Below are 56,748 nucleotides of genomic sequence, written 5' to 3' on the forward strand. Positions count from 1 at the left end.
GACCGTGCCGTAGCCGGCGATGCCCGGGTCGGCCTTGACCTCGGCGGTGTAGGCGTCGTCGCGCGTCGGCAGGGTGGAGTTCTTCAGCGCGATGGCCGACTGGGACTTCGCCGAGGTCATGAAGTTGACGAACTTCAGCGCTGCGGCCTGGTGGGCCTTGTCCGAGCCGGCGTAGACCGAGAGGTTGTGGCCGCCGGTCGGGGCGCCGGCCTTGCCGGTGGAGCCGGCCGGGACGGTGGCGATGCCCAGGTTGGCCTTGTCCTTGAAGGCGGTGCCCTTGTAGAAGTTGGTGATCTCCCACGGGCCCTGGATGATCGCGGCGACCTTGCCGTTGACGAACGCGTCCTGGATGTGGGCGTAGGCGTCGGCGGTGGTGTCGGCCTTGTGCAGGCCCTTGCCGTCGAACAGGCCCAGCCAGGTGCCGTACGCCTTCTTCGCGGCGTCGGAGTTCACCGTGATCTTCTTGGCGGCGGCGTCGACGGTGTCGGTGCCCTCGCCGTAGAGGAAGGTCTGGGCGTAGTAGGCCTGGGTGGAGCCCCAGTAGCCGTCGACGCCGGTCTTGGCCTTGACGGTGGCGGCGGCCTTCTTGAGGTCGTCCCAGGTCTTGGGGGCCTCGGTGATGCCGGCCTTCTCGAACAGCGCCTTGTTGTAGACGAGCGCGAGGGTGTCGGTGACGAACGGCACGCCGTAGGTCTTGCCGTCGTACTTGGCCTGCTCGATCAGGTTGGACTTGAACTTGGCCTGGTCGGTGAGGGCCTCGGTGCCGTCCAGCGGCAGGAAGTAGCCCTTCTTGGCGAAGGCGGGGGTCCAGCCGACCTCGGAGCGCAGGACGTCCGGGGCGCCGGAGGCACCGGCGGCGGTGTCGAACTTGTTCTGCGCCTGGTCGAAGGGCACGTTGACGTACTTGACCTTGATGTTCTTGTTGGCGGCCTCGAACTCCTTGACCAAGGCCTGGTACGTCGGCGCCTCATTGGTGGCGTTGGAGGTGTCCCACCAGGTGATGGTCACCGGGCCGGAAGCCTTGTCGCTGCCGCTGTCGTCTCCGCCGCAGGCCGTCGCCGCGAGGGCGAGGGACGCCACCAGCGCGGTGGCCGCTATGCCACGCCGCATGAGTTCTCCTTGAGGGTGAATGCCCGTGTAGCTACAGGGGGCGGTCCCGTCCACCGTCCCTGCCGACTGGCCGACTGCGCCGTTGCCGCCGCCGGGCGTGGCCGAACGTAACAGCCAGGTAAGCGGCGCGAAAGTACTTGCAGCAAAAATTTGCAAGCGGGCTCGGAAGTTATCCGGGCGTGACCGGACGGCGACCGCCGTGAGACGCTTGTTTATGCCCGTCGAGCACGTAGGGCGGTCTGTGCAAGACTCTGCAAGCTCTTGCCATCAACTTTCATGAAGGACCACGAGGGAGCGCGATGACGCAGCAGCCCGGACGAGGCAGGCCAGCGGGTCGGCCGCGGCGTCCGATTGGTGTGCAAGGCGACACCTGGCCGGTACAGTCCACGTCTGTGACCACACGGCTTGCCGACATCGCTGCGCAGGCGGGGGTGAGCGAAGCGACCGTCAGCCGCGTCCTCAACGGCAAGCCTGGCGTCGCCGCCACCACCCGCCAGTCCGTGCTCGCCGCACTGGACGTCCTGGGCTACGAGCGCCCGGTCCGGCTGCGTCAGCGCAGCGCGGGTCTCGTCGGCCTCATCACGCCCGAGCTGGAGAACCCGATATTCCCGGCCCTGGCCCAGGTCATCGGGCAGGCGCTGACCCGCCAGGGCTACACCCCCGTGCTGGCCACCCAGACCCCGGGCGGCTCCACGGAGGACGAGCTGACCGAGATGCTGGTGGACCGCGGGGTCGCCGGCATCATCTATGTCTCGGGGCTGCACGCGGACACCACGGCCGACATGCAGCGCTACGAGCAGCTGCGCGCGCAGGGCGTCCCCTTCGTCCTGGTCGACGGGTTCTCCCCGAAGGTCCAGGCGCCGTTCATCTCCCCCGACGACCGGGCGGCGATGACCCTCGCGGTCACCCATCTCGCCTCCCTCGGCCACACGCGGATCGGGCTCGCGCTCGGCCCCAAGCGGTTCGTGCCCGTGCAGCGCAAGATCGAGGGGTTCGTCCGCACCATGCAGGACCAGCTGGGGCTGGGCGCCGAGCAGATCGAGGCCGAGCTGGTGCAGCACTCCCTCTACACGCTGGAGGGCGGGCAGGCCGCGACCACGGCCCTGATCGACCGGGGTTGTACGGCGATCGTCTGCGCCAGCGACATGATGGCGCTCGGTGCGATAAGGGCGGCCCGGCAGCGGGGTCTCGCGGTCCCCCGGGACATTTCGGTGGTCGGCTTCGACGACTCCCCGCTGATCGCCTTCACCGATCCGCCGCTCACCACGATCCGCAAGCCGGTCCCCGCGATGGGCCAGGCCGCGGTGCGCACGCTGCTGGAGGAGATCGGCGGGACGCCCGCGCCGCACAGCGAGTTCGTGTTCATGCCGGAACTGGTCGTGCGCGGTTCGACCGCTTCGGCCCCCGGGGACCGGAATCGTCCTTAGGCAGGGGTTTCCTCCCCTTCCCCGGTAGGAGACGATGGAGTGCGTCCGCCGTAGAACATGCGGGGGCAACCCGACCGGAGGATGATCGGACCAAGAGGGCTTTTCTGGCAGACTTTGTGTCCATGGGTGACTCGACCGTGACGCCGTTGGAAGGCCGTGAACAGGCCGTTCCACAGGCCGTCGCGGCCGGGGCCCGAGAGCGCCGGTTCGCCCGGATCCGCTCCCCCCGCCGGCCCCGTCTCTGGTTCGAGATCCTGCTCATCGCGGTGAGTTACTGGACGTACTCGCTGATCCGCAACGCGGTGCCGGAGCAGCGCTCCGAGGCGCTGCGCAACGCGGACTGGATCTGGCGCATGGAGCACCATCTGGGGCTCGCCTTCGAGCATTCGGTCAACCACACCGTGAACTCGGTGACGTGGCTGATCGTGGGCATGAACTACTACTACGCGACCCTGCACTTCATCATCACGCTGACCGTCCTGGTCTGGCTCTACCGCAGCCACCCCGGCCGCTACGCCGCGACCCGGCTGGTCCTCTTCGCCACCACCGCGGTCGCCCTGGTCGGCTACTACTTCTATCCGCTGGCGCCGCCGCGGCTGATGACCGGCGGCCACTTCGTCGACACGGTCATGGTCCACCGGACCTGGGGTTCGATGGCCTCGGGCGATCTGAAGAACATGTCGAACCAGTACGCCGCGATGCCGTCCATGCACATCGGCTGGTCCCTGTGGTGCGGCCTGACGATCTTCGCGCTGGCGAGGCTGCCCTGGGTGCGGATCCTGGGCCTCCTCTACCCGGCGGCGACCCTGATCGTCATCGTCGCCACCGCCAACCACTTCTGGCTGGACGCGGTGGGCGGCATCATCTGCCTCACCTTCGGCTTCACGGTCGCGGCCGTCTGGTACGGCGCCCTCCCCTACTCCCTCCCCCGCCACGTCCCGCCCCGGGGCCGGGGCGGAGCCTTGCTGCCGACCAAGGCGTAGGCCTGCGGGCTGCGGTGCCGGGGGTGGCTGGGCGGCATCGTCGCCCCACCGGGCCGGACCGGTGGGGTCGGGCGGAGGCCGGTTCGGCGCCGCCGGCCATCACCGTCGCGGCTGAGCACCGTCGCGGCGGGACGAGAGGGACCGGCGGTTGGATCAGAGGCACCGGTGCTTGTTCGTTCCGCCGCGACGGCGCTCGGCCACCGCGGTGGTGTCCGGCGGTGCCGGACCGGCTTCCGCCACCCGCAGGGGCGCTCCCGATGTCCGAAGTGGTCCCCGCTTCCGGAAGGTCAGGCCCGGTGGACCACGTGGCCGCCGGTGACGGTCAGGCGTACCGGGGACTCGGCGAGCTCGTCCGGTGGGGCCGTCACCGGGTCGAGGGCCAGGGCGGTGAGGTCGGCGCGGAGGCCCACGGCGATGCGGCCCGTCACCTCCGCCTCACCGGCCGCGCGCGCCGCATGGGTCGTACAGCCCTCCAGCGCCTCCAGGCCCGTGAGGCCGGCGCGGGACGACGCCGCGCCGCGTGGTGCGCGGGCCGTCGCGAGGACGGCGCGTACGTCGTAGGGAGCGATGGGCCAGTCCGAGCCCAGGGCGACCGTGGCGCCCGCGTCGCGCAGGTCCCGCAACCGCCAGGCGTGCCCCGCCCGCTCGGCGCCGAGCCGGCGCGACCACTCGTCGGTGCCGTCGGCCCGGGTGTACGTGGTGTGCGGCGGCTGCATCGACGCCGCCACCCCCAGCTCGGCGAACCGCGGCAGCAGCCCGTCCGGCGCGGTCTCGATGTGCTCCACCCGGTGCCGCCCCCGGGCCCCCTCCCCCAGCCCCGCCACCACGTCCAGGACATGCCGTACGGCCGCGTCCCCGATCGCGTGCGTGGCCGTGCGCACCCCGGCGGTGTGCAGCTGCCGTACGGCGGCGGCGTACGCGTCGGGATCCGGCCAGAACGCCTCGGTGCCCTGCCCGTGGCAGTCCGCGTGCTCCAGCCAGGCCGTGCCGCCCTCGACGGTCCCGTCCATGAAGAACTTGACCCCGTCGACCGCCCAGTGCCGACCGCCCCGTCCCTGCCCGGCGACCAGGTCGTCGAGGCCGGCGCGGTCGACGCCCGGCATGCACCACGGGGCGAACCGCAGCCGCACCGGCAGCACGCCCTCCCGCGCCACCGCCCCGACCAGTTCCACATCCCCCGCGTCCATGACATGCGCCCCGGTCAGCCCGGTCGCGGCCATCCCGGCGAGCAGGGCGACGAGCCGTTCACGCCGGGCGGCGTACGACGGCCGGGGCACGTGTTCCGCCACCAGTTCCATCGCGGCGTGCTCGACGAGGTGCCCGGTGGGCCGCCCCTCTCCGTCGCACACGACCTCCGAACGCTGGCCGAACGTCCGCGCGCCCGTGACCCCGGCCCGGGCGAGAGCGGCCCCGCTGGCCAGCGCGGAGTGGCCGTCGTACAGCCGAAGGAAGGCCGGTGCCCCGCCGAGGACGTCCTCCACGAGCGCCCGGTCGACGCGGTGCCCCTCGAAGGCGTTGTGGTCGAGCCCGAACCCGACCACCCACCCCTCGGTCCGCTCCGCCCCGGCCAGCGCCGCCCGCAGCCCCGCCAGGTCGGTCACCGTCGACAGATCCGCCCCGGTGGCCATGTCCAGCCCCCACACGGGGTGGCTGTGCGCGTCCACCAGCCCGGGTACGAGGTGCGCACCCGCCAGGGGTACGACCTCCGTGCGCGGCCCGCGCCACCGGCGTACGTCGCTGTCCTCACCGACCGCGGCGATCACCCCGTCGCACACGGCGACGGCGGTGGCGCGGGGGCGGTCCGGGTCGAGGGTACGGATCTCGGCACCGGTGAGGATCAGATCGGGGACGGCGGTCATGGCGAGGTGGGCTCCTGTTCCCTAGGGCTGATCGGTGAGCTGGGCGGGCGCGGCAGGCTCGGCAGGCTCGGTCGGCTCGGCGGCGAAGGCGGCGTACGTCTCCGGGCGCTCGCGGCGCAGCCACCACGCGAGGCCGAGGCCTGCGACGAAGACGGCGGGTGCGAGGCCGATGAGCACGGTGTTCACGGCGTCCGAGGCGCCGGTGAACAGGTCGATGTGGGTGATGACGAGCCCTATCGCGGTGGCGAGCAGCACGGCGGCGACCACCGGCGCGACCACGGTCCGCAGCACGCCCTCCCGGTGCCGCACCCGCCGGAAGTAGCAGGGCACGGCGACGGCGGCGAGCAGCTGGAGCACGAAGAGCCCGATCATGCCGGGCGTGTTGACCCAGAGCAGCAGCTGGCCGTACGGGTCGGCACCGGCCGCCCAGAACCCGGCCACGACCACCGTGCCGAGCACGGTCTGCGCGATGCCCGCCAGGTACGGGGAGCGGTGGCGGGGGTGGATCCGGCCGAGCGCCTTCGGCAGCACGCCCTCCTCGGCGAGGGCGAGGGCGTACCGGTTGATGGCGTTGTGGAAGGCGAGGAGGGAGGCGAGGACGCTGGTGACGATGAAGACGTGCATCAGGTCGGCCGCCCAGCCGCCGACGAAGGTGGTGATGGCGGAGAAGAAGAGCCCGCCGGGGTCCTTGGCGGCGGCCGCGATGACCTGCCGGTCGCCGAAGGCCTGGATGACGATCCACACCACGAAGGCGTAGAAGAGCCCGAGGAAGCCGACCGCCACATAGGTGGCGCGGGGCACGGTCCGCTCGGGGTCGCGGGCCTCGCGCCGGTAGATCACCGTGGACTCGAAGCCGGTGAAGGCGGCGAAGGCGAAGGCGAGGACGACGGCGGTGCCGGACACGAGCACGTGGTCCGGGGCGAAGGACGCGCCGGACAGCCCGTGCGCACCCCCCTTGAGCAGCACTCCGCCGGCCAGGAGCAGCAGGATCCCGGTCTCGGCGACGAGCAGGACGCCGAGCACCTTGGCGCCGAAGTCGATGGAGCGGTAGCCGCCGTAGCCGATGACGAGCAGCCCGGCGAGGGCGATCGGCAGCCAGGGCACGTCGGTGCCGAACAGGGCGTGCGTGGTGTCGCGGCCGGCGCTGCCGAGGAGGCCGTAGACGCCGATCTCCATGCCGTTGTAGCCGATGAGGGCGAGCAGGGCGGCGCCGATGCCGACGGGGCGGCCGAGTCCGCGGGTGATGTACGCGTAGAAGGCGCCGCCGCTCTTCACGTGCCGGCTCATGGTGGTGAAGCCGACGGCGAAGACCGCGAGGGTGATGCCGGCGATGAGGTAGCCGGCGGGGGCGCCGATGCCGCCGAGCAGGATCGCGAGCGGGGCGACCCCGGCCATGACGGTGAGCGGGGCGGCGGCGGAGACGACGAAGAAGGCGATGATGGGGGTCCCCCCACGCCGTTCTAGGCAGTGGGGGAGGTGCCGAGCGAGCCGGAGCGGAGGGTCGCCGCGGGGGACGGCGTTCTCTCCTCGGGGGTGGTGACGGACATGGGGAGCCCTTCGAGCGCTGCGGACGGGAGGGTTCCGGGCGTGCGGGGTGACCGGCGTCCCGGGGCGTGCGGAAGGAAGTCCTCCGCCCCGGACCCGTAAATCTAAAGGCTTTCGGTTTCGGCAATGTGGCCTCCTCCTGGGCATCCGGGAAGCCCTGTCTCGAGACCTCCAGGGGGAACACGCACATGGGACGGCCGCGCACACCGCTCCTCGACCGCGAGCGCATCACCACGACCGCACTGCAACTCGTCGACGAGCAGGGCGACTTCAGCGTCCCGCAGATCGCGAAGCGGCTGGGCGCGCAGACCGGTTCGGTGTACCACCACGTGGACGGCCGCGACGGCATAGTCGAGCTGCTGCGGGAGCGGGTGGCGGCCGCGATCGACCCGGCCACGCTGGACACGGCCCCCTGGGACCGGGCCCTGGAGTCCTGGGCGCGCTCCTACCGGGCCGCGTTCGCCGCGCACCCCAGGGCGATCCCGCTGCTGATGACCTCACCGGTGCGCGCGCCGCGGGTCCTGGAGCAGTACGAGCGGGCGGTGACCCTGCTGCGGGACGCGGGCTTCGCCCCGGCGGCCGTGATGCCGCTGATCATCGCGCTGGAGAACCTGGTCCTGGGCTCGGCCCTGGACCTGGCGGCCCCCGAGACGATGTGGGAGCTGACGGAGACCACCCCCACCCCCCGCCTGGCCGAGGCCCTGGCGGCGGTCACCGAGGGACGCGCGGACCGGGCGTTCGAGGTGGGCCTGGAGGCCCTCCTGAACCACGCCCGCACCCTCCTCGCCCGGTCGCCGGAGCGCGCGGGGCACGACGGCGCGGGGCACGACGGATAGACCGGCCGGCGCCGCGTGCCGAACGGCGGGGCGCGGTTCAGTCGGGCGGTCGCGCCGCCTCCCGCAGCGCCTCGATGAACGCGTCCAGGGCCGCCTGCGGCGGGGCGGTGTCGCGTACCACCGTGTGGATCGTGCGGACCGGTACGGGGTCCCGTACCTCCTTCACCACCACCCCCGGGTGCCGGCTCCCCAGGCCCAGGCGGGGCACCAGGGCCACCCCCAGCCCCGCCGCGACGAATCCCTGCGCGGTCACGTAGTCCTCGCTCTCCACGACGAACCGCGGCCGGAATCCCACCGCCGCGCACGCGTCGAGCTGGGCGTCGAGACAGGGGCCCGGCCACTCGCTGCCGACGAACGCCTCCTCGGCGAGCTCCGCCAGCCGCAGCGCGCGCCGCCCGGCGAGCCGGTGCCCGCGCGGGAGTACGGCGAGGTAGGCGTCGTCGAGCAGGGGCGCACGCCGTACGCCCTGCTCCGGGGGTTCGTCCGTCCCGCGCACCACCAGGGCGAGGTCGGCCCGCCCCTCCCTGACGTCCGCCAGGGCGTCCCCGGTGCCGGTGGTCAGCCGCAGATCGACCCGGACGCCCGGGTGCCGCTCCCGCAGCCGGGCCACCGCCGGTGCCACGAGCCCCGCCCCCGCGGTCGCGAAGTACCGCACGGACAGTCGCCCGATCCGCCCGGCCACCAGATCGGCGAGCGCGGTCTCGGCCTCGGCGACCTGCCGCCCGATGGCCTCGGCGTACTCGGTGAGCAGCAGCCCCGCTGCCGTGGGCCGCACCCCGCGCCCCACCCGCTCCAGCAGCTCGGCCCCGGCCTCCTTCTCCAGGGCGGCGATCTGCTGGCTCACCGCGGACGGTGTGTATCCGAGCACCCCGGCGGCCGCCGTCACGGACCCGCTCCCCACGACCGCCCGCAGCACCTGCATCCGCCGCACATCAAGCATGCAGTCCAGCTTAACGAATCATCCAGAACCTTTCACTTGTCCTCACAGAAGAAGCGGGCCACGGTGGGTGCATGCCCCTCGCCTCCACCCTCCGTATGGCGGCCCTGGCCCTGTTCTGGGGCTCCGGCTTCCTCTGGATCAAACTGGCCCTCACCCACGGTCTGACCCCGGCCCAGATCACGATCGCCCGCTGTGCGCTGGGCACGGCCGTACTCCTCCTGCTGGCCCGCCGCTCGGGCCAACGCCTCCCCCGCGGGCGCACCATCTGGCTCCACCTCGCCGTGGCCGCACTGTTCTGCAACGCCCTCCCCTTCGCGCTGTTCGCGCTGGGAGAGCAGCGGGTCGACTCGGGACTGGCGGGGGTCCTCAACGCCACGACCCCGCTCTGGTCCCTCCTCATCGGCCTGGCCCTCGGCACCGACCGGGGCACGCACCCGGTCCGGCTCGTCGGCCTGGTCCTCGGTTTCGCCGGTACGGTCCTGATCTTCGCCCCGTGGCAGCACGCGGGTCTGTTCAGCGGGCCCGCCCTGGCCCTGCTGGCGGCGGCGGCCAGCTACGCCGTGGCCTTCGCCTACATGGCCCGCCATCTCGCCGTACGGGAGGCTGCGCCGGCCATGTCGGCGGCCCAGCTCCTGGCCGCCACGGCCTGGACCACGCTCGCCCTCCCGGTGGCCGGCCCGCTGCGCCCGGACCCGGTCGGCCTGCTGGCGGTGACCGCTCTCGGCGTCCTGGGCACGGGGCTGACCTTCCACCTCAACTACCGTCTGATAGCGGACGAGGGCGCGACGACGGCGGCGACGGTCGGCTATCTGCTGCCGGTGGTCTCCGTGGCGCTCGGCGCACTCGTCCTGGACGAGCACCTCGGCGCCCGCACCCTCACCGGCATGACGATCGTCCTGGCGGGCGTGGCACTGACCCGCGTACGCGGCACCACACCGACACCCACCACCGGGCCCGCCGCCCCATCCGCCGCAAGGCCCACCACCACGCCCGCCACCACGCCTGCGGCCCCGCCCGCCGCCGGGCCCGCAGGCCCTCCCACCGCCAGGCCCGTCACCGGGCCCGCCGTACCGCCCGCCACCACGCCCGACACCGGGACCGCTGTCCCGTCCGCCACCACACCTTCCGCCCTTCCCCCGGCCCCGTCCGCCGCCCCTCCCACCGCGGCACCCGCCACCAAACCCGTCACCGGGACCGCCATACCAGCCGCCACCAGGCCCGACGCCGGTACCGCCGTACCGTCCGCCACCACGCCTGCCACCCCTCCCCCGTCCGCTGCCCCTCCCACCCCGGCACCCGCCGCCAGGCGCGCCGTACCGCCCGTCACCGGGCCCGCCGTACCAGCCGCCGAGCCCGCCGGGCCGGCCGGTCCTTCCGCGGTCCCGTCCGACGCCGCTCCCACCGCGAGGCCCGCCACGACGCCCGCCGTCACGCCCCGTAGAACAGCTGCTCCACCACTCCCCGGGCCCGTCGGGCGGTGCGGCGATAGCCGTCCAGCAGTTCGCCCACCCGGCCCGGGCCGTACCCCAAGTAGCGCCCCACCGCGGTGAGTTCGCGGCTCTCCGAGGGGAAGGTGTCGCCGGCCCGGCCCCGGACCAGCATCACGGCGTTGCGCACCCGGGTGGCCAGCACCCACGCCTCGTCGAGAGTCTCCGCGTCCTCCGCCGAGATGAGCCCGGCCGCGCACGCGGCCCCGAGCGCCTCGCGGGTCCGGGTGGTCCGCAGTCCCGGCTCCGCCCACCCATGCCGCATCTGGAGCAGCTGCACGGTCCACTCCACGTCGGACAGCCCGCCCGGCCCGAGCTTGGTGTGCAGCTTGGGGTCGGCGCCGCGCGGCAGCCGCTCCGACTCCATCCGGGCCTTCAGCCGCCGGATCTCCCGTACGGCGTCCTCCCCGAGCCCCTCCGCCGGATACCGCAGCGGATCGACCAGCTCGATGAACCGCCGCCCCAACTCCTCGTCGCCCGCGACGGGTTCGGCCCGCAGCAGCGCCTGCGACTCCCACACCAGCGACCAGCGCCGGTAGTAGGCCTCGTACGACTTCAGCGTCCGCACCAACGGCCCCGACTTCCCCTCGGGCCGCAGATCGGCGTCGATCAGCAGCGGCGGATCGGCGCTCGGGACCTGGAGCAGCCGGCGCATCTCGGCGACCACCCGGTTCGCGGCCTCGGAGGCCTGCCGCTCGTCGCTGCCCTCCCTGGGCTCGTGCACGAACAGCACGTCGGCGTCGGACCCGTAGCCCAGTTCGTGCCCGCCGAAGCGCCCCATGCCGATCACCGCGAACCGGGTGGGCAGGGTGTCCCCCCACCCCTCGCGCACCACGGCCCGCAGCGTCCCCGCGAGCGTGGCCGCCGTCAGATCGGACACGGCGGCGCCGACCCGGTCCACCAGCGCCCCCTGGTCGGGCTCGGCGGGCTGGGTCTCGGTGCCGTAGGAACTGACGATGTCCCCGGCCGCCGTACGGAACAGTTCGCGCCGGCGCACTCCGCGGGCCGCGGTGACCGCCTGCTCGGCGTTCTCCGCGCGCCCCACCGTGGCCAGGGTCTCCTGCTCCAACGGGGCCCGCCCGCGCGGCTGGAGCCCACCGCCGTCCCCGTCGCCGTCGCCGAGCAGGGCGACGGCCTCGGGGGCCCGCAGCAGCAGATCCGGGGCGAGGCGTCCGGCCGACAGCACCCGGGCGAGGTTCTCGGCGGCGGCCCCCTCGTCCCGCAACAGCCGTAGATACCAAGGGGTCTTGCCCAACGCGTCCGACACCTTGCGGAAGTTGAGCAGTCCGGCGTCCGGGTCGGCGGAGTCGGCGAACCAGGCGAGCAGCACGGGCAGCAGGGTGCGCTGGATGGCGGCCTTGCGGGTGACGCCGGAGGCGAGCGCCTCCAGATGCCTGAGCGCGGCGGCGGGATCGGCGTACCCGAGGGCGACCAGCCGCTCGCGTGCCGCCTCCAGGCTCAACCGGGCCTCGCCGGTGGCTAGTTGGGCGACGGCGTCGAGCAGCGGGCGGTAGAAGATCTTCTCGTGGAGGCGCCGGACCACGGCCGCGTGCCGCTTCCACTCCCGGTTCAGCTCCGCCACCGGGTCGGTCCGCAGGCCGAGCGAGCGCCCGAGGCGCCGCTGATCGTCCTCGTCCGCGGGAACGAGATGGGTCCGCCGCAGCCGGTACAGCTGGATGCGGTGCTCCATCGACCGCAGGAACCGGTAGGCGTCGTCGAGCTGCACGGCGTCGGAGCGCCCCACGTACCCGCCGGCGGCCAGCGCCTGCAGGGCGTCCAGGGTGGTCCCGCTGCGCAGCGAGGCGTCGGACCGCCCGTGCACCAGCTGGAGCAGCTGTACGGCGAACTCGACGTCCCGCAGCCCGCCGGGCCCGAGCTTCAGCTCGCGCTCGACCTCGGCGGCCGGGATGTTCTCGACCACCCGCCGCCGCATCTTCTGTACGTCGACGACGAAGTTCTCCCGCTCGGCGGCCTTCCACACCAGCGGCTCGACGGCGGCGACGTACTCGGTGCCCAGGTCCAGGTCGCCCGCCACCGGCCGGGCCTTGAGCAGCGCCTGGAACTCCCAGGTCTTGGCCCACCGCTGGTAGTAGGCGAGATGGCTGCTGAGCGTCCGCACCAGCGGTCCGTTGCGCCCCTCGGGCCGCAGATTGGCGTCGACCGGCCAGATCGACCCCTCCACGGTGGTCTCGGAGCAGATCCGCATCATGTGCGAGGCCAGCTTGGTGGCGGCCCGCAGGGCCTTGCCCTCGTCGGCCCCTTCCACGGCCTCGCCCACGAAGATGACGTCCACGTCGGAGACGTAGTTCAGCTCGTGGCCGCCGCACTTGCCCATGGCGATGACGGCGAGCCGGCACAGCGCGGCGTCCTGCGGGGCGGCCGCCATCGCGATCCGCAGCGCCGCGCGCAGGGTGGCGGTGGCGAGGTCGGCGAGTTCGGCGGCGGTCTCGGCGACATCGGTCGTCCCGCAGACGTCCCGGGCCGCGATCGACAGCAGACAGCGCCGGTAGGCGACCCGCAGCGACACCGGATCGTCCGCCGGTGCGAGGCCCCGCTCGAACTCCTCCACCCCGGGGTGCAGGTCCCGGGGCTCATAGGTGAGCAGTGCCTCCCAGTCCCGCGGGTGCCGGGCCAGATGCTCGGCGAGCGCGGCGGACGCCCCCAACACCCCCAGCAGCCGGTCCCGCAGGGGCTTGGCCGCTATCAGCGTGTCGAGCAGTCCGCGCCGGGCCGTGTGATCGGACTGCGCCTCCAGCAGCCGGACGAGACCGCGCAGCGCGAGATCCGGGTCGGCGACCGCGCCCAGCGCCTCCAGCAGGATGGGATCGCTGCGCACCGCGGACAGCTCGGGCCCGTCGAGCAGCCGTTCGGCGGCGGAGGGATCGGTGAACCCGTGCCGCAGCAGCCGCGTGAAGGTACTGCTCCTGCGTCCCGGCGCCGCCGTCATCCCCGGCCTCCTCGACTCCGCTGACTCCACTGGTTCCACCGACTCCGATCAAGGTCGTACGCACTTGAGCGTAACCGGAGAGGTGCGGGGAAGCGCCGGGGCGAGGGCGGGTGGGTTCCCGATGACCGGTGGCGCCGCGGACGGTTTTCGGCTTCGGTGAAGGGGAGCCGTTGCCTAGGCCTGGGAGGACCGGGGATGTAGTACACGCTCGAAGTGATCCCGCTGCCCGTGAGCGACATCGACCGGGCCCGTGACTTCTACCGCGACAAGGCCGGTTTCCATGTGGACATCGACCAGGAGGTCATGCCCGGCATGCGGATCGTGCAGCTGACGCCGCCGGGCTCGGGCTGCTCGATCGCGCTGGGCGACAGCATCTGGGAGGCGGTGCGGGGTCCTCGCCCCGCCCCCGGCTCCTACCAGGGGCTCCAGCTGTGCGTGGCCGACATCGACGCCGCCCGCGCGGAACTGGTGGAGCGGGGCCTGGAGGTCTCCGAGCCGGTCCGCTACACCCCCGACGACGGCGCCACCTTCCTGTACTTCAGCGACCCGGACGGCAACGGCTGGGCGGTCCAGGAGTACCGCCGCCGGGCCGAGGAACCCCTGCACCGGGTCCTCGCGGAGGCGGCCCGGCAGACCCCGTGACCCGCTCCCCGCGGATCAGATGCCGCCGGTGTTGAGCAGCCGGTTGGGCGTGTCGGAGCGGACGCCGCGGACGACACCGCGGGTGGCCGTGCGGTCGAGCCAGACGTGGACCTGGTCGGCCGTGGCGTGGGGGTGGGCCGACAGGTAGAGCGCGATCACGCCGGTCGCGTGCGGCGCGGCCCAGGAGGTCGCGCCGCCGGTCTCCGTGTACGTACCGCCGCCGGCGAGCGCGGAGGTCACCTTCTGGCCGGGCGCGTACAGGTCCACGCACCGTCCGTAGCCCGATCCGTAGGAGCCGCTGTCGCTCCACGCGCGGTCGGCGGAGGTGGAGGCCGCGACGACGATGGTGCCGGGGACGCCGGCCGGGGAGTGCTTGCAGGCGTCGTCGTGGAAGTTGCCGGCCGACACCACCGTCGGGATCCCCGCGGCGATCATCTTCTTCACGGCGGTCTCCAGGGCCGCCGAGCGGTGGTCGAGGTTGAGCGACATGTTCACCACGGCGGGCTTCTGGGCGTGCGCGGTGACCCACTTGACCGACTTCACCAGGGCCGCCTCGGCCGCCGCCGCCGAGCCGCCGCCGTCGCTCTCGCACTGGACGCCCTGGACGCGTACCAGCTCCGCCTTGGGCGCCACCCCGTACTTGGCGCCGCCGATGACGCCCGCGACGAAGGTGCCGTGCCCGGTCCCCGCCTCGCTGAAGCAGTCGCCGGAGTCCTTCGGGCCCACGAAGTCGGCGCCGAGTCGGGCCCGTCCGCCGAACTCCTTGTGGCCGATGTCCATCCCGGTGTCGATCACGTAGACGTGCACGCCCTTGCCGGTGGCGGTCGTCGTGAGCTTCCCGTTCAGCGGCCGCGACCGCTGGTCCAGGATGTCCAGGTTCCACGGCACGTTCCGGGTGAGGCGCGCGGCCGCGGCCGGTGCGGCCAGCTTCTCCAGACCGCCGTCGGACGCCGCCGAGCCGGACGCCGCCGCCGAGCCGGACGGCGCCCCGCCCCCGGAGGCGGCCGCCCCGGCCTCCCCCGCACAGGCCGAGGCCCCGAGCACCGTCATCATGGCCACCGCGATGAGCCCGGCCTTCGTCACGTTCCGCTTCACGACGTCCCCCACTTGCCCGTTTCGTACACAGTCAGCGCACAAGACGAGCACGGGGGGCGAGCGGTTCCGGCCAGGCGGGCGGGTTTCCCGCCACGCCTACAGCACCGGCAGGTTCTTCCGCAGCTCGAACGCCGTGACCTCCGAGCGGTACTCGTACCACTCCTGCTTCTTGTTGCGCAGGAAGAAGTCGAAGACGTGCTCGCCGAGGGTTTCGGCGACCAGGTCGCTGCGCTCCATCAGGGTGAGCGCCTCGCCGAGGTTCTGCGGGAGGGGCTCGATGCCCATCGCGCGACGCTCGGCGTCGGAGAGGGCCCACACGTCGTCCTCGGCGCCCGGCGGGAGCTCGTAGCCCTCCTCGACGCCCTTGAGGCCGGCGGCGAGGAGCATCGCGTACGCCAGGTAGGGGTTGGCGCCGGAGTCGAGGGAGCGGACCTCGATGCGGGCGGAGCCGGTCTTGCCGGGCTTGTACATCGGGACGCGGACGAGGGCCGAGCGGTTGTTGTGGCCCCAGCAGATGTAGGACGGGGCCTCGCCGCCGGCACCGGCGGTGCGCTCGGAGCCGCCCCAGATGCGCTTGTAGGAGTTGACCCACTGGTTGGTGACGGCGGCGATCTCGGCGGCGTGCTTGAGCAGACCGGCGATGAAGGAGCGGCCGACCTTGGAGAGCTGGTACTCGGAGCCGGACTCGTAGAACGCGTTGCGGTCGCCCTCGAAGAGCGAGAGGTGGGTGTGCATCCCGCTGCCGGGGTGCTCGGAGAACGGCTTCGGCATGAAGGTCGCCTGGACGCCCTGCTCCAGCGCCACCTGCTTCATGACCAGGCGGAACGTCATGATGTTGTCGGCGGTGGAGAGCGCGTCGGCGTACCGCAGGTCGATCTCCTGCTGGCCGGGGGCGCCCTCGTGGTGGGAGAACTCGACCGAGATGCCCATCGACTCCAGCATGGTGATGGCCTGGCGGCGGAAGTCCATGCCGATGTTCTGCGGGGTGTGGTCGAAGTAGCCGGAGTTGTCGGCGGGCGTCGGGCGCGAGCCGTCCAGCGGGCGGTCCTTCAGCAGGAAGAACTCGATCTCCGGGTGGGTGTAGAAGGTGAAGCCCAGGTCGGAGGCGCGGGCGAGGGCGCGCTTGAGGACGTAGCGCGGGTCGGCGAAGGAGGGGGAGCCGTCCGGCATGAGGATGTCGCAGAACATCCGGGCGGTGCCGGGGGCCTCGGCGCGCCAGGGCAGGATCTGGAAGGTGGACGGGTCCGGCTTGGCGATCATGTCGGACTCGTAGACCCGGGCGAAGCCCTCGATCGCGGAGCCGTCGAAGCCGATCCCCTCGTCGAAAGCCTGCTCGAGCTCGGCCGGGGCCACGGCGACGGACTTCAGGAAGCCCAGCACGTCCGTGAACCACAGGCGTACGAACCGGATGTCGCGCTCCTCGAGCGTCCGGAGCACGAACTCCTGCTGCTTGTCCATCTTCCGCTTCCCCATCCTTGCTGGTCAGGCCGCCTGTCTCCCCGTCCCACGGGAGGCGGTCGGGCACCTGGGCATCACACCACAACAGCATTTCATGCGCGTTGCGGACCTTGATCGCCGCAGCGTCCTCGGCCTGAACGGCTCTCGTACGCCAGGTGTACTGCTCTCCCGCCCATCTTGCCTGTTCGCACCGGTATACGTAATGGCCGGATCGGCTCCCGGGTGACGTGACGGAGACCACGGGCCTTAAATTTGAGTCTCAGATGCAAGTTTTAATAGCGTCGAGGTACCGAGCCGTTCGGTCGAGCCCCAAGGAGCCCCGATGCTGTCCGAGCCGTCCGCCGCCACCGTCCGCGCCACCCTCCCCGCCGTCGGCGCGGCCATCGGCGAGATCACCGAGCGTTTCTACGCCCGTCTCTTCGCCGCCCACCCCGAACTGCTGCGGGACCTCTTCAACCGCGGCAACCAGGCCGCCGGGACCCAGCGCCAGGCCCTCGCCGGCTCCATCGCCGCGTTCGCCACGCATCTGCTGGACCACCCCGACCGGCGCCCCGACGCGATGCTGAGCCGGATCGCCCACAAGCACGCCTCGCTCGGCGTGGCGCCGGAGCAGTACGCGGTGGTCCACGAGCACCTCTTCGCCGCCATCGCCGAGGTGCTCGGCGAGGCCGTCACCCCCGAGGTCGCGGCGGCCTGGGACGAGGTCTACTGGCTGATGGCGAACGCGCTGATCGCGGTCGAGAAGCGGCTGTACGAGGAGAGCGGCGCCGCCGGGCCGCGGCCCTGGGAGGTCGTCGAGCGGATCGTGGAGAGCGAGGACGTGGTGACCTTCCGGGTGCGGCCGGCCGACGGCGGCGAGGTGCGCGCCTTCCGGGCCGGGCAGTACGTCTCCGTGGGTGTCGTGCTCCCCGACGGCGCCCGGCAGATCCGCCAGTACAGCCTCTCCGGGGCGGCGGACGACTCGGTCCGCCGGTTCAGCGTCAAGCGGGTGCGCGGCGACGGCACGACGCCCGACGGCGAGGTCTCGAACCACCTGCACGCGCGCGTACGGGAGGGTGACGTCCTCGAACTGTCGGAGCCGTACGGCGACCTGGTCCTCGACGGGGCCGACGGCACGCCCCTGCTGCTGGCCTCGGCCGGCATCGGTGTGACCCCGATGGTCGCGATGCTGGCGGACCTGGCGCAGCGCGGCCACCGCGCCCCGGTCACCGTCGTGCACGCGGACCGCACCCCCGCGTCCCACGCCCTGCGCGCCGACCACGAGGCGTACGCGGCGAAGCTCCCGGAGGCGTCCGTGCACCTCTGGTACGAGCGCGAGGCCCCCGAGGGAGCCGCCCAGGGCCTGGTCGACCTCACGGACGTCACCGTCCCGGCCGGCACGCGCGCGTACCTGTGCGGCCCGCTCCCCTTCATGCGGGCGGTGCGCTCCCAGCTGATCGGCAAGGGCGTCGCCCCCTCCGACATCCACTACGAGGTCTTCGGCCCCGACCTGTGGCTGGCGGCGGCCTGACCGGTGCCCCCTAGGGAGACGCCCCGTAGGGGGTGTGCGCGCCGGACCCCGGTGCCGGGATGCCCAGCAGCAGCGGTCCCGTCGGTTCCGCCACGATGTCCGACACCGTGAGGGGGTCGAGGGAGGCGTAGAAGGCCTCCTGGGCCCGGCGCAGGGCGCCGCGGAGGCGGCAGGCCGTGTTCAGGGGGCAGGGGGTGGCGCCCTCGCAGTCGACGACGTCGCCGTCGCCCTCGAAGGCGCGGACGATCCCGCCCACGGACGCCGTACGGCCCTTCCCGGTCAGGGCGAGGCCGCCGCCCCGGCCCCGGCGGGCGTCCAGCAGCCCGAGGTGCTGGAGTTCGGCCACGACCTTGGCCGCGTGGGTGTAGGGGACCGCCATCGCCGCCGCCACCTCGCGGGTCGTCGGGGTGTCCTCGCCCGCGACCGCGAGGCGCATCAGCACCCGCAGGGCCAGGTCGGTGGATCGCAGCAGCCGCATGGGAGAAGCGTAGATAATACGCATCTCGCCTTCAAATTATCGGCTTCGAACGGTCGAATCGCCGAGTGGCCTGGCGGGTGCCTACGCCATCCCCTGCCCTCCCCTTACCGGGTCTCTTGCAGAAAGCCCCGGCCTTCACGCCGGGGATGAACGCATCTCAAGGCTGCGCTGACGTGCACGTTAAAGCGGACGTTTTTGCTGCTCGATGTACTGGCGAACGATCGCCAACGGTGCTCCGCCGCACGATGCGGAGAAGTATGAGGGCGACCACAGGTGCCCGTGCATGACGGCGGGGTTGATCCGGCCGGTGAACTCCTGCCGTATCCGGCGAGCGGAGACGCCCTTGAGGCTGTTGACCAGTTTCGAGACGGCGACCTTGGGCGGGTAGTGCACTAGGAGGTGGACGTGATCGCGTTCGCCGTTGAACTCCTTCAGCTCCGCCTCGAAGTCCCCGCAGACCTTGCGCATGATCTCTTCGCAGCGTGTCAGCATCTCGTCGTTGAACACCCCGCGCCGGTACTTCGTCACAAAGACCAAGTGCACGTGCATCGCCGAAACAATATGCCTGCCACGCCTGTAATCGTTCTGCCCCTCCATGAGACCAATCGTAGTAGGATCTTGGGTTGTGCAGCTCCGCTACAACTACCGGGTCTACCCGGACGCCGCACAGCGCCGTGCGCTGGCCCGTGCGTTCGGGTGTGCCCGCGTGGTGTGGAACGACTGCCTGCGCGACCGGAAGGAAGCACACGCGGCAGGGCTGCCGTACACGAAGTCGGCCGAACTGTCCCGGCTTCGCATCACCCAGGCCAAACGCACCGAGGAACGCGCCTGGCTCGCGGACGTGTCGGCGGTCGTCCTGCAGCAGTCCCTGCGGGACCTGGACACCGCCTACAAGAACTTCTTCGACAGCCTCAAGGGCAAGCGGCCCGGCCGCAAGGTCGGTCCGCCCCGCTACAAGTCGAAGAAGGACACCCGGCAGTCGATCCGCCTCAACACCAACGCCTTCTCCCTCCAGGACGATGGCACGGTGTACGTGGCCAAGGTCGGCAACCTCAAGGTCAAGTGGTCCCGCCGGCTTCCTGCCGCGCCCACGTCCCTGACCGTCACCAAGGACAGCTGCGGCCGCTACTTCCTCAGCTTCGTCGTGGACACCGAGCCGGACATCCTGCCCGAGCTGGAGACCGACGCCGGTATCGACCTGGGCCTGTCCGCCTTCGCCGTCCTGTCCGACGGCAGCAAGATCGACAGCCCGCGTTTCCTGCGCCGGGCGGAGAAGAAACTCAAGCGTTTTCAGCGGGGGCTGTCCCGCAAGGTCAAGGGATCGAAGAACCGGGTCAAGGCCCGTATCAAGGTCGCTCGTCAGCACGCCAAGGTGACGGACCGGCGCCGGGACTTCCACCACCAGGTTTCCACACAGATCATTCGCGACAACCAAGCGGTGTATGTGGAAGACCTCGCGGTGTCCGGTCTCGGGCGCACCCGGCTCGCCAAGTCCGTGCACGACGCGGGATGGTCCGCGTTCGTCGGCATGCTGGAGTACAAGGCGGCTCTGCACGGCCGTACCTTCGCCAAGGTGGACCGCGCTTTCCCGTCCTCTCAGGTCTGTTCGGCCTGCGGATTCCGGGACGGCCCCAAGCCCCTGCACGTGCGGGAGTGGACGTGCGGGGCCTGCGGCACCGTGCACGACCGCGACCACAACGCAGCCCGTAACGTCCTCTTCGAAGGACGCCGAATCGTCGCCGCCGGACGGGCGGAGACGCTAAACGCCTGTGGAGCGCCGGTAAGACGGGCACGCGTGCCCGCACAGCGCCGTGAAGCAGGAAGCCCCCGGAAGGGTCACACGACCCAGGCCGGAATCCCTGGACCTTAGGCCAGGGAGCACGTCAAGATCAGTGGACTCGCTGGACACCACCCGCACCGCCCCCACCGTCCCGCCCCTTTCCCCCAGAAGGACAGGTCTCATGGGTTCCGCCGACCAGACCGGCAGCACCGCGCGCAAGGCGCGCATAGAAGAGATGCGGCGGGCCCAGCAGGCCCGTGAGCGGCGCAACCGGATCCTCGTGATCACCGCCAGCGTGGTCGCGGTCGCCGCGCTCGCCGTCGGCGGGGTGTTCGTCGTGAAGTCGCAGTCCGACGACGACTCCTCCTCCGCCGCCTCCGACTCCAAGGCCTCGGGGCACTGGGTCACCGGCTCGGACGGGGTGAAGACCTGGAAGGGCACGCTGGGGCGCACCCATGTCGCCAAGACCGTGACGTACCCGATGGAGCCCCCGGTCGGCGGCGACCACGACCCGGTCTGGCTCAACTGCAACGGCAACGTCTACACCGAGGCCGTGAACAACATGAACGCCGTGCACGCGCTGGAGCACGGCGCGGTCTGGGTGACGTACACCAGCAAGGCGGAGAAGGCCGACGTCGACGCTCTCGCGGCGAAGGTGAAGAAGACGCCGTACACGTTCATGAGCCCGGACGACAAGCAGGCCGACCCGATCATGCTCAGCGCCTGGGGCAAGCAGCGCACGGTGACCGGTGCGGACGACCCGGCCGTCGACGCCTTCTTCGAGAAGTTCGTGCAGGGTGAGCAGACGCCCGAGCCAGGCGCCTCCTGCACGGGCGGGACGATGAAGTGAGGAAGTCCGCGGGCTGGATCGCCTCGGCCGCGGCGGCGGTGCTCGTCGCGGCCGGCGCCATCACCTACGCCGTCGCCGCGGACGACGGGGGGACCGGCGCCTCGGTCCCCGCCGCCGACTCCGCCGACGCCGGGTTCGCCCGGGACATGGCCGTCCATCACCAGCAGGCCGTCGAGATGTCGTACATCGTGCGCGACCGGACGACCGACGAGGAGGTGCGGCGGCTCGCCTACGACATCGCCCAGACGCAGGCCAACCAGCGCGGGATGCTGCTCGGCTGGCTCGATCTGTGGGGGCTGCCGAAGGTGTCCTCCGACGCGCCCATGACCTGGATGGGGATGGGCGACATGGCCGACGGCGAGGACGGCGCGCTCATGCCCGGCATGGCGACGGACACCGAGCTGAAGAAGCTGGGCACGCTGAACGGCAAGCGGGCCGAGGTGTTCTTCCTCCAGCTGATGACCGCTCACCACAAGGGCGGCATCCACATGGCCGAGGGGTGCGTCGCCCGGTGCACCGTCGGCGTGGAGAAGCGGCTCGCGCAGGGCATGGTCGACGCCCAGGAGTCCGAAATCGCGCTGATGGCGGACATGTTGAAGGCGCGCGGGGCGAAAGCATAGGTCCCCATAGGGTTTTCCCTCGACTTCGCGGACTTGTCCGTCAAATCCCCCCAGCAAGCGGTCACTTGGCCGCTTCTTGGTGTTCGCATTCCCCTTGCATGAACGGTTCGTCGCAAGAGTGGCCGTCACGTCGAGTGATCCACTCGCGTCGAACCACATACAGGGGGTCCTATGAGATCCAACCGTGCCGCGCTGCGCGCCGGGGTGAGCATGGCGGCGACACTGCCCATGATCGCCGGCGCCCTCGCGCTCGGCATACCCGCGGCCCACGCCGCGGACGCTCCGGCCCGTGACACGCTGGCCGGGACCAGGCCCGCGTGGGCGACGGCCAAGGCGGACAAGGGCTCGACCTCGAACAGCGCCCAGCTGAACGCCCGCGTCTACCTCGCGGGCCGGGACGCCGACGGCCTCGCCGCCTACGCCAAGGCGGTGTCCGACCCGCGCTCCCCCGCCTACGGCAAGTACCTCTCCGCCCGGCAGGCCGCGGCCCGCTTCGGGGCGACCGCGGCGCAGGTGGCCGCGGTCAAGGCCTGGCTGACGGCGGCCGGCCTGAAGGTCACCGGCACCACCCAGCACTACCTCTCCGTCAGCGGTGACGTCGCCGCCGCCGAGACGGCGTTCGGCACCCAGCTGCACAACTACACCAAGGGCTCGAAGACCTACCGCGCGCCCGCGAAGTCCGCCTCCGCGCCGACGAGCCTCGACGGTGCCGTGCTGACCGTCACCGGCCTGGACAACGCGCCGCACAAGGCGAGCAGCAAGGACCAGCTCCCTCCGCCGGACGCGGTGTTCAAGAACTCCGGGCCGTTCTCCTCGTACTACGGCTCGAACGTCGCGAGCACCCTCCCGGACGCGTACGGCACGAAGATCCCGTACGCCGTCCAGGGCTACACCGGCAAGCAGCTGCGCTCCGCCTACGGCGCGGGCGGCTACACCGGCAAGGGCGTGCGCATCGCCATCACCGACGCGTACGCCTCGCCGACGATCGCCTTCGACGCGGCCACCTACGCGAAGAAGCACGGCGACGCCGCCTGGCGGACGGGCCAGCTGACCCAGGTCCTGCCGAAGAACTACACGAAGACCGAGGAGTGCTCGGCGGCCGGCTGGTACGGCGAGGAGACCCTCGACGTCGAGGCCGTGCACGCGGTCGCGCCGGCCGCGAACGTCACGTACGTGGGCGCCGCGTCCTGCTACGACGACGACCTGCTCGACTCGCTCAGCAAGATCGTCGACAACCACCTGGCCGACATCGTCTCCAACTCCTGGGGCGACATCGAGGCCAACCAGACGCCGGACCTGGCGGCCGCCTACGACCAGGTCTTCCAGTTCGGCGCGGTCGAGGGCATCGGCTTCTACTTCTCCTCCGGCGACAACGGCGACGAGGTCGCCAACACCGGTACGAAGCAGGTCGACACCCCCGCCAACTCGGCCTGGGTGACGGCGGTCGGCGGTACCTCGCTGGCGGTCGGCAAGGGCGACAAGTACCTGTGGGAGACCGGCTGGGGCACCGAGAAGGCCCTGCTCTCCGACGACGGCAAGAGCTGGACGAACTTCCCCGGCGCCTTCACCTCGGGCGCGGGCGGCGGCACCAGCGGCACCGTCGCCGAGCCCTACTACCAGAAGGGCGTCGTCCCGAACGCGCTGGCCACCGCCAACAACGCGGCCGGCAACCGGGTCGTCCCGGACATCTCCGCGATCGCCGACCCCAACACCGGCTTCAAGGTCGGCCAGACGCAGACCTTCCCGGACGGGTCCGCGCAGTACAGCGAGTACCGCATCGGCGGCACCTCGCTCGCCGCGCCGGTCATCGCGGCCGTCCAGGCCCTCGCCCAGGAGGCGCGCGGCGGCAAGGCGATCGGCTTCGCCAACCCGTCGATCTACTCCAAGTACGGCTCACGGGTCTACCACGACGTCACCGACGACCCCACGGGCTCCGGCCTCGCGGTCGCCCGCGTCGACTTCGCCAACGGCTACGACGCCGCCGACGGCCTGCTGACCTCCGTCCGCAGCCTCGGCAAGGACAGCTCGCTGACCGCGGTGAAGGGTTACGACGACGTCACCGGCGTGGGCACGCCCGCGAACGGCTACGTCGACTCGTACCGCAAGCACTGAGGCGCCGATGGGGTGGTGCGCGGGGGACGCCCCCGCACACCACCCCATCGCGTCGCTCTGACGATTACAGCGATCACCAGCGATTACACTGAGCCGTGTGCCTCCGTTGAACTTCTGGTCGATCTATCAGCACGGCTTCGCACGCGTCGCCGCGTGCACGGGCCACACGGTCATCGCGGACCCGCCCGCCAACGCCGAGGCGGTGCTGCGCCACGCGCGCCGGTGCGCCGAGGAGGGCGTCGCCGTCGCCGTCTTCCCGGAGATGGGCCTGTGCGGCTACTCCATCGAGGACCTGCTGCTCCAGGACGCGCTGCTCGACCAGGTCGAGGAGGCGCTCGGGGCGGTGGTGGCCGGGTCGGCCGGGCTGCTGCCGGTCCTGGTGGTCGGTGCCCCGCTGCGCCACCGCAACCGGATCTACAACTGCGCGGTGATCGTGCACCGCGGCCGGATCCTCGGGGTCGTGCCGAAGTCGTACCCGCCGAACTACCGGGAGTTCTACGAGCGCCGGCAGATCGCGGACGGCGCCGACGAGCGCGGCGGCTCGATCCGGGTCGGCGGGGCGAGCGTGCCGTTCGGCGTGGACCTGCTGTTCACGGCGGACGACGTCCCCGGTCTCACGCTGTTCGCGGAGATCTGCGAGGACATGTGGGTGCCGGTGCCGCCGAGCGCGGAGGCGGCGCTGGCCGGTGCGACGCTCCTGGTGAACCTCTCCGGCAGCCCGATCACCGTCGGGCGGGCCGAGGACCGCAAGCTGCTGTGCCGCTCGGCGTCCGCGCGCTGCCTGGCCGCGTACGTCTACGCGGCGGCCGGCCTCGGCGAGTCGACGACCGACCTGTCCTGGGACGGCCAGGCCATGGTCTACGAGAACGGCGTGCTGCTCGCGGAGACCGAGCGCTTCCCGCTCGGCGACGAGTACGCGGTCGCCGACGTCGACCTCGACCTGCTGCGGCAGGAGCGGCAGCGGATGGGCACCTTCGACGACAACCGCCGTACGCACCGGGCACGGACCGGCGACTTCCGGACGATCGCCTTCACACTCGACCCGCCGCTCACCGACCTGGGCCTGCGCCGCCGTCTGGAGCGCTTCCCGTTCGTGCCGGCCGACGCCGACCGGCTCGCCCTGGACTGCTTCGAGGCGTACAACATCCAGGTCGAGGGCCTTCAGCAGCGGCTGGCCTCGATCGGCGGCCCGAAGGTGGTCATCGGGGTGTCCGGCGGCCTGGACTCCACGCACGCGCTGATCGTCGCCGCCCGCGCGATGGACCGCGCCGGCCGTCCGCGCAGCGACATCCTGGCCTGGACCCTGCCGGGCTTCGCCACCAGCGACCACACCAAGGACAACGCGCACAAGCTGATGGACTCCCTCGGCGTCACCGCGGCCGAGCTGGACATCACGCCCACGGCACGGCTGATGCTGCGGGAGATGGGCCACCCCTTCGCCTCCGGCGAGCCGGTGTACGACGTCACCTTCGAGAACGTCCAGGCGGGCCTGCGCACCGACTACCTCTTCCGGCTGGCCAACCAGCGCGGCGGCATCGTGCTCGGCACCGGCGACCTCTCGGAGCTCGCCCTCGGCTGGTCCACGTACGGCGTGGGCGACCAGATGAGCCACTACAACGTCAACTCGGGTGTGCCGAAGACGCTGATGCAGCATCTGATCCGCTGGGTCATCAGCAGCGGGCAGTTCGGCGACGAGACCGGCGGGACGCTCGCGGCGATCCTCGACACCGAGATCAGCCCGGAGCTGGTCCCGGGCGAGGAGATGCAGTCGACCGAGTCGAAGATCGGCCCGTACGCGCTGCACGACTTCACGCTCTTCCACGTCCTGCGGTACGGCTTCCGCCCCTCGAAGATCGCCTTCCTGGCCTGGCACGCCTGGCACGACCCGGCGGACGGCGCCTGGCCGCCCGGCTTCCCCGAGGCCAAGCGGGTGGCGTACGACCTGCCCGAGATCCGGCAGTGGCTGGAGGTCTTCTGCCGCCGCTTCTTCGCCTTCGCCCAGTTCAAGCGCTCGGCGATGCCGAACGGGCCGAAGGTGTCGGCGGGGGGTTCGCTGTCGCCGCGGGGTGACTGGCGGGCGCCGTCGGACAGTTCGGCGCGGGCTTGGCTGCGGGATCTGGCGCGGTTCGACGACTGAGCGAGGCGCCGTGCCGCGCGATCGGGCAGGGCGGCTGCGGGCTCGTCGTGGCCGGTCGCGCAGTTCCCCGCGCCCCTGACGGGGGGACGGGCTTCGCCCTCGTCCCCCCGTCCGCGTCAGTGGTGCACCGCCGCCCGGGCTGGCTCGGGCACATGCGTCGCCACGATCCGCTCCTGTCCTCGGCCAAAGGCCCGCCGCCGGTCCACCCCGTACGCCACCCCCGCCACGCCCAGCCCCAGGAGCGCCAGCGCGGCGCCCGCGAGGGCCGGGGAGGTGACACCGAGACCCGCTGCCAGGGTCAGGCCGCCGATCCAGGCGCCGCCCGCGTTGGCGAGGTTGAAGGCGGCCTGGTTGGCGGAGGAGGCCAGCGAGGGCGCCGTGGCGGCCTTCTCCATGACCATGAGGTTCAGGGGGGTGCCCGCGACGAAGGCCGCGATGCCGAGCAGGACCACGGCCAGGGCGCCGGTCCACTGGGTGCGCATCATCAGCGGGAAGAGGGCGAGGACCGCGGCGAGGGAGGCCAGGCCGGCGAAGAGGGTGCGGCGCATCGCGTGGTCCGTGAGGCGGCCGCCCAGCAGGTTGCCGATCGTCGCGCCCACCCCGAACAACGCCAGCAACAGCGTCACGCTGGAGTCCGCGTAGCCGGCCGCGTCGGTCAGCATCGGCGTGATGTAGCTGTAGGCCGAGAAGAGGGCTCCGAAGCCCGCCACCGTCGTGCCGAGGGCCAGCCAGACCGGGAGGGACCTCAGGGCCGCCAGTTCGCCGCGCAGGCCCGTGGCGGGGGCGCCTGCGGTGTCGCGGGGGATGAGGACCGCCAGGGAGGCAACGGCCGCCAGGCCGATCACGCTGACGCCGAGGAAGGTCGCCCGCCAGCCCAGGTGCTGGCCCATGAGGGTGGCGGCGGGGACGCCCGCGATGTTGGCGACCGTCAGGCCGAGGAACATCAGCGACACCGAGCGCGCCTTGCGCTCCGGCGCGACCAGGCCGGTGGCGACGACCGCGCCGACGCCGAAGAAGGCGCCGTGCGGCAGGCCGCTGAGGAAGCGGGCGGCGAGGAGGGAGTCGTAGCCGGGGGCGAGCGCCGAGAGGGTGTTGCCCGCGATGAAGAGGGCCATCAGGGACATCAGCAGGGTGCGGCGGCGCATCCGGGCCGTCACCGCGGCGAGCAGGGGCGCGCCGATGACGACGCCGAGGGCGTAGGCGGAGACGAGGTGTCCGGCGGTGGGGAGGGAGAGGTGCAGGTCGGCCGCCACGTCGGGCAGCAGGCCCATCATCACGAACTCGGTGGTGCCGATGCCGAAGGCACCGACGGCGAGGGCGAGCAGCGCCAGAGGCATGGAGGGACGTGGCCTTTCGGATCGGAGGGGGCCGTTCCATCGTATGTTCAACGACGGAACAAACTCTCCCCGGTCCGGTATTCCGGCGGGTTACGAGCCGGTCAGCTTTACCCGTGCCGCGATCGGCAGATGGTCGCTGCCCGTCTGCGGGAGCGTCCAGGACGTCACCGGCTCCACGCCCCGCACCAGGATCTGGTCGATCCGCGCCATCGGGAACGACGCCGGCCAGCTGAAGCCGAAGCCGTCGCCGGCCGCGCCCTGCGTGGACCGCATCTGGGAGGTCACTGCGTTCAGCGAGCGGTCGTTCATGGTGCCGTTGAGGTCGCCGAGGAGGATCACCCGGCTCAGCGGCTCGTCGGCGATCGCCTCGCCCAGCGCGTCCGCGCTCTTGTCGCGCTGGCGGGCGGTGAAGCCGGCCTGGAGCTTGACCCGGACCGAGGGCAGGTGCGCGACGTAGAAGGCGACCTCGCCCTCCGGGGTCTTCGCCGTCGCCCGCATCGCGCGCGTCCAGCCCAGCTTGATGTCGACGGGCTTGACGGCGCTCAGCGGGTACTTGCTCCACAGGCCGACCGTGCCCTGCACCGAGTGGTACTTGTACGTCGCCGCCATCGCCTTCTCGTAGACCGGCACCGCCGAGGCGGTCAGCTCCTCCAGCGCCACCACGTCCGCGCCGGACGCGGCCACGTCCCGGGCGGTGCCCGAGGGGTCGGGGTTGTCGGCGTTGACGTTGTGCGTGGCGACGGTGAGATCGCCGCCGCCGCCGGTCTTGTCGCTGAGGAGCCCGCCGAAGAGGTTCAGCCAGACGACGGCCGGGAGGACCAGCGCGATCAGCGCGCTGGCCGACTTGCGCACCAGGGCGAGGAGTACGAACACCGGGATGAACAGCCCGAACCAGGGCAGGAACGTCTCCGTGAGGCTGCCGAGGTTGCCGAAGCGGTTGGGGATGCGCGAGTGCAGCAGCATCACCAGGGAGAGCAGCAGCGCCAGCGCGGCGACCACCAGGCCGCGGCGCCAGATGCGCGGGTCACCGCGCCAGCCGGAGACCAGACGTCCGATCAGGCGCCGGAGCCGGTCTCCCCGGCGCTCGGGTCCCGAGCCTCCGTTGTCGTCCGTCTCCGTCATGTACGCCTGCTGCGCCATACCGTCGCCTCACTGCCTGCCGTGCACACCGTCTCTCCCCCGGGCATAGACCCTAGGGGATGATCGGCTTCGATCCTGCCGCCCCTCGGCGGCCGTACGGGCACGAGGACGATCGGGGCCGCGCCGGGAGTTCCTGAGCCGCGGTGCGCGGACGGCTCTGTGACGGAACGCGCACATTGCGACGGCCGACGGGTCAGTTGACGGGGCGTAGTCCGGCTAGCAGGGTGTCGACGATCCGTTCCGCAAGCCCCTCGGGGAGGTCGGCCTCGGGGCGCAGGACGGCACGGACCAGCATCGGGCCGACGATGATGTCGTTCACCAGTTCCACGTCCAGGTCGGCGCGGAGTTCACCGTTCTGCTGGCCGCGGCGCAGGACCTCGATACCGGCCCTGCGCCGGGGAAGTATGACCGAGTTGTGGTAGGCCGCCCAGATCTTCGGGCTGCTCTTCATCTGGGCGTGCACATTGTGCAGGATCGCCGAGGAGCGGTTGGCCAGACTCCGTCGGCGCAGGGACTCCAGCAGGACGACGAGGTCGTCCCGCATGGAGGTGCCCGGGAGCTGCTCGGGGTCCTGGGGTTCGGCGGTGCGCAGGACGTCGACGAAGAGTTCCTCCTTGCCGCTCCAGCGCCGGTAGATGGTGGCCTTGCCGACACCCGCCGTGCGGGCGATGCGCTCTATGGAGATCTCGGCGAGGGGCACGCCGTCCTCCAGGAGCTTCATCGTCCCCTCGAGAATGGCCCGTTCCACGGCCTCGCTGCGGGGCCGGCCCCTGACGGGCTGGTCCTGAGCGGTGCCACTGCCGACGAGGCTCACGTCCGTCTTCCTTTCGTCCGCCCGGGGACTTCCGGGGACTTCCGGGGGAATTCTCACCCACGAGCGCTCCCCGCATGACGGTGCTAGGACTCCGTGCGCACCAACTCCTCCTCCGGGGCGCCCTGTTGAGGGGCCTTCGGCTTCGCGGGCAGGAAGAGCGCCACCACGATCGCCCCGGCCAGCGCCACCACGGCACCGCACAGCGCGGTGATGTGCATGGCGTGCAGGAAGGCGTCGTCGGCCGGCCCGACCAGGGCCTGGCCGCGGGCGCCGAGCTTCGCGGCGACGCCCAGCGTGGCCTCGATGGACTCGCCCGCGGTCTCGCGCAGACCGGCGGGCAGGGTGCCGAGCTTGTCCTCGATGCCGGAGCGGTACGACGCGGAGAGCACCGAGCCGAGGACGGCGATGCCGAGGGCGCCGCCGAGCTGGCGGAAGGTGTTGCTGAGGGCGGAGGCGGAGCCGGCCTTCTCGCGGGGCAGGGCCTGCATGATGACGACACTGGTCGGGGTCATCACATGCGCCATGCCGGTGCCCATGCAGAAGAAGACGATCTCCAGGAGCCAGATCGGGGTGTCGGCGTCCAGGGTGGCGAACGCGGCCAGGGTCGCGGTGAGCACGAGCATGGCGCCCGTGGTGGTGGCCCGGACCCCGAAGCGGTCGACGACCAGCCGGGCACGCGGCGCGAAGATCAGCTGGGCGGCGGCCAGCGGCAGCAGGAGCAGACCGGACTGCAGCGGTGAGTAGCCGCGCACGCTCTGGGTGTAGAAGACCGAGAAGAAGGTCACGCCCATCAGCGCGAAGAACACCAGGGTGATGACGGCCATCGCGGCCGAGAACACCTTGTTCTTGAAGTAGGTGACGTCTATCGACGGGTGGTCGCTGCGCGCCTCGAACACGACGAACGCGGCGAGTACGGCGAGACCGGCGCCGATCGTCGAGAGCACGGCGACGTCGGTGAAGTCGGCCAGCTCGCCGCCCTTGATGATGCCGTAGACGAGCAGCACCAGGCCGACGACGGACAGGACGACGCCCACGGGGTCGATCCGGCCCGGGTTGGGGTCGCGGGAGTCGGGCACCAGCCAGAGCATCAGCACGAACGCGAGGATCACGATCGGCACGTTGATGAGGAAGACCGAGCCCCACCAGAAGTGGTCGAGGAGGAGGCCTCCGGTGATCGGCCCTATCGCGATGGCGAGGCCCACGCCGCCGGCCCAGATGCCGATCGCCTTGGGCTGCTCGTCCCGCTCGAAGACGTTCATGAGGACGGCGAGGGTGGCCGGCATCACGAAGGCGGCCCCGACGGCCATCAGCGCCCGGAAGGCGATGAGCTGGGCCGGCGAGCCGGACTCGGCGGCGAGCGCGGAGCCGATGCCGAACACGGCGAGCCCGCCGAGCAGGACCCTCTTGCGACCGATGCGGTCGCCGAGGAGACCTGCGGTGAACAGCAGACCCGCGAAGACCAGGGTGTAGGCGTTTATGGCCCACTCCAGCTCGCTCTGCGTGGCGCCGAGCCCGGTCGGGGCCGGGGTGGAGATGGTCTTGATCGCGACGTTCAGGATCGAGTTGTCCAGCACCACGATCAGCAGGCTCAGCATCAGCACGCCGAGGATCGCCCAACGGCGCCGGTGCACCTGTTCCGGTATCCGGGGCGCGATGGGGACGGCAGGAGTAGTCATGCCGTCGAGCGTAGAACCTTTTCGATACGAGACCGTCTCGTATCTGATCGACACGCAATTCTCTTACTCATCTCTTACTTCGGCTCGCACCCGCACGTTCTCCGCCGGACGAGTTCTTGGCCACACGGGGCGGTCTGGCCCTGCCTGGCACGAGGTGCCACCATGGGGGTGGTCCGGGGACGCCGTGAGGGCGCCTCGAGATGACGTAAGGAGCCGTTGCAATGACGCAGTTCTCGGCTGCCCAGAAAAACCCCTCCGACGGCAGCAAGACGCTGTACGGAGGCAAGGGCACACGCCGTATCACCGTCCGCGACCTCGCGCTCGCCAAGGAGCGCGGCGAGAAGTGGCCCATGCTGACCGCCTACGACGCGATGACCGCGTCGGTGTTCGACGAGGCCGGGATCCCCGTGATGCTCGTCGGCGACTCGGCGGGCAACTGTCATCTGGGGTACGAGACGACCGTACCCGTCACCCTCGACGAGATGACCATGCTGTCGGCGGCGGTCGTCCGGGGCACCCGGCGGGCCCTGATCGTCGGCGACCTGCCCTTCGGCTCGTACCAGGAGGGCCCGGTCCAGGCGCTGCGCAGCGCGACCCGGCTGGTCAAGGAGGCCGGGGTCGGGGCCGTGAAGCTGGAGGGCGGCGAGCGCTCGCACCGGCAGATCGAGCTGCTGGTGGAGTCCGGCATCCCGGTCATGGCCCACATCGGGCTGACCCCGCAGTCCGTGAACGCGATGGGTTACCGCGTACAGGGCCGCGGCGAGGAGGCGGCCCAGCAGCTGCTGCGGGACGCGAAGGCCGTCCAGGACGCGGGCGCGTTCGCGGTGGTCCTGGAGCTGGTGCCGGCCGAGCTGGCCGCCGAGGTGACGCGCGTGCTGCACATCCCGACCGTGGGCATCGGCGCCGGCCCGGAGTGCGACGCCCAGGTGCTGGTGTGGACCGACATGCTCGGACTGACCGGCGGACGGGTGCCGAAGTTCGTCAAGCAGTACGCGAACCTGCGTGAGGTGATGGGCAACGCCGCGAAGGCGTTCGCCGAGGACGTCGTCGGCGGGACGTTCCCGCTGGAGGAGCACAGCGTCCACTAGAGCCGTCCCCTGGAGCCATCTCCGCACAGTGCAGCCCGCCGATCGTCCCCCGTCGGCGGGCTGCCGCGTTCTGTAGGCGGACTGTCGGCGCGCGGGAACGCCTGTAGGTGGGCTGTCGGTGGTTTGTCGGTGGGGGCTGGGACCGTTCCTGGCATGACGCGAATCGACATGAACCCCGGTGGCGCCCGGAGCGCCGTGACCGTCCGGGGGCTGGTCAAGCACTACGGCGAGACCAGGGCACTGGACGGGGTGGACCTGGATGTGCGGGAGGGCACCGTGATGGGGGTGCTGGGGCCGAACGGCGCTGGCAAGACCACCCTGGTGCGGATCCTGTGCACCCTGCTCGCCGCCGACGCGGGGCAGGCGACCGTCGCCGGCTACGACGTCGTACGGCAGCCCCGGCAGCTGCGCCGGGTCATCGGCCTCACGGGGCAGTACGCCTCCGTGGACGAGAAGCTCCCCGGCTGGGAGAACCTGTACATGATCGGGCGGCTGCTCGACCTGTCCCGCAAGGACTCCCGGGCCCGCGCCGACGAGCTGCTGGAGCGGTTCTCGCTGACCGAGGCCGCCCGGCGGCCGGCGGCGACGTACTCCGGCGGTATGCGGCGGCGGCTGGACCTCGCCGCGTCCATGATCGGCCGGCCCACCGTGCTGTTCCTGGACGAACCGACCACCGGCCTCGACCCGCGCACCCGCAACGAGGTGTGGGACGAGGTCAAGACGATGGTCGGGGACGGCGTGACCGTGGTCCTGACCACCCAGTACATGGAGGAGGCCGAGCAGCTGGCCGCCGAGCTGACCGTGGTCGACCGGGGCCGGGTCATCGCGGGCGGTGGGATCGAGGAGCTGAAGGCGAAGGTCGGCGGACGCACCCTGCGGATCCGGCCCGCCGATCCGCTCCAGCTGCGCCCGCTGGCCGGCTGGATCGACGAACTCGGCGTCACCGGGCTCGCCACCACCGTCGTGGACGGCGAGCGCGGCTCGCTGCTGGTGCCGGTGCTCAGCGACGAACAGCTCACCGCCGTCGTCGGCGCGGTCACCGCGCGCGGCGTCACCCTCTCCTCCCTCACCACCGAACTGCCCAGCCTCGACGAGGTGTTCCTCTCCCTCACCGGCCACCGCGCCAGTGCCCCGCAGGACACCGTGCCCGCCGACGACCGCGAGGAGGTCGCCGTATGAGCGCCACCGCCACCGCCACCCCCACCGCCGTCGAGATCAAGGGCACGGCGGACGCGCGGATCCCGCTGCGCAGCCATCTGCGGCACACCGGTGCGCTCATCCGCCGCAATCTGCTGTGGATACGGCAGGACCCGGAGTCGATGTTCGACGCCATCCTGTTCCCGGTGATCTTCACCCTGCTGTTCGTGTACGTCTTCGGCGGGTCCATCGGGAAGTCGCTGGGCGGCGGCCAGGAGGCCTACGTCCAGTACGTCATCCCCGGTCTGCTGGCCATGATGGGGATGAACATGGCCCAGGGCGTGGGCACCGGCTTCAACACGGACTTCAACTCCGGGGTCATGGACCGCTTCCGGTCGCTGCCGATCGGCCGGGGCTCGGTGCTGTTCGCCAAGATCGTGGTCGAGCTGATGCGCATGCTGGTCGCCTGTGTGATCCTCATGGTCGTGGCCGTGCTGGTGGGCTTCGACATCACCCACTGGCCCGGTCTGATCGCGGCCGTGGGGCTGGCCACGGTGTTCGGCTCCGCGCTGATGTGGGTGTTCCTCACGCTCGGCGTGGTGATGAAGAGCGCCCAGTCCGTGCAGGCGATGGGCTTCCTGGTGCTGATGCCGCTCCAGTTCGGCTCGTCGATCTTCGCGCCGACCGCCTCGATGCCGGGCTGGCTGCAGAACTTCACCGACTACAACCCGCTGTCCTCGCTCGCGGACGCGGCCCGCGGTCTGATGGTGGGCGGTCCGGTCGCCCACGGCCTGTGGGTGACGCTGGCCTGGTCGGTGGGGCTGACGGCGGTGATGGCGCCGGTCGCCATCCACAAGTTCCGCACCAAGACCTGAGCCGGGGGCTTCCCGTGCGGAGCCGGGCCCTGCCGGGCCCTCACACCAGGGCGGCGGCCTCCTCGTAGGAGAGGCCGCCGCCCTCGGCGTACGCGGCCTCGAACGCCGTGTCGCCGAGTACGGCCCGGGCGGCACCGGTGGCCCGGGCGACCGTCTCGCGCTCGAGGCGGACGGCGACATGGCCCGGGGGCAGCAGGGACGCGGCGGCTCCGAGACAGCGGGCGGCGTCCGCGGCGCGACCACCGCCCCCGACACCGGCCAGGGCATAGGCCCCGATGGCCAGGTAGAAGCCGCGCATGTGCGGGGCGATGTTCATGGCCAGCCGGTCGGACGCGTGCTCCATGGCCTTGCGGACGGAGACCAGGGCCGGCTCGTAGCGGCCGTCGACCACGTCCACCCAGGCCTCCGCGCCCAGGATGAAGGCGTCGAAGACGACGAAGTGCGCGAGGCCGAACGTCTCGCGCAGCAGCCGGAGTTGTTCACGGGCCTCGCTGTGGCGGCCGGTCAGCCCGAGGTGCGAGGCGAGGAAGAGACGGGCGGCGGGCATGGCCTCGTTGTGGCCGTCGGCCGTGGCCTCGACGACCTCGCGCAGCAGGCGCTCGCCCCGCTCCTCCTCACCGGCCTCGATCAGCACGCTGCCCAGCCGGGCGCCGAGGACCGCCGACTGGTGGCGGGCGTCGAGCTGTTCGGCCAGGACGCGGGCCTCCTCGTAGTCGGCCGCGGCACCCCGGTAGTCGCCCGTCCGCTCACGGGCCTCGGCGCGCGCCGAGAGGGCCTCGGCCGAGCCCCAGGCGTCGCCCAGCCGGCGGAAGACGTCCAGGGCCGCGTCGGCGTCCCGGCCCGCGGCACCGGCCCAGTCGGCGCGGTTGGCGAGGAGGTTGGCGCGCAGTTGCAGCGTGGTGGCCAGCTCCCACTCGTAGCCGGGGGTGGCGCGGCAGGTCTCGACGTTGGCGTCGACGATGACGCGGATGCGCTCCATGTCTCCGGTCATCATCACGGCGTAGAACCAGAGCAGGCCCGGCGGGCGGCAGGTCTGCGGCAGGCCGGGGGCGTAGGTCTCGCTGACGATCCGCAGCTTGCGCTGGGCCTCCGGGGTGTTCCAGGCGTCCAGCTCGGTGTCCATACAGGCGAGATGGGCGAGATGGACCCCGCGCCGGGCCTCCGCGAGGACCTCGCCGGACACCGGCGGCGGGGTCTCGATGACCGGCCTGAGGACCGCGGCGGCGGGGCGGACGGGCTCGGCGAAGGGGTCGGGGCCGAGGGCCATGACCGCGCCGCACCAGGTGCGGGCCTCGATCCGCAGATCCCGCATCTGCCAGTACCAGACGAGGGAGAGGGAGAGACAGAGGGCCTCCTGCTCGTCGCGGGCGGCGACGGCGCGGCGCAGCGCGGTGCGCAGGTTCTCGTACTCGAGCTGGAAGAGCGCGACGGCCTGCCGCTGGCGCGGGCCGCGCAGCGAGGGCTCGGTGGTGCGGGCGAGTTCGCGGTAGTACGTCAGATGCGCCCGCTCGGCGTCGGCCCGCCGGCCCCTCTCGTCGAGCCGTTCGGCGGCGTACTCGGCGACGGTCTCCAGGAGCCGGTAGCGCATCTCGCCGTCCGGGGCCGGGGCGGCGACCACGAGGGACTTGTCGACGAGGGAGGCGAGGGAGGAGAGCACGTCGTGCGCGGGCCCGCACACCGCCTCCACGGCGGCCAGGTCGCAGCCTCGGGCGAACACCGACAGCCGGGCGAGGACCTCGCGCTCCTCCTCGTCGAGCAGGTCCCAGGACCAGTCCACGACCGCGCGCAGGGTCTGCTGGCGGGGCAGGACGGTACGGCTGCCCGAGGTGAGCAGCCGGAAGCGGTCGTCGAGGCGGTCGGCTATCCGGCGCGGGGTGAGCATGCGCAGCCGGGCGGCGGCGAGTTCGATCGCGAGAGGCAGACCGTCGAGCCGGCGGCAGATCTCGGCGCAGGCCTCGGGGTCGTCCGCGATCCGGAACCCGGGGCGGGCGGCCGCGCCCCGGTCGGCGAACAGCCGCAGCGCGACGGGCTCCGGCAGCGGCTCGACGGGGCGCAGCAACTCGCCCGGGACACCGAGGGGTTCACGGCTGGTGGCGAGGACGGTCACACCGGGGCAGCGGACGAGGAGCTCCTCGACGAGACGGGCGGCGGCCTCGACGACGTGCTCGCAGTTGTCGAGGACGATCAGCATGCGGCGCCGGGCGCAGTGCTCGACCAGCCGCTCCACCGGGTCGTCGGTGCGTTCGGCGACCGCGCGCATCTCCTCGGCGCCGGCGCCGTACATCACGGTCTCCCGCGCGCCGAGGGCGGTCAGCACGGCCTGCGGTACGGCGTCCGGGTCGGCGACGGGGGCGAGTTCCGCCAGCCAGACGCCGTCGCGCGCGATGTCCCGCACGCCCTCGGCGGCCTCCTGCGACAGCCGCGTCTTCCCCGCGCCGCCGGGCCCGAGCAGGGTGACGAGCCGCGCCTCCACGAGGTCCCCACGGATGGCGCCGATGTCCCTCTCCCGGCCGACGAAGGAGGTGAGACGGGCGCGGAGGTTGCCAGGGGGCGGCGGGGTGGAGGGGGGTCGGGGAGCGGAACCGGACGCCGACCCGGCTGAGGAGCCGGCGGGGGCGAAGGGCGTGGGCGCCGTCGAAGGGGACGGGGGTGTGGCGAGGAGTCGCGTGTGCAGGGCGCGGAGTTCGGGACCGGGGTCGGAGCCCAGGCGGTCGGCGAGGATCCGGCGGACGTCCTCGTAGGCGGCCAGGGCCTCGGCGGGACGGCCCGCGTCGCTCAGGGCGCGCAGCCGCAGGGCCTGGAGCGACTCGTCCAGGGGGTGGGCGTCGCAGACCGCGGTGAGCTCGGGCAGCGACTGCTCGCCGTGTCCGAGGGCGAGGGCCGCGGTGTGGCGGGCGCGCACCGCGTCCAGGCGGCGGGCCTCCCGGCGGGCGGCCTCCGCGGTGCGGTCGGGCAGGTCGGCGAGGGGCGGGCTCTGCCAGAGGGCGAGGGCGTCGTCGAGGAGGACGGCGGCCTTGGCGGGGTCGCCGTCGGCGAGGGCGCGGAGACCATCGGCGGTGAGCCGTTCGAAGCGGTGCAGGTCGACGGCGTCGGGGGTGGTGGCTAGCCGGTAGCCGCCCTCGGCGGAGACGACCGCGTCCGCGCCCAAGGCCCGGCGCAGCCGCCCGACCAGGGCCTGCAGCGCGGCTGGCGCGTCCACTGGTGGATCGTCCGCCCACACCTCCTCCACCAGCAGCCCGGCGGGAACGCTCCGCCCGGCCCGGAGCGCCAACACCGTCAACAGGGCACGCAGCCGCGCCCCGCCGACGGCGACGGCGGTGCCGTCGGGGCGGAGTGCCTGGGTGGTGCCGAGGATGCGATAGCGCACGGGGTTCATTGTCTCCGGCGAGAACGGAAGCGGTCACGGAGTTACGCCGGGATGGCGCGGCCCCGGGGCGGGTCAGGGGTACGACGCTCAGGAACCCGGGGCTTGATCCGGACGGGGATCCGGGCGGGGACCCGGGCCGGGACCCGGGCGGGAACCCGGGCGGGAACCCGGGCCGGAACCCGGACGGGCATCCGGGCGGGAACCCGGGCCGGGACCCGGGCCGGGACCCGGACGGGAACCCGGGCCGACACCCGGGCCGACACCCGGACCGGAACCCGGACCGGAACCCGGACGGGAACCCGGACGGGGACCCGGGCCGACACCCGGACGGGGACCCGGGCCGGAACCCAGACCGGAACCCGGGCCGATACCCGGACCGGAACCCGAGCCGGAACCCAGACCGGAACCCGGGCCGACACCCGGACCGGAACCCGAGCCGGAACCCAGACCGGAACCCGGGCCGACACCCGGACCGGAACCCGAGCCGGAACCCAGACCGGAACCCGGGCCGACACCCGGACCGGAACCCGAGCCGGAACCCAGACCGACACCCGGACCGGAACCCGGGCCGACACCCGGGCCGGAACCCGGGCCGGAACCCGGGCCGGAACCCGGGCCGGAACCCGGACGGGGACCCGGGCCAACCCCCGGACGGGGACCCGGGCCGGGATCCAGGCCCGGATTCGGGCCGGGACGCCGGGCGGGATCCGCGCCAAGACCCCGCTCGAGATCCGGGCCGAAACCCCGGCCACGATCCCCACCACGATCCCCACCAAGACCCCGCCCGCGATCCCCACCAAGACCCCGCCCGCGATCCCCACCAAGACCCCGCCCGCGATCCCCACCAAGACCCCGCCCGCGATCCCGCCCAGGACCCCGAGCACGATTCCCGTCAAGACCCCGCCCGCGATCCGGGGCGGGATCCGGGATCTCCAGGGTCGCCAGGGCGCCCGACTCGGCGGGGCGTCGGCCACGCTCGTCCGGGGTGCCGTCGTCGAACCACTTCGGGCAGCGGTCCACCGCGCGCAGGCCGCGTTCCCCCGGTACCGGCTCCCAGGTGCGCGAACCGGGCGGACTCTCCTCGTACACCTGGGTCACCACCCGGACGGCCCGCACCCGGCCCGTCACCCGCGGTCCGCCGCCGTGCCCGTTGACGACGAGCAGTCCGACCAGGCGGACCCGGTCCCCGGGGGACAGCCCGTCGCAGGCGTCGCCGACCTGCACCGCCGCGGTCGGCCCCTCGCGCACGACCCGTACCGCGCGCACGTCCTCCACCGGCCCCGAGACCTTGGTGAGGTGCTCGTCCCAGCCACCGCCGAGCACCTCGCAGGACGTCCGCAGCAGCAGCGGCCAGCTCACCTCCTCGCCGACGGCGAACGGCTCACCGCAGCACTCCATCTGCCAGTCCTCGTAGAACACCTGCCACAGCCCCATGTCCCCACCTTTCCACGGAACCCGGGGGCCACCGCGAGACGTTTTCCCGGTGCGCCCGGTACGGTCGGGCCGTTCCACGCGTGCCGAGAAGCTCAGGGGAGCCCCATGACCACCGCCACCACCCGTAACGGCGACCGGAGGATCAGCCCGGTCTTCGTGGGGATCCTCGCCGTCACCGCGGTCACCGGCTGGGCCACCTGGACCGGGTTCGCCGAGCAGCCCGGCCTGGCGGTGTTCCTGTTCGTGACGGCGGCCTGGATCGTCTCGCTGTGTCTGCACGAGTACGCCCACGCGCGGACGGCCCTGCACAGCGGGGACATCACCGTGGGAGCCAAGGGCTACTTGAGCCTCAATCCTCTCGCCTACACCCACGCCCTGCTCAGCATCGTGCTGCCGGTGATCTTCGTGATCATGGGCGGGATCGGTCTGCCGGGCGGCGCCGTCTTCATCGAGCGGGGGCGGATCCACAAGCGCTGGCAGCACAGCCTGGTCTCGGCGGCCGGTCCGCTGACGAACGTGCTGTTCGCGGCCGTGTGCACGGCGCCGTTCTGGCTGGACGCGCTGGACGGGGTGCCGGCCGCCTTCCGGTACGCGCTCGCGTTCCTCGCGCTGCTCCAGGTCACGGCGGCGATCCTGAACTTCCTGCCGGTGCCGGGCCTCGACGGGTACGGCGTGGTCGAGCCCTGGCTGCCGTACGACGTGAAGCGGCAGGTGGAGCCGTTCGCGCCGTTCGGACTGCTGTTCGTGTTCGCGCTGCTGTGGGTGCCGTCGGTCAACGCCGTGTTCTTCGACGGGGTGGACGCGGTGCTGCGCGGGCTCGGCATCAGCGACTTCGACACGTACTGCGGCCAGTACATGTACAACTATGTCTTCAGGCGCGGCACGGACGTAGCCAACTGCCTCGCCAACTGACCCGCGAAAACGCAGCGGCCCCGCGCACACCCGGGGTGGATGACACTGACGGGGGTCCGCCTGCCGGTCTCACCCGGCACCGAACCCCCGTCGCGCCCTCCACCCGTTCCAGTTGGTGTGATCCTGCGGCAGCCCGGGTGATGACTGCTGCGCCTGTCCGAGGCACACAGCGCCTCCGGCTCCCCGTCCGGCTCCCGGACCGAACGTCACGTCACGTGAAGCACCGGCTGCGGTACGGGCCAAGGGTTTCGGAACACCCTCCCCACCTAGTCCATCCCTAGTCCCGCGTGAGCAGGTAGGCCCGGTCAGGGTCGAAGGTGACCTCGACGTTGGCGCCTTCGGCCAACGCCTCCCGCGAGTCGACGCCCGGTTCGGTGACCGTCATGGTGCCGGCAGTTGTCTCCACCTCGTAGTCGATCGTGGCGCCGTGGAATGTCGAGCGCAGCACCACGCCGATACCGGTGCCGCCGTCGGTGACCGCGGACAGACTGACCGTTTCCGGCCGCACCATCAGGTACGCGGCGGCATCGGCGCTCACCTTGGGGTGCGCGGCGACGGTGACCTGGCGGCCCAGCACGGTAACGGTGGCTCTGCCTCCGCCGACCTGCTCCGGCACCGCTTCCAGGAAGTTCGCCCGGCCGATGAAGTCGGCGACGAACACACTGGCCGGCCGGGCGTAGATCTCGCCCGGCGTGGCCGCCTGCTCCACCCTTCCCTTGTTCATCACCACGATCCGGTCGGACATGCTCATCGCCTCGTCTTGGTCGTGGGTGACGTAGAGGCTGGTGATGCCGAACATCTTCTGGATGCGCCGGATCTCCGCCCGCATCGCGTCACGCAGCTTCGCGTCCAGATTGGACAGCGGCTCGTCGAACAGCAGCACCTTCGGCTGCACCACCAGGGCACGGGCCAGTGCGACCCGCTGTTGCTGGCCGCCGGACAGCTCATGCGGGCTGCGGTCCTCCAGACCGACCAGGTTCATGCTGGTGACGGCCATCCTCATACTGGTGGCGATGTCGTCACGGGTACGCCGTTGCAGTCGCATCCCGTAGGCGATGTTCTCCGCCACGGTCAGGTGCGGGAACAGCGCGTAGCTCTGGAACACCATCGCCATGGGCCTGCGCTGCGGGGGCACGGCGTCGATGGCCTTGCCGTCGAGGAGAATGCCGCCGCTGGAGGAGTCCTCGAAGCCGGCCACCATGCGCAGGGTGGTGGTCTTGCCGCAGCCGGACGGGCCGAGCAGGGTGATGAACTCCCCCGGCTCGACGTCGAGGGACACACTGTCCACGGCGGTCACGGTGCCGGAGCGGCCGGTGAACCGCTTGGTCAGGGCGTCGAGCCGCAGATGTCCGCTGTCGGCCTCGCGCGGTGGCGCGGTGGTGAGTTCGGGCGCGGCGGCGGTCATGTCTTCTGCCTTTCGGAAGTGGCGGTGCGCTGCAGAGCCGCTCCGGTGCCGACGAGGACGCGGATGAGTGCGAAGCCGGTGAGCACCAGTGCGGTCAGCACGGTGCAGTACGCGAAGGCGACGCCGTACCGGCCCGTGCTGGCGGCGCTGAGGACCTGCGATGTGATGATCTTCGTCTCGGGTGTGACCAGCAGGACGATCGTCGAGACGGAGGTCATGCTGCGGGCGAAGCTGTAGCTCAACCCGGTGAGCAGCGCCGGCCGGATCAGCGGAAGCGTCACCCGGCGGAAGGTCTGCAGCGGACTCGCCCCAAGGTCCGTCGACGCCTGCTCGATGTAGGGATGCAGCTGCGTGAGCGAGCCCACCGCGGTGCGCTGGCCCGCCGGGACGCTGCGGGCGATGTACGCCAGGACGATCGCGACCGCACCACCGGCGACGGCGCTGCCTCCCACCAGGCTCGGGAACGCGTGTACCGGGCCGATCCACCGGTCCGGCCGGTACGCCAGCACGAAGCCGATGCCCAGTACGGTGCCGGGAACGGCGACGCCCAGCGTGCCACCGAGGTCGAGCAGCCAGGCCGTGCGGTCCAGGTGCCGCACGACCAGCCAGGCGATGACCAGACCGACGAGACCCGCGACGGGCGTCGCGATGGCGGCGAACCTGAGCGTGTCCAGCACCGCCTCGACCCCCACCCCGGTGACGACCTCCTTGAGGTAGTCGAGCGTGAACGTGTTGTCGACGCCGAACACCCGGGTCACCGACCCGACGATCACCGTGCCGTAGAGACTCAGGATCACCGCGGCGGCCAGCAGCGCCAGCCCGTAGACCGGCCACCGTGCCCAGCCGGTGATCAGATGGACGCTGCCGGACGGACGGCCGGTGATCGTCGTACGCACCTTCCGGTTCATCCACCGCCGCTGCCCGAAGTACATGGCCAGCGACGGCACGAGAAGGATCACGCAGTAGACCGCTGCGCCGGTGATGTCGTACTCGCCGGTGACCGCCAGATAGGCGCGGCCGGCGAGGACGGTGTAGTCCCCACCGAGTACCAGGGGGTTGGCCAGGTCGGCGATCGCCTCCACGAACAGCAGCAGGAACGGCGCGACCAGACCGGGTGCCACCAGTGGCAGGATCAGCGTCCGCAGCGTGTGCCACCGGGAGGCGCCCATGTTCATGGCCGCCTCCTCCAGCGCCGGGTCCAGCCCCCGCAGCATGCCGAGCAGCCCCAGGTACGCCACGGGAAAGAGGGACAGCGACAGCACGAACACCAGCCCGTCGAGGCCGTAGATGTCGTACTCCACACCGAACACACCGTGACTGATGACACCGCGCCGGCCGTACAGCACGACGGTGGCCGTGGCGACCGCGAACGGCGGGCTGACGATCGGTATCAGGGCGATGACGTGCAGGACCTTCTTCCCCGGCACATCAAGCCTGGCCTGGACGAACGCGAACAGGAAGCCCAGCGCCGTTCCGCAGAGGCCGACGAGAGCGCCGAGCACCAGGGTGTTGCGCAGGACTGCGAGGTCGACCCACGAGGTGAAGAACTCCCCGTAGCGGGGAAGCGCGTCGGGCGAGAAGGCGGTGGCGAGCACCGCGACCAGCGGCACGACCGCTCCGATCGTCACCAGCAGGGTGACCGCGGCGATCAGGATCCGGACGCCCGGGTCGGTCCGGCGGCGCAGCCGCCTGGCCGCCACCTCGGTCGAGGTGGACGGCTCACGGCGGGAAAGCATCGTGGTCATGACTTCGGCGCCTGCGCGACTTCTTCGTCGAACCGCTTGGTGAGCTCTGCCTTGGCCGCCCCGGCCGCGTCCGCGTCGTAGTTCACCAGCTTGAGACCGTCCAGGTCGACGACCTTGTCCGACACCTTGGCGTTCGGGTTGGTCGGGAACTGGTACGCCTTCACGCTGGGACCGATCTCCTGCGCCTCGGGAGTCAGCGCCCAGTCGACGAACTTCCTGGCGCTCACGGGGTTCTTCGCGCCCTTGATCAGGGCGACGCCGCCGGTCTCGTAGCCGGTGCCCTCGGACGGGAAGGTCACCTCAAGGTCGGGGAAACCCTCCTCCTTGGTGGCCACGCAGTCGTGGGAGAAGATGACGCCGACGGCGACCTCGCCGCGCGCCGTCATCTGCGCCGGCGCCGAGCCGGACTTGGTGTACTGCAGCACGTTCGGGTGGAGCCGGCGCATGTACTTCAGCGCCTTGTCCTTGTCGCCGTCAGCCAGCTGGACCTGCGTCCACAGGGCCGTGTACGCGGTGCCCGACGTGGACGGATGCGCGATGCCGACGTCCTTCTTCAGCTTCGGGTCGAGAAGGTCGGCCCAGGACTGCGGGGCGCTGAGGCCCTTCTCCTTCAGCAGCTTGCCGTTGCTGCAGAAGCCCAGCGCGCCGACGTAGACGCCGGTCCACATCCCGGAGGCGTCCTTGTACTTGGCGGGGATGGCCTTCGCGTTCGCCGACACATAGGGCTCCAGCAGGCCCATGTCGCCCGCGGCGGCGTATCCGTCAGCGGGGCCGCCGTACCACACGTCGAACTCGGTGTTGTCCTTGCCCGCCTGGATACGGGCCAGCGCCTCGCCGCTGGAGAGGCGGACGAAGTCGGCCTTCACCCCGGCGGTCCTGGCGAACTGCTCGGTGGTGGCGGCGCACCACTCCTCGGGCGCGCCGCAGGCGACGTGCACCACGCCGCCGTCCTGTGCTGCGCTGACGTCATCGGCCTCCCGCGCGCAGCCGCTCGCGGCCACGACGACCACAGCCGCCAGCACCGTCGTCAGTGTCGCGCCGCGGCGCGATCCTCTTCCCTTGTTCACGACGTTGACCTCCGCGTATTCGAGCCGGGACGGGCTCTGCCGGGCGATGTTTCGGCCAGGTTAGGAGCGCGTGAACGGGGTGTCGGTGACGCCGGAGTGATCCCCGGTGACAGCGCCGTCACCCAGCCGGCGTTCCGTCCGGCTCGCCGTCCCGGGCGTCCGCCGACAGATCCGGCATCAGGTAGCCGACCCCGCGCAGCGTGTGGATGTACGCCGAGCCGCCCGGCACCCCCGCCAGCCGCGAGCGCAGCCGGTACACCGTGGACTTGACCACGTCCCGTCCGCCCAGCAGGTCCGTCGTGCCCCATACCTCCCGCAGCAGGTCCTGCCAGGACTGCGGCACACCCCGCCGGGAGGCGAGATGGCTCAGCAGTTTGAACTCCGTGAACGGCAGCTCCAGCCGGTGCCGCCCGAGGGTCGCCGACTGCGCCACCGGGTCGATCACCAGACTGCCGACGCGCACCGCGGCACCGCTGCCCCGTCGGTGGCGGCGCACCAGTGCCTGGGCGCGCAGTGCCACCTCACGGGGGTGGAAGGGCTTGGTCACGTAGTCGTCCGCGCCGTTCTCCAGGCCGACGATGACGTCGTCGTGCTGGGACAGCGCGGTGAGCAGCATGACCGGCACGTCCGACCGGGCCCGGATGCGTCCGCACAGGGTGATCCCGTCCATCGTCGGCATCATCACGTCCAGCACGACCAGGTCGACGGCACGTGTCCGCAGCAGATTCAGCGCGGTGGCGCCGTCATGTGCGGTGAGCACGGTGAATCCCTGTGTCTGCAGGGCGTACTCAATGATGATCGTCATCTGCGGCTCGTCGTCAACCACCAGCGCGGTGGGCCCGGCCGTCGTGCCCCGCGGAGCCGTCATGACGCATCGGGCAGGGTCAGCAGGAACGTCGTCCCGCGCGTGGACGCGGTGTGCACCATGATGTCCCCTCCGTGCAACTCCACGACGGTCTTCGTGATCACGAGACCGAGGCCGGTCCCGTCGGCCAGGGGCCGCCCGGTGGCGAAGCGGTGAAACAGCCGGTGCCGCTCGGCCCGCGTCATGCCGGCGCCGTCGTCGGTGACGTACACGGCGACTCCGGTGTCTATAAGGGCGACCCGGACGTCGATGCTGCCACCGGTGGTGGTGAACCTGCTCGCGTTCGACAGCAGGTTCGTCAGCGCCTGCGTCAGCAGCATCGGGTCCGCCGGGATCCGCGGCATCACCTGCGGGACGTCCAGGCCGATCCGCTGCCCGCGCTGAGCGCACAGCGGCCGCATGGCGGTGACGACGTCTCGCGCCACCACCGACACGTCCACTTTCTCCATGCGCGGTGTGAACAGGCCCGCCTCGATCTTCGCCTGGATCAGCAGGCTCTCGCACAGGCCGATGACCTGTGTGGACTGATGGTCCGCGACCTGCAGCAACCGCTCCTGCGCCGCTGTCAGCGGACCCGGGGCTCCTTCCCGCAGCAGATCCACGGCACCCTTGATCATGCTGAGGGGGGTGCGCAGCTCATGACTGAGCGCGGTCACCTGTTCCGCCCGGCGCTCCACCAGTTGTTCCAACTGGGCCAGCTCCGCCACCCGGCCCGCAGCGGCACGACGCAACCGTACGAGCATCAGCAGTGCGGCCGCACCCGCACCGGCCAGTGCCGCCGCCGACAGCCACGAGACGGTGACCATGACACGTCCTCCTCGGAACCTCCGCCGCACGTGGGGCGGGGTCCCGTGCATTGTGCACGGCATCGGCGCCGGGACAAAGAGGTCTCCGCGGGGAACTCCAGGGCCACGGGTGGCGGTCCGGCTGTCGTCTCCGGACCCGCCCCAAAAGGCCGAAACGCCCACCCGAGCTCCGCGGCCGGACAGGAGTCCGTCTGTATGCCGGGCCACAGCACCAGCCCCCGGGCGGTGGATCGTGCCGGGCAGACCGTTCCTCCGGCTCGGACAACAGCCCGAAACCGTGCCTTCAGGCGCGGTCAGCCGGTGACGGACTTCCGGGCCTTGTCCCGCTTGACGTAGTACCAGGTCATGTTGGACGACAGGCCCGCGAGCAGCACCCAGACCACCCCGAGGAAGCTGCCCTGGGCGAAGGAGACGACCGCGGCGGCGACGGCGAGGAGACAGACGACGAGGGTGTAGATCGCGAGGCGGGGCATGGTGCTGCTCTCCTGTCGGGGGACACCGGGTGGACGGTGCGTGCGTCGTCCAGTGTCCCCCATGCGCTCAGACGTCGGTGACCCGCAGTCCCGCGTGGGCCTTGTAGCGGCGGTTGACGGAGATCAGGTTGGCGACCAGGGACTCCACCTGGTGGGCGCCTCGCAGCCGGCCCGCGAAGACGCCGCGCATCCCGGGGATCCGGCCGGCGAGGGCCTGGACGATCTCGACGTCGGCCCGCTCCTCCCCCAGCACCATCACATCGGTGTCGATCTCCTCGATCTCCGGGTCCTGGAGGAGGACGGCGGAGAGGTGGTGGAAGGCGGCGGCGACCCGGGAGTCCGGCAGCAGGGCGGCGGCCTGCTCGGCGGCGCTGCCCTCCTCGGGCTTGAGGGCGTAGGCGCCCTTCTTGTCGAAGCCGAGCGGGTTGACGCAGTCGACGACGAGCTTGCCGGCCAGTTCCTCGCGCAGCGACTCAAGGGTCTTGCCGTGTCCGTCCCACGGCACGGCGACGATCACGATGTCGCTGCGGCGGGCGGTCTCGGCGTTGTCGGCGCCCTCGACGCCGTACCCGAGCTCCTCGGCGGCGCTCCGCGCGCGGTCGGCGGCGCGCGAGCCGATGATCACCTTCTGGCCGGCCTTGGCGAGCCGGTAGGCGAGACCCTTGCCCTGCGGGCCGGTGCCGCCGAGCACGCCGACGACCAGTCCGGAGACGTCGGGGAGGTCCCACGGGTCCTTGGCGGGGGCCTTCGCGGGGGCGTTCTGTGCGCTGTCGCTAGAGGTCATGGGCCGACTTTACGTGGGGGTGGCAAGGGCGCTTTCGCCGTGTCGGGTGAATCGGGTGCGAAGCGGGGGCGGGGGTGGGGCGGGTGGGGCAGGATGCGGGCGCATGGACGCCGTACGGGTCGCGCTGCTGCGCGAGGTGCTCGCCGGGACGGAGTGGCTGGGGGCCACGCGGAGGTTCGGCGCGGTGCTGCGCGGATCGGTGGTCTCGCACGGGGGCGGGCTGCTGCTGGTGGGGACGGCGGCGTACGAGCCCTGGCATCTCGCGGCGCATCTGGTGGACGAGGCCGCGTGGTCCGGTACGCCGGAGCTGGCGCCGACTCTCGTACGGCATCACGCGCGTCCGTGCGATCCCGCGCATCTCGCGGTGGGCCTCGGACGGATCGAGGCGGCGCGGCGGGGCGAGACGCTGCTGGTGGCCTCCCCGGAAGGTGATCCGGCGCTGCTGGAGCGGGTGGCGGACGCGCGGCGCTGCGGGCTCACGGTGCTGTCCCTCGGGCCCGGGGAGGGTGAGCTGACGGCGTTGTCCCACGAGACGCTGACCGTGCCGGACGGCTCGGAGCTGGACCTGGACACAGTGCAGCACCTGGTCAGCGCGGCGGCGGGCGAGAGCGGGCGCTCGGCGCGGGTGCGGCGGGGTTTCCGCGACCGCCTCTCCAGACTGCCGGAGTCCCTGACAGCCCCACCCCCACCCTCCTGGTGAGCCTTTTCCCACCCGGAACCGTCCAGGAGCGGCCGGGGCGCGAAAACCCGTTGCCCTCCTTCCCCGGGACGCCGAGCATGGCCCCTCGTGGTCATCGACTCCCTGCGCGCGCTGCTTCCCGATCTCGCCCCCTGGCGGGCCTCCCGTGACTTCCGGCGGCTCTGGTTCTCGGGGCTGATCTCCAGCTTCGGGAGTTTTCTGACGTTCGTCGCGCTGCCGGTGCAGTTGAAGGAGCTGACGGGGTCCGCGGCGGCGGTGGGGGCGATCGGGGCCGTCCAGCTGGTCCCGCTCGTCGTGTTCGGGCTGTACGGCGGCGCGCTCGCGGACGCCCTCGACAAGCGGACGCTGATCGTGTGGACGGAGGTCGGGCAGGGCCTGCTCAGTGCCGCGCTGCTGGTGAACGCGCTGTTGCCGGAGCCCGCCGTATGGCCGCTGTACCTCGTCGCGGGGCTCTCCGCCGTGCTGTTCTCCGTGCAGCGGCCCGCGCTGGACTCGCTGTGGCCGCGGATCGTCGCCCATGAGCATCTGCCGGCGGCCACCGCGCTGAACTCGCTGCGCTGGACGGTCGGCGGGGTCGCCGGACCGGCGGTCGCGGGCATCGTCGTGGCGTACGCGGGCCTCGGCTGGGCCTACGCCGCCGACGCCTTCACCTTCGCCGTCTCCGTCGCCCTGACCGTGGGCATCGCCGCGTCCCCCGCCGCGCACGAGGCGGCGAAGCCGTCCTGGCAGGCGATCACCGAGGGCGCCCGGTACGCCTGGGGGCGCAAGGAGCTCCTCGGGACGTACGCCGTGGACCTCGCCGCGATGTTCCTGGCCATGCCGCTCGCCGTGCTGCCGTTCCTCGCCGACGAGCTGGACGCCGAGTGGTCGCTGGGGCTGATGTACGCGTCGGTGCCGGCCGGGGCGATGCTGGTGAGCCTGACGAGCGGCTGGACCTCCCGGGTGCACCGGCACGGGCGGGCGGTCGTGGTCGCGGCCGGGCTGTGGGGCGTGGCGATCGCGGGCGCCGGGCTGGTCGGCAACGTATGGCTGGTGCTGCTCTGTCTGACCCTCGCGGGCGGGTGCGACATGGTCAGCGGGATCTTCCGGGGCGCGATGTGGAACCAGACGATCCCGGACGAGCTGCGCGGGCGGCTCGCCGGGATCGAGCTGCTGTCGTACTCGGTGGGGCCGACGGTGGGCCAGGTCCGCAGCGGCGGTTTCGCGGCCTGGCTGGGGGTGCGGACGTCCGTGTGGTCGGGCGGCGCGCTGTGCGCCGGCGCGGTGGGACTGCTGGCCCTGTGCCTGCCGGCGCTGATGCGCTACGACGTACGCACCGACGACCACGCGGCGCGCGAACGCGAGCGGCGCGCGGCCCAGGCACCCGCACCGGTCACCGGCGGCTAGGTCGGTCAGTCGTCACCGGTCTCGGTCTTCGGGGTGTCGTGCCAGCGTGGGTCGTTCTCCCACTGGAGGTTGCGTTCGCGGGCGCTCTCCATGGCGTGTTCGGCCTCCTGGCGGGAGGCGTACGGGCCGAAGCGGTCCTTGCCGGGGCAGTCCGGGCCCTCCTCGACCTTCTTGTGCTCCAGGCAGTAGTACCACTCGCCCGGCTTTCCCGTGACGCGCCGTTTGAACAGGGGCATGACCGGCTCCTCTCGCCACCCACATGTTCCCCCGTGGCCGCTCGATAGACTCGCCGTTATGTCTGGCCAGTCGCTGCTCGTGCCCGGGGAACTCTCCCCCACCCGTTCCGTGCCCGGAAACATCCGCCGTCCCGAGTACGTCGGCAAGCCCGCGCCGAAGCCGTACACCGGCGGTGAGGTGCAGACCCCCGAGACCGTCGAGGCGATGCGGGTCGCCGGGCGGATCGCCGCGCGGGCGATGGCGGAGGCCGCCAAGCTGATCGCGCCGGGGGTGACGACCGACGCGCTGGACAGGGTGGCGCACGACTACATGTGCGACCACGGCGCCTACCCCTCCACGCTCGGCTACCGCGGCTTCCCCAAGTCGCTGTGCACCAGCGTCAACGAGGTGATCTGCCACGGCATCCCGGACTCGACGGTCCTGCGCGACGGCGACATCGTCAACCTCGACGTGACGGCGTACATCGGCGGGGTGCACGGCGACAACAACGCGACCTACCTGGTCGGGGACGTCGACGAGGAGAGCCGGCTGCTGGTGGAGCGGACCCGGGAGTCCCTCGACCGCGCGATCAGGGCGGTCCGGCCGGGGCGGCAGATCAACATCATCGGGCGGGTCATCGAGTCGTACGCCAAGCGGTTCGGGTACGGCGTGGTCCGGGACTTCACCGGCCACGGGATCAACTCCTCGTTCCACTCGGGCCTGATCATCCCGCACTACGACAGCCCGCACGCGACGACCGTGATGCAGCCGGGGATGACGTTCACGATCGAGCCGATGCTGACGCTGGGGACGCACGACTACGACATGTGGGACGACGGCTGGACCGTGGTGACCAAGGACCGCCGGCGCACCGCCCAGTTCGAGCACACGCTGGTCGTCACGGACACCGGCGCGGAGATCCTCACGCTGCCGTAGCGCGCGCAGGCGATCACGGGCCCGCTCCCCGGCCGGAGCGGGCCTTTTCTTGTACGCTCTTACCGACAGGGTGTCGGCAAAGAGCATTGACTTAGGTAAGCCTTACCTTAGAAGATGACCGCTATGGACTCCTTCTCGACCGTCATCCGCACCGCCTCCCACGAGCAGCACACGGAGGCCGAGACCTCGACGTTCATGAGCGACCTGCTGGGCGGCCGGCTCGGCGTGCAGGCGTACGCGCGCTACACCGAGCAGCTCTGGTTCGTCTACGAGGCACTGGAGACCGGCGCCGAGCGGCTGGCGTCGGACCCGGTGGCGGGACCGTTCGTGCGGCCCGAGCTGTTCCGGCTGGCCGCGCTGGAGCGGGACCTGGCGCATCTGCGGGGAGCGGACTGGCGGGCCGGGCTGTCTGCCCTGCCGGCGACGCGGGCATACGCGGACCGGGTGCGCGCCTGCGCCGAGGACTGGCCGGCCGGGTACGTCGCCCACCACTACACGCGCTACCTCGGCGACCTCTCCGGCGGCCAGATCATCCGCGACCGGGCGGAGAAGTCCTGGGGCTTCGAGAAGAAGGGCGACGGCGTCCGCTTCTACGTCTTCGAGGAGATCGGCAACCCGGCGGCCTTCAAGCGGGACTACCGGGAGCTGCTCGACGCGGTGCGGGCGGACGACCTGGAGAAGCAGCGGATCGTCGCCGAGTGCAAGCGGGCCTTCGCGCTCAACACGGCCGTGTTCCACGCGCTGGGCGAGGAGTTCCCGCTGTCGGCCTGAGACGGACGTGGGCCTCTTCCCGTGACGGAAAGGGGCCCACGTCCGTCGCACGGTCCGGTCCGGTCAGAACCAGCCGCAGTGCGCGCCGCCCCAGAAGATGTCGCTGGACACCGTGTCGATCTTGCCGAAGTAGGGGCTGCACACGGGCTCGTGGTCACCGCCGTACCGGGCTTCCGAGCCGTGGTGGCCGCCGTGGCGCGGCCCCTCGTCGGCGGTGGCGCTCGTCGCGCCGGCGGCGGCCAGGGCGATCCCCAGGACGGTGGCGGCCAGAACTGATCGGATACGCATGATGCTCCTCTCACGGAGGCGGAGTGGTCACGCCAGAGGTAACCGCTCGCCTCCCGGCGCACACGCGGGACCACCCGTACGGACGCCCGGAACACCACGGACGCCGGTCGCCGGATGTATCGTTCGGCGCCCGCCCCGCGGCGATCAGCGCTCGGCGCCCTCCAGACGGACCCTGCCGCCGATCTCCACCCAGCCGTACGGCTGCGGGGCGGTGAGGATCTGCGAGCCCGCGCCCTGGGTGATGTTCAGGGCGCGGCCCAGCCGCTCGGTGAGCAGGAGCGCGGCGGCTCCGGTCGCCTCGTCCTCCTCGATGCCGTCGCCGCGGCCGGGGAAGCCGCGGGCGCGGATCCGGCCGGCGGGCTCGTCCTCCCAGGCCCAGGCATAGATCCACTCGCCATGCGGCGGCACGCTCAGGTCGTCGATCTCGGCGGCGCTCGCGTACTGACGGAACGTGCGCGGCGGGGCCCACTCCGCGCGCGCCTCGATCCAGCTGAACTCCCCGTCCAGGCGGGCGCCGACGACCCCGGCCGGAGTGACCAGTTCGGGGACGTCGAGCAGCCAGGCGGCGCCGACGCAGGGGTAGCCGGCGAAGGGCAGACGGGCGGTGGGGGTGTAGATGTCGATGACACCGCGCTCGGGGTCGTCGACGAACACCGTCTCGCTGAAGGCGAGTTTGGCCGCGAGGGCCTGGCGGTCCTCCCGGTCCGGCAGCACCGAGCCTTCGCGGACCACGCCCAGTTCGTTGCCGTAGCCGCCGTTCGGCGCGCAGAAGACGCGGAGCACGTCGTAATCAGTCACTCCGGAATTGAAACACCGCACGGACGGCGGGACTTAGGCAGGTAAGGCTCACCTAATAATCACTCAGGACTGTCGATGCGATCGCGTTCGGGGTGAACGCGCCGGGGACGTGGACCGCGCCCGGGGAGCGGCCGGCTCTGCATCCGGGGGTGGGGGATGCCTTGGTGGCCGTCCTGCACGATCCGGGGCTCGCCGCCGCCCATGTCCTCGTCACCCCGAAGCGGAATCTTTGAATCTCCTTTGACCTGCTCTTGGGGTCTGTTTTGAGCCACCGTGATCGGCTCGTGCTCTTACACCGTCTATGAGAGCTGAATCACGGCACGGGCGGGTATTACGCAGGTAAGCCTTGGATAAGTTAGGCGAGGCTCACCAATCCTTGTGAGTCCCGACACGTGAATATTCAGCCATCGCCGGGAGCCCGAATGCGAGCCGCCAGACTGTCCGCCGTCACCGCCGTCGCCGCCGTGACCGCACTGACCGCCGTCACCGGCTGCACCGAGAAGAGCGATGCGAAGAACGGCGACCGCATCATCAACGTGACCGCCACCGACTCCACGTGCAAGACCTCCAAGAAGGAGATCTCCGCCGGACACGTCGAGCTCGCCATCGAGAACAAGGGCTCCAAGGTCACCGAGGTGTACGTGCTGTTCCCCGACGACCGGGTCGTCACCGAGCGGGAGAACATCGGCCCCGGCACCAAGCAGCGCGTCACCGCCGAGGTGAAGGCCGGCGCCTATCAGATCGCCTGCAAGCCCGGTATGAAGGGCACCGGCATCCGTCAGGACCTCAAGGTCACCGGCGGCACCGCGGCCCAGCGCGACCCCAAGCTCGACAAGGCCGTCGCCGACTACCGCGAGTACGCGCAGGAGCAGGCCGACGCCACCATCCCGCTCGTCGAGACCTTCGTGAAGGCGGTCAAGGCCGGCGACCTCACCGCCGCGCAGAAGGCCTACGCGCCCTCCCGTCTCGGCTGGGAGCGCACCGAGCCGGTCGCCGAGTCCTTCGGTGACATCGACCCGCTGGTCGACACCCGCGCGGACGGCCTGGAGGACGGCCAGAAGTGGACCGGCTGGCACCGGCTGGAGAAGGCCCTCTGGGAGGACAAGAAGATCGGCGACGAGGAGAAGACCCTCGCCGACCAGCTCGTCACCGACCTGAAGGACTGGCAGAACCGGGTCGGCAAGGCGGAGATCACCCCGACCTCCATGGCCAACGGCGCCAAGGAACTGCTCGACGAGGTCGCCACCGGCAAGGTCACCGGCGAGGAGGACCGCTACTCGCACACCGACCTCGTCGACTTCAAGGCCAATGTCGAGGGCGCGCAGAAGGCGTACGAACTGCTGAAGCCGGTCGCGCAGACCAACGACGCCGCCCTCACCGCCGAGCTCGACAAGCAGTTCGCCGCGCTGAACACGCTGCTCGACAAGTACCGCACGGACAAGGCCTCGTACGACTTCGTCTCCTACGACAAGGTCACCGAGGCACAGCGCAAGGAGCTCTCGGACGCGGTGAACGCGCTCGCGGAGCCCCTCTCCAAGCTCGCCGCGGCCGTGGTGAAGTAGGGGGCGACACAACATGACCGAGATTCAGGACAACAGCCCCACCCGTCGTTCGCTGATCGGCTGGGGCGGGGCCGGGCTCGCGCTCGGGGCCGCCGTGGCCGGCGGCGCGGTGGCGGTGGCCCGCACCGGCGACGACGTCGAGCCGACGGCCGCCGAGACCGGTGCCGCGGTCGCGTTCCACGGCGCGCACCAGGCCGGTATCGCCACGCCCGTCCAGGACCGGCTGCACTTCGCCGCGTTCGACGTGGACACCACCGACCGCGCCGAGTTCGTCCAGATACTCAAGGACTGGACGGCCGCCGCGCGCCGGATGACCACCGGGAAGACGGTCGGCGACGGGGCGTACGGCGGACTCGCCGAGGCCCCGCCGGACGACACCGGCGAGGCCCTGGGGCTCAAGCCCTCGCGGCTGACGCTGACCATCGGCTTCGGGCCTTCCCTGTTCGCGAAGTTCGGGCTGGACGACCAGCGGCCCGACGCGCTCGTCGATCTGCCCAAGTTCGCCGGGGACGCCCTCGACGCGAACCGCTCCAACGGCGACCTGTGCATCCAGGCCTGCGCCGACGACCCCCAGGTCGCCGTGCACGCCATCCGCAACCTGGCCCGCATCGGCATGGGCAAGGTCTCCATCCGCTGGTCGCAGCTCGGCTTCGGCAAGACGTCCTCCACCACCCCGGACGCACAGACCCCGCGCAACCTGATGGGCTTCAAGGACGGCACCCGCAACATCGCGGGCACCGAGACCGACCGGCTGAGGAAGTTCGTGTGGGTCGGCGAGAAGGACGGCCCGGAGTGGATGGCGGGCGGCTCCTATCTCGTCGCGCGCCGGATCCGCATGCACATCGAGACCTGGGACCGCACCCCCCTGCAGGAGCAGGAGGACATCTTCGGGCGGGACAAGGGCGAGGGCGCGCCCGTCGGCAAGGCCAAGGAGCGCGACGAGCCGTTCCTGAAGGCGATGAAGCCCGACGCGCACGTCCGGCTCGCGCACCCCGACTCCAACCACGGGTCGACGATCCTGCGCCGCGGCTACTCCTTCACCGACGGCACCGACGGTCTGGGGCGTCTGGAGGCGGGCCTGTTCTTCCTGGCCTACATGCGCGACGTGAGCAACGGGTTCATCCGCATCCAGCGCAATCTCGCGACCGACGCGCTCAACGAGTACATCCAGCACGTGGGTTCGGCCGTCTTCGCCGTGCCGCCGGGCGTCCGGGACAAGGACGACTGGTGGGGCCGGACGCTGTTCTCCGAGGAGGCGTAGCCCGTGTTCTCCAACTATCTGATCGGTCTGCGCGAGGGCCTCGAGGCCTCGCTCGTCGTCTGCATCCTCATCGCCTACCTGGTGAAGACCGACCGCCGGGACGCGCTGAAGCCGGTGTGGACCGGTATCGCGATCGCCGTCCTGATCGCGATGGGTTTCGGCTGTGTCCTCGAATTCGGCTCGCAGGAGCTGACGTTCCAGGCGCAGGAGGCGCTCGGCGGCTCGCTGTCGGTCCTCGCGGTCGGCCTGGTGACCTGGATGGTCTTCTGGATGCGGCGTACCGCCCGGCATCTGAAGTCCGAGCTGCACGGCAAGCTGGACGCCGCCCTCGCGATGGGCACGGGCGCGCTGGTGGCGACGGCGTTCCTCGCGGTGGGCCGGGAGGGCCTGGAGACCGCCCTGTTCGTGTGGGCGTCGGTGCACGCGGCCGGTGACGGCACCCCGCGCCCGCTGATCGGGGTGGCCCTCGGTCTCGCGACGGCCGTGATGCTTGGCTGGTTGTTCTACCGCGGTGCGCTGCGGATCAACCTGGCGAAGTTCTTCACCTGGACGGGTGGCATGCTCGTCGTCGTGGCCGCGGGCGTGCTGGCGTACGGCTTCCACGACCTCCAGGAGGCCGACTGGCTGCCCGGGCTGAACAGCCTCGCCTTCGACATCAGCGGCACGATCCCGCCGGACAGCTGGTACGGAACACTGCTGAAGGGCGTGTTCAACTTCCAGCCCGATCCGACCGTCCTCCAGGTCACGGTGTGGCTGCTGTACCTGGTCCCCACGCTCGCGCTGTTCCTCTCCCCGGTAGGGTTCGCCTCCGGGAAGGGGAAGGTGAAGGCTCCTGATGACGCACCTGACGACCGCGGATCGCGGCAGTCGAAGGCTCCGCAGGCTTGAGCGGAACGCGCTGTGGGCGGCCTGCGCGACGGCCCTGTCGTTGACGGCGAGCGGTTGTGTGGTCGTCCACGGGGAGCGGGTGGTGCTCCCCTCGGCGACCCAGGCGGAGGCCGCGAAGGCGCTCGATCAGTTCACGGCCGCGTACAACAAGGCCGACAAGGCCTACGACGGTTCCCTGGACGCCGCGTACACCACCGGCGCCCTCGGGGCCATCGACGCGGCGCGGTTGAAGGCCGGGAAGGTCAACAACCCGGGCGGCAACCCGCAGCACACCCCTCTGGTGCTGTCGGACGTGACGTACACGATCCCCAAGAAGGCGGGCTGGCCGCGCTGGTTCGTCGCCGACGCCCAGGCCAACAAGGGCGGTGACGCCCGGTGGTTGCTGGTGTTCACCCGGGATGACGTCTCCGAGCCGTGGCAGGCGGCGTATCTGACGCTGGTGGCGCAGGGCGCGCTGCCGGAGTTCAGCAAGGACAAGGACGGCTGGGCCGAGGCGGTACCGGCGGACTCGGCCGAACTGACGCGGGCGCCGGAGGACTTGAGCAAGGAGTACACCGCCTACCTCAAGGACGGCGGGGCCGGCTTCGCGGACGGCGCGTACACCAGCACCCTGCGCACCACGCGGGCGAAGAACGCCGAGAAGCCGGGGCTGGTGCAGCAGTACATCGACGAGCCGCTGACCGGCGGGGAGTTCGCTCCCCTGGCGTTGCGGACGGCGGACGGCGGGGCGCTGGTGTTCTTCTCCTCGCACCACTACGTCAAGCAGACGGCGGCGACGGGGGCGTCCGTGCCGGCGCCGAACGTGAGTGTGAAGGCGCTGACCACCGGGGAGATCAAGCAGTCGCTGACGATGGAGTTCGTCGCGAACGAGATCGCTCTTGACCCGGTGAAGGGGTCCGGGGACGGGAAGGTGTCCTTGCTGAGCCGGCTGGAAGGGCTGACCGGCGCGAAGGGCGACTGAAGCCGTCCTGAAAGCCGAAGCCCGAAAGCCGCAAGCCTAGAGGCCGAAGGCGTTGACGTGGCGGGCGCACGCCTCTGTCAAGGTCTCCAGGAGGCTCAGGGGGTCCGGGAGAGGGTGTTCCGGGCCCCGTAGCCAGTGGACGGACCGGCCGTCGTCGCCCGGGAGGCGGGCCGGGGGGATCAGGACGTACGAACCCCGGCAGTGCCAGCGCAGGCCGGGGTGTTCGTCCATCGTCTCGGG

Annotated in this window: 47 protein-coding genes and 2 pseudogenes (2 of these 49 running past the window's edge); 23 read left to right on the forward strand and 26 right to left on the reverse strand. The window is 71.6% G+C overall.

What is annotated here, in order from left to right; translation table 11 throughout:
* Positions 1 to 1,110: the 5' portion of an extracellular solute-binding protein gene (locus tag ACYQ8Q_RS13705; RefSeq protein ID WP_460064838.1), read on the reverse strand. The gene continues 165 nt to the left of window position 1, outside the view; only the first 1,110 of its 1,275 coding nucleotides appear in the window; its start codon is at positions 1,108 to 1,110; the stop codon falls past the left edge of the window.
* Positions 1,111 to 1,502: 392 nt separating this feature from the next.
* On the opposite strand from ACYQ8Q_RS13705, the gene ACYQ8Q_RS13710 reads away from it, so the two are divergent.
* Complete coding sequence (locus ACYQ8Q_RS13710) at positions 1,503 to 2,537, forward strand: LacI family DNA-binding transcriptional regulator (protein ID WP_460064840.1); 1,035 nt, start codon at positions 1,503 to 1,505, stop codon at positions 2,535 to 2,537.
* 122 nt (positions 2,538 to 2,659) lie between these two features.
* The gene (locus tag ACYQ8Q_RS13715; protein ID WP_460064841.1) at positions 2,660 to 3,520 is read left to right on the forward strand and encodes a phosphatase PAP2 family protein; all 861 of its coding nucleotides are present in this window, start codon (positions 2,660 to 2,662) and stop codon (positions 3,518 to 3,520) included.
* A gap of 287 nt (positions 3,521 to 3,807) precedes the next feature.
* On the opposite strand, the gene ACYQ8Q_RS13720 is transcribed toward ACYQ8Q_RS13715, so the two are convergent.
* Together ACYQ8Q_RS13720 and ACYQ8Q_RS13725 are read right to left on the reverse strand one after the other, a co-directional pair.
* Positions 3,808 to 5,379: an amidohydrolase gene (locus ACYQ8Q_RS13720; protein ID WP_460064844.1), complete on the reverse strand. Its 1,572-nt coding sequence runs from the start codon at positions 5,377 to 5,379 to the stop codon at positions 3,808 to 3,810.
* Positions 5,380 to 5,400: 21 nt separating this feature from the next.
* Positions 5,401 to 6,926: pseudogene (locus ACYQ8Q_RS13725) on the reverse strand (APC family permease).
* A gap of 186 nt (positions 6,927 to 7,112) precedes the next feature.
* Here ACYQ8Q_RS13725 and ACYQ8Q_RS13730 point away from each other — a divergent pair.
* On the forward strand, positions 7,113 to 7,760 hold the full coding sequence (locus ACYQ8Q_RS13730; protein WP_460064846.1) for a TetR/AcrR family transcriptional regulator: 648 nt from the start codon (positions 7,113 to 7,115) through the stop codon (positions 7,758 to 7,760).
* Positions 7,761 to 7,797: 37 nt separating this feature from the next.
* Here ACYQ8Q_RS13730 and ACYQ8Q_RS13735 read toward each other — a convergent pair whose 3' ends face one another.
* The gene (locus ACYQ8Q_RS13735; protein WP_460064847.1) at positions 7,798 to 8,700 is read right to left on the reverse strand and encodes a LysR family transcriptional regulator; all 903 of its coding nucleotides are present in this window, start codon (positions 8,698 to 8,700) and stop codon (positions 7,798 to 7,800) included.
* Positions 8,701 to 8,795: 95 nt separating this feature from the next.
* Here ACYQ8Q_RS13735 and ACYQ8Q_RS13740 point away from each other — a divergent pair.
* Positions 8,796 to 9,605: pseudogene (locus ACYQ8Q_RS13740) on the forward strand (DMT family transporter); the annotation flags it as partial.
* Positions 9,606 to 10,128: 523 nt separating this feature from the next.
* On the opposite strand, the gene ACYQ8Q_RS13745 reads toward ACYQ8Q_RS13740, so the two are convergent.
* Positions 10,129 to 13,134, reverse strand: coding sequence for a bifunctional [glutamine synthetase] adenylyltransferase/[glutamine synthetase]-adenylyl-L-tyrosine phosphorylase (locus ACYQ8Q_RS13745; protein WP_460064848.1), 3,006 nt, complete (start codon positions 13,132 to 13,134; stop codon positions 10,129 to 10,131).
* A gap of 228 nt (positions 13,135 to 13,362) precedes the next feature.
* Here ACYQ8Q_RS13745 and ACYQ8Q_RS13750 point away from each other — a divergent pair, with 228 nt between their 5' ends.
* Positions 13,363 to 13,776, forward strand: a complete 414-nt coding sequence (locus ACYQ8Q_RS13750; RefSeq protein WP_460064849.1) for a VOC family protein — start codon at positions 13,363 to 13,365, stop codon at positions 13,774 to 13,776.
* 15 nt (positions 13,777 to 13,791) lie between these two features.
* Here ACYQ8Q_RS13750 and ACYQ8Q_RS13755 read toward each other — a convergent pair whose 3' ends face one another.
* Together ACYQ8Q_RS13755 and glnA are read right to left on the reverse strand one after the other, a co-directional pair.
* A complete protein-coding gene (locus ACYQ8Q_RS13755) occupies positions 13,792 to 14,883 on the reverse strand; it encodes a S8 family peptidase (protein ID WP_460064851.1) in 1,092 nt (363 codons plus the stop codon).
* Between the two features lie 84 nt (positions 14,884 to 14,967).
* Complete coding sequence (gene glnA, locus ACYQ8Q_RS13760) at positions 14,968 to 16,329, reverse strand: type I glutamate--ammonia ligase (RefSeq protein ID WP_340380431.1); 1,362 nt, start codon at positions 16,327 to 16,329, stop codon at positions 14,968 to 14,970.
* A 322-nt stretch (positions 16,330 to 16,651) separates the two neighbouring features.
* Between glnA and ACYQ8Q_RS13765 the strand changes: the two genes are divergently transcribed.
* Entirely contained in the window at positions 16,652 to 17,839 is a 1,188-nt protein-coding gene (locus ACYQ8Q_RS13765) for a globin domain-containing protein (protein WP_460064854.1), read from the forward strand.
* Positions 17,840 to 17,849: 10 nt separating this feature from the next.
* Here the strand turns inward: ACYQ8Q_RS13765 and ACYQ8Q_RS13770 are convergent, their stop codons facing one another.
* A complete protein-coding gene (locus ACYQ8Q_RS13770) occupies positions 17,850 to 18,317 on the reverse strand; it encodes an RrF2 family transcriptional regulator (protein WP_460064855.1) in 468 nt (155 codons plus the stop codon).
* A gap of 180 nt (positions 18,318 to 18,497) precedes the next feature.
* Complete coding sequence (gene tnpA, locus ACYQ8Q_RS13775) at positions 18,498 to 18,914, reverse strand: IS200/IS605 family transposase (protein ID WP_460064857.1); 417 nt, start codon at positions 18,912 to 18,914, stop codon at positions 18,498 to 18,500.
* Positions 18,915 to 18,942: 28 nt separating this feature from the next.
* On the opposite strand from tnpA, the gene ACYQ8Q_RS13780 reads away from it, so the two are divergent.
* The 5 genes from ACYQ8Q_RS13780 to ACYQ8Q_RS13800 all read left to right on the forward strand — a co-directional run bounded on the left by ACYQ8Q_RS13780 (position 18,943) and on the right by ACYQ8Q_RS13800 (position 25,816).
* Entirely contained in the window at positions 18,943 to 20,187 is a 1,245-nt protein-coding gene (locus tag ACYQ8Q_RS13780; RefSeq protein ID WP_460064858.1) for an RNA-guided endonuclease InsQ/TnpB family protein, read from the forward strand.
* Positions 20,188 to 20,278: 91 nt separating this feature from the next.
* On the forward strand, positions 20,279 to 20,947 hold the full coding sequence (locus tag ACYQ8Q_RS13785; RefSeq protein ID WP_460064859.1) for a DUF3105 domain-containing protein: 669 nt from the start codon (positions 20,279 to 20,281) through the stop codon (positions 20,945 to 20,947).
* Complete coding sequence (locus ACYQ8Q_RS13790; RefSeq protein WP_460064860.1) at positions 20,944 to 21,567, forward strand: DUF305 domain-containing protein; 624 nt, start codon at positions 20,944 to 20,946, stop codon at positions 21,565 to 21,567. The genes ACYQ8Q_RS13785 and ACYQ8Q_RS13790 overlap by 4 nt, the downstream gene beginning before the upstream one ends.
* Before the next feature lie 171 nt (positions 21,568 to 21,738).
* The gene (locus ACYQ8Q_RS13795; protein ID WP_460064862.1) at positions 21,739 to 23,679 is read left to right on the forward strand and encodes a S53 family peptidase; all 1,941 of its coding nucleotides are present in this window, start codon (positions 21,739 to 21,741) and stop codon (positions 23,677 to 23,679) included.
* A 97-nt stretch (positions 23,680 to 23,776) separates the two neighbouring features.
* Positions 23,777 to 25,816 (forward strand): NAD(+) synthase, encoded by a 2,040-nt coding sequence (locus tag ACYQ8Q_RS13800; protein WP_460064864.1) that lies wholly within the window; start codon positions 23,777 to 23,779, stop codon positions 25,814 to 25,816.
* 116 nt (positions 25,817 to 25,932) lie between these two features.
* Here the strand turns inward: ACYQ8Q_RS13800 and ACYQ8Q_RS13805 are convergent, their stop codons facing one another.
* From ACYQ8Q_RS13805 to ACYQ8Q_RS13820, 4 genes are all read right to left on the reverse strand, one after another.
* The gene (locus ACYQ8Q_RS13805; protein WP_460064866.1) at positions 25,933 to 27,153 is read right to left on the reverse strand and encodes an MFS transporter; all 1,221 of its coding nucleotides are present in this window, start codon (positions 27,151 to 27,153) and stop codon (positions 25,933 to 25,935) included.
* A gap of 90 nt (positions 27,154 to 27,243) precedes the next feature.
* On the reverse strand, positions 27,244 to 28,293 hold the full coding sequence (locus ACYQ8Q_RS13810) for an endonuclease/exonuclease/phosphatase family protein (RefSeq protein ID WP_460064867.1): 1,050 nt from the start codon (positions 28,291 to 28,293) through the stop codon (positions 27,244 to 27,246).
* Positions 28,294 to 28,486: 193 nt separating this feature from the next.
* Entirely contained in the window at positions 28,487 to 29,107 is a 621-nt protein-coding gene (locus tag ACYQ8Q_RS13815) for a TetR/AcrR family transcriptional regulator (protein WP_460064868.1), read from the reverse strand.
* Positions 29,108 to 29,190: 83 nt separating this feature from the next.
* Complete coding sequence (locus ACYQ8Q_RS13820) at positions 29,191 to 30,783, reverse strand: MFS transporter (protein ID WP_460064870.1); 1,593 nt, start codon at positions 30,781 to 30,783, stop codon at positions 29,191 to 29,193.
* Between the two features lie 221 nt (positions 30,784 to 31,004).
* Here ACYQ8Q_RS13820 and panB point away from each other — a divergent pair, with 221 nt between their 5' ends.
* From panB to ACYQ8Q_RS13835, 3 genes are all read left to right on the forward strand, one after another.
* Positions 31,005 to 31,871, forward strand: a complete 867-nt coding sequence (gene panB, locus ACYQ8Q_RS13825; RefSeq protein ID WP_460064871.1) for a 3-methyl-2-oxobutanoate hydroxymethyltransferase — start codon at positions 31,005 to 31,007, stop codon at positions 31,869 to 31,871.
* Between the two features lie 153 nt (positions 31,872 to 32,024).
* On the forward strand, positions 32,025 to 33,050 hold the full coding sequence (locus ACYQ8Q_RS13830) for an ATP-binding cassette domain-containing protein (RefSeq protein WP_460064872.1): 1,026 nt from the start codon (positions 32,025 to 32,027) through the stop codon (positions 33,048 to 33,050).
* On the forward strand, positions 33,047 to 33,883 hold the full coding sequence (locus tag ACYQ8Q_RS13835) for an ABC transporter permease (RefSeq protein ID WP_460064874.1): 837 nt from the start codon (positions 33,047 to 33,049) through the stop codon (positions 33,881 to 33,883). The genes ACYQ8Q_RS13830 and ACYQ8Q_RS13835 overlap by 4 nt, the downstream gene beginning before the upstream one ends.
* A 40-nt stretch (positions 33,884 to 33,923) precedes the next feature.
* Here ACYQ8Q_RS13835 and ACYQ8Q_RS13840 read toward each other — a convergent pair whose 3' ends face one another.
* Together ACYQ8Q_RS13840 and ACYQ8Q_RS13845 are read right to left on the reverse strand one after the other, a co-directional pair.
* On the reverse strand, positions 33,924 to 37,259 hold the full coding sequence (locus ACYQ8Q_RS13840; RefSeq protein ID WP_460064876.1) for an AfsR/SARP family transcriptional regulator: 3,336 nt from the start codon (positions 37,257 to 37,259) through the stop codon (positions 33,924 to 33,926).
* A gap of 78 nt (positions 37,260 to 37,337) precedes the next feature.
* Positions 37,338 to 38,684, reverse strand: coding sequence for a DUF6578 domain-containing protein (locus tag ACYQ8Q_RS13845; protein WP_460064878.1), 1,347 nt, complete (start codon positions 38,682 to 38,684; stop codon positions 37,338 to 37,340).
* Between the two features lie 105 nt (positions 38,685 to 38,789).
* Between ACYQ8Q_RS13845 and ACYQ8Q_RS13850 the strand changes: the two genes are divergently transcribed.
* Positions 38,790 to 39,596: a site-2 protease family protein gene (locus ACYQ8Q_RS13850; protein WP_460064881.1), complete on the forward strand. Its 807-nt coding sequence runs from the start codon at positions 38,790 to 38,792 to the stop codon at positions 39,594 to 39,596.
* A gap of 277 nt (positions 39,597 to 39,873) precedes the next feature.
* Here the strand turns inward: ACYQ8Q_RS13850 and ACYQ8Q_RS13855 are convergent, their stop codons facing one another.
* From ACYQ8Q_RS13855 to npdG, 7 genes are all read right to left on the reverse strand, one after another.
* Positions 39,874 to 41,001 carry an ABC transporter ATP-binding protein gene (locus ACYQ8Q_RS13855; RefSeq protein ID WP_460064883.1) on the reverse strand — a complete coding sequence of 376 codons (1,128 nt, stop codon included), beginning with the start codon at positions 40,999 to 41,001 and terminating at the stop codon, positions 39,874 to 39,876.
* Positions 40,998 to 42,746, reverse strand: coding sequence for an ABC transporter permease (locus ACYQ8Q_RS13860; RefSeq protein WP_460064884.1), 1,749 nt, complete (start codon positions 42,744 to 42,746; stop codon positions 40,998 to 41,000). The genes ACYQ8Q_RS13855 and ACYQ8Q_RS13860 overlap by 4 nt, the downstream gene beginning before the upstream one ends.
* Positions 42,743 to 43,813 carry an ABC transporter substrate-binding protein gene (locus ACYQ8Q_RS13865; RefSeq protein ID WP_460064885.1) on the reverse strand — a complete coding sequence of 357 codons (1,071 nt, stop codon included), beginning with the start codon at positions 43,811 to 43,813 and terminating at the stop codon, positions 42,743 to 42,745. Before ACYQ8Q_RS13865 ends, ACYQ8Q_RS13860 begins: the two co-directional genes overlap by 4 nt.
* A gap of 118 nt (positions 43,814 to 43,931) precedes the next feature.
* A complete protein-coding gene (locus tag ACYQ8Q_RS13870; protein ID WP_460064887.1) occupies positions 43,932 to 44,681 on the reverse strand; it encodes a response regulator transcription factor in 750 nt (249 codons plus the stop codon).
* Positions 44,678 to 45,484 (reverse strand): sensor histidine kinase, encoded by an 807-nt coding sequence (locus ACYQ8Q_RS13875; RefSeq protein ID WP_460064889.1) that lies wholly within the window; start codon positions 45,482 to 45,484, stop codon positions 44,678 to 44,680. The genes ACYQ8Q_RS13870 and ACYQ8Q_RS13875 overlap by 4 nt, the downstream gene beginning before the upstream one ends.
* A gap of 293 nt (positions 45,485 to 45,777) precedes the next feature.
* Positions 45,778 to 46,020 carry a hypothetical protein gene (locus tag ACYQ8Q_RS13880; RefSeq protein ID WP_460064890.1) on the reverse strand — a complete coding sequence of 81 codons (243 nt, stop codon included), beginning with the start codon at positions 46,018 to 46,020 and terminating at the stop codon, positions 45,778 to 45,780.
* 4 nt (positions 46,021 to 46,024) lie between these two features.
* Positions 46,025 to 46,741 carry an NADPH-dependent F420 reductase gene (gene npdG, locus ACYQ8Q_RS13885; RefSeq protein WP_460064892.1) on the reverse strand — a complete coding sequence of 239 codons (717 nt, stop codon included), beginning with the start codon at positions 46,739 to 46,741 and terminating at the stop codon, positions 46,025 to 46,027.
* A 103-nt stretch (positions 46,742 to 46,844) separates the two neighbouring features.
* Here npdG and ACYQ8Q_RS13890 point away from each other — a divergent pair, with 103 nt between their 5' ends.
* On the forward strand, positions 46,845 to 47,441 hold the full coding sequence (locus tag ACYQ8Q_RS13890) for a hypothetical protein (RefSeq protein ID WP_460064894.1): 597 nt from the start codon (positions 46,845 to 46,847) through the stop codon (positions 47,439 to 47,441).
* Between the two features lie 87 nt (positions 47,442 to 47,528).
* The gene (locus ACYQ8Q_RS13895; protein WP_460064895.1) at positions 47,529 to 48,827 is read left to right on the forward strand and encodes an MFS transporter; all 1,299 of its coding nucleotides are present in this window, start codon (positions 47,529 to 47,531) and stop codon (positions 48,825 to 48,827) included.
* A 5-nt stretch (positions 48,828 to 48,832) separates the two neighbouring features.
* Here the strand turns inward: ACYQ8Q_RS13895 and ACYQ8Q_RS13900 are convergent, their stop codons facing one another.
* Complete coding sequence (locus ACYQ8Q_RS13900; protein WP_460064896.1) at positions 48,833 to 49,063, reverse strand: hypothetical protein; 231 nt, start codon at positions 49,061 to 49,063, stop codon at positions 48,833 to 48,835.
* Positions 49,064 to 49,121: 58 nt separating this feature from the next.
* On the opposite strand from ACYQ8Q_RS13900, the gene map reads away from it, so the two are divergent.
* Both map and ACYQ8Q_RS13910 read left to right on the forward strand, forming a co-directional pair.
* Positions 49,122 to 49,979: a type I methionyl aminopeptidase gene (gene map, locus ACYQ8Q_RS13905; protein WP_460064898.1), complete on the forward strand. Its 858-nt coding sequence runs from the start codon at positions 49,122 to 49,124 to the stop codon at positions 49,977 to 49,979.
* Positions 49,980 to 50,102: 123 nt separating this feature from the next.
* Positions 50,103 to 50,750 carry a biliverdin-producing heme oxygenase gene (locus ACYQ8Q_RS13910; RefSeq protein ID WP_460073305.1) on the forward strand — a complete coding sequence of 216 codons (648 nt, stop codon included), beginning with the start codon at positions 50,103 to 50,105 and terminating at the stop codon, positions 50,748 to 50,750.
* A 63-nt stretch (positions 50,751 to 50,813) separates the two neighbouring features.
* On the opposite strand, the gene ACYQ8Q_RS13915 is transcribed toward ACYQ8Q_RS13910, so the two are convergent.
* Positions 50,814 to 51,038 carry a hypothetical protein gene (locus tag ACYQ8Q_RS13915; RefSeq protein WP_460064900.1) on the reverse strand — a complete coding sequence of 75 codons (225 nt, stop codon included), beginning with the start codon at positions 51,036 to 51,038 and terminating at the stop codon, positions 50,814 to 50,816.
* 144 nt (positions 51,039 to 51,182) lie between these two features.
* Entirely contained in the window at positions 51,183 to 51,836 is a 654-nt protein-coding gene (locus ACYQ8Q_RS13920) for a PhzF family phenazine biosynthesis protein (RefSeq protein WP_460064902.1), read from the reverse strand.
* A gap of 422 nt (positions 51,837 to 52,258) precedes the next feature.
* On the opposite strand from ACYQ8Q_RS13920, the gene efeO reads away from it, so the two are divergent.
* From efeO to ACYQ8Q_RS13940, 4 genes are read left to right on the forward strand one after another with little or no spacing between them, the layout of a single operon-like run.
* Positions 52,259 to 53,398 carry an iron uptake system protein EfeO gene (efeO, locus tag ACYQ8Q_RS13925; RefSeq protein ID WP_460064905.1) on the forward strand — a complete coding sequence of 380 codons (1,140 nt, stop codon included), beginning with the start codon at positions 52,259 to 52,261 and terminating at the stop codon, positions 53,396 to 53,398.
* Between the two features lie 13 nt (positions 53,399 to 53,411).
* Positions 53,412 to 54,659, forward strand: coding sequence for an iron uptake transporter deferrochelatase/peroxidase subunit (efeB, locus tag ACYQ8Q_RS13930; RefSeq protein ID WP_460064907.1), 1,248 nt, complete (start codon positions 53,412 to 53,414; stop codon positions 54,657 to 54,659).
* A gap of 3 nt (positions 54,660 to 54,662) precedes the next feature.
* Positions 54,663 to 55,547, forward strand: coding sequence for an iron uptake transporter permease EfeU (gene efeU / locus ACYQ8Q_RS13935; protein WP_460064908.1), 885 nt, complete (start codon positions 54,663 to 54,665; stop codon positions 55,545 to 55,547).
* Complete coding sequence (locus ACYQ8Q_RS13940) at positions 55,495 to 56,508, forward strand: hypothetical protein (protein WP_460064911.1); 1,014 nt, start codon at positions 55,495 to 55,497, stop codon at positions 56,506 to 56,508. The genes efeU and ACYQ8Q_RS13940 overlap by 53 nt, the downstream gene beginning before the upstream one ends.
* A 36-nt stretch (positions 56,509 to 56,544) precedes the next feature.
* On the opposite strand, the gene ACYQ8Q_RS13945 is transcribed toward ACYQ8Q_RS13940, so the two are convergent.
* Positions 56,545 to 56,748: the 3' end of a bifunctional DNA primase/polymerase gene (locus tag ACYQ8Q_RS13945; protein ID WP_460064912.1), read on the reverse strand. Its footprint extends 504 nt past the window's final position; 204 of the gene's 708 nt are visible here — the last part of the coding sequence; the start codon falls outside the window, past its right edge; it ends in the stop codon at positions 56,545 to 56,547.

Source organism: Streptomyces sp. YKOK-I1, assembly GCF_054660435.1.

Bases quoted from the DNA above. Each gene is read 5' to 3' on its own strand.
- ACYQ8Q_RS13785 (WP_460064859.1), top strand. From the start codon at position 20,279: ATGGGTTCCGCCGACCAGACCGGCAGCACCGCGCGCAAGGCGCGCATA.
- ACYQ8Q_RS13890 (WP_460064894.1), top strand. From the start codon at position 46,845: ATGGACGCCGTACGGGTCGCGCTGCTGCGCGAGGTGCTCGCCGGGACG.
- ACYQ8Q_RS13835 (WP_460064874.1), top strand. From the start codon at position 33,047: ATGAGCGCCACCGCCACCGCCACCCCCACCGCCGTCGAGATCAAGGGC.
- ACYQ8Q_RS13820 (WP_460064870.1), bottom strand. From the start codon at position 30,783: ATGACTACTCCTGCCGTCCCCATCGCGCCCCGGATACCGGAACAGGTG.
- ACYQ8Q_RS13840 (WP_460064876.1), bottom strand. From the start codon at position 37,259: ATGAACCCCGTGCGCTATCGCATCCTCGGCACCACCCAGGCACTCCGC.
- panB (WP_460064871.1), top strand. From the start codon at position 31,005: ATGACGCAGTTCTCGGCTGCCCAGAAAAACCCCTCCGACGGCAGCAAG.
- ACYQ8Q_RS13900 (WP_460064896.1), bottom strand. From the start codon at position 49,063: ATGCCCCTGTTCAAACGGCGCGTCACGGGAAAGCCGGGCGAGTGGTAC.
- ACYQ8Q_RS13875 (WP_460064889.1), bottom strand. From the start codon at position 45,484: ATGGTCACCGTCTCGTGGCTGTCGGCGGCGGCACTGGCCGGTGCGGGT.
- ACYQ8Q_RS13940 (WP_460064911.1), top strand. From the start codon at position 55,495: ATGACGCACCTGACGACCGCGGATCGCGGCAGTCGAAGGCTCCGCAGG.
- ACYQ8Q_RS13845 (WP_460064878.1), bottom strand. From the start codon at position 38,684: ATGGGGCTGTGGCAGGTGTTCTACGAGGACTGGCAGATGGAGTGCTGC.
- ACYQ8Q_RS13770 (WP_460064855.1), bottom strand. From the start codon at position 18,317: ATGCGGCTGCTGCGATCCACCGACCTGGCCCTGCGGGTGCTGATGCGC.
- ACYQ8Q_RS13795 (WP_460064862.1), top strand. From the start codon at position 21,739: ATGAGATCCAACCGTGCCGCGCTGCGCGCCGGGGTGAGCATGGCGGCG.
- efeB (WP_460064907.1), top strand. From the start codon at position 53,412: ATGACCGAGATTCAGGACAACAGCCCCACCCGTCGTTCGCTGATCGGC.
- ACYQ8Q_RS13730 (WP_460064846.1), top strand. From the start codon at position 7,113: ATGGGACGGCCGCGCACACCGCTCCTCGACCGCGAGCGCATCACCACG.
- ACYQ8Q_RS13830 (WP_460064872.1), top strand. From the start codon at position 32,025: ATGACGCGAATCGACATGAACCCCGGTGGCGCCCGGAGCGCCGTGACC.
- ACYQ8Q_RS13880 (WP_460064890.1), bottom strand. From the start codon at position 46,020: ATGGGGGACACTGGACGACGCACGCACCGTCCACCCGGTGTCCCCCGA.
- ACYQ8Q_RS13910 (WP_460073305.1), top strand. From the start codon at position 50,103: ATGGACTCCTTCTCGACCGTCATCCGCACCGCCTCCCACGAGCAGCAC.
- map (WP_460064898.1), top strand. From the start codon at position 49,122: ATGTCTGGCCAGTCGCTGCTCGTGCCCGGGGAACTCTCCCCCACCCGT.
- ACYQ8Q_RS13810 (WP_460064867.1), bottom strand. From the start codon at position 28,293: ATGGCGCAGCAGGCGTACATGACGGAGACGGACGACAACGGAGGCTCG.
- ACYQ8Q_RS13915 (WP_460064900.1), bottom strand. From the start codon at position 51,038: ATGCGTATCCGATCAGTTCTGGCCGCCACCGTCCTGGGGATCGCCCTG.
- ACYQ8Q_RS13870 (WP_460064887.1), bottom strand. From the start codon at position 44,681: ATGACGGCTCCGCGGGGCACGACGGCCGGGCCCACCGCGCTGGTGGTT.
- ACYQ8Q_RS13720 (WP_460064844.1), bottom strand. From the start codon at position 5,379: ATGACCGCCGTCCCCGATCTGATCCTCACCGGTGCCGAGATCCGTACC.
- ACYQ8Q_RS13765 (WP_460064854.1), top strand. From the start codon at position 16,652: ATGCTGTCCGAGCCGTCCGCCGCCACCGTCCGCGCCACCCTCCCCGCC.
- ACYQ8Q_RS13860 (WP_460064884.1), bottom strand. From the start codon at position 42,746: ATGACCACGATGCTTTCCCGCCGTGAGCCGTCCACCTCGACCGAGGTG.
- ACYQ8Q_RS13855 (WP_460064883.1), bottom strand. From the start codon at position 41,001: ATGACCGCCGCCGCGCCCGAACTCACCACCGCGCCACCGCGCGAGGCC.
- ACYQ8Q_RS13850 (WP_460064881.1), top strand. From the start codon at position 38,790: ATGACCACCGCCACCACCCGTAACGGCGACCGGAGGATCAGCCCGGTC.
- tnpA (WP_460064857.1), bottom strand. From the start codon at position 18,914: ATGGAGGGGCAGAACGATTACAGGCGTGGCAGGCATATTGTTTCGGCG.
- ACYQ8Q_RS13745 (WP_460064848.1), bottom strand. From the start codon at position 13,134: ATGACGGCGGCGCCGGGACGCAGGAGCAGTACCTTCACGCGGCTGCTG.
- glnA (WP_340380431.1), bottom strand. From the start codon at position 16,329: ATGGACAAGCAGCAGGAGTTCGTGCTCCGGACGCTCGAGGAGCGCGAC.
- ACYQ8Q_RS13735 (WP_460064847.1), bottom strand. From the start codon at position 8,700: ATGCTTGATGTGCGGCGGATGCAGGTGCTGCGGGCGGTCGTGGGGAGC.
- efeO (WP_460064905.1), top strand. From the start codon at position 52,259: ATGCGAGCCGCCAGACTGTCCGCCGTCACCGCCGTCGCCGCCGTGACC.
- ACYQ8Q_RS13715 (WP_460064841.1), top strand. From the start codon at position 2,660: ATGGGTGACTCGACCGTGACGCCGTTGGAAGGCCGTGAACAGGCCGTT.
- npdG (WP_460064892.1), bottom strand. From the start codon at position 46,741: ATGACCTCTAGCGACAGCGCACAGAACGCCCCCGCGAAGGCCCCCGCC.
- ACYQ8Q_RS13805 (WP_460064866.1), bottom strand. From the start codon at position 27,153: ATGCCTCTGGCGCTGCTCGCCCTCGCCGTCGGTGCCTTCGGCATCGGC.